General features: G+C 53.9%; 57 protein-coding genes, 1 pseudogene and 1 riboswitch (2 of these 59 running past the window's edge). Of the genes and pseudogenes, 18 read left to right on the top strand and 40 right to left on the bottom strand.

Features of this window, described 5'->3' with window-relative positions:
* Positions 1 to 1,190 carry the 5' portion of a biosynthetic-type acetolactate synthase large subunit gene (gene ilvB / locus MKX76_RS29290; RefSeq protein WP_007127243.1) on the bottom strand. Its footprint begins 553 nt before the window's first position, so the window shows 1,190 of its 1,743 coding nt (coding positions 1–1,190); its start codon is at positions 1,188 to 1,190; its stop codon lies off the left edge, out of view.
* Between the two features lie 614 nt (positions 1,191 to 1,804).
* On the opposite strand from ilvB, the gene MKX76_RS29285 reads away from it, so the two are divergent.
* Positions 1,805 to 2,251 (top strand): GNAT family N-acetyltransferase, encoded by a 447-nt coding sequence (locus MKX76_RS29285; RefSeq protein WP_341035006.1) that lies wholly within the window; start codon positions 1,805 to 1,807, stop codon positions 2,249 to 2,251.
* Positions 2,252 to 2,254: 3 nt separating this feature from the next.
* Here MKX76_RS29285 and MKX76_RS29280 read toward each other — a convergent pair whose 3' ends face one another.
* The 5 genes from MKX76_RS29280 to MKX76_RS29260 all read right to left on the bottom strand — a co-directional run bounded on the left by MKX76_RS29280 (position 2,255) and on the right by MKX76_RS29260 (position 5,398).
* On the bottom strand, positions 2,255 to 2,569 hold the full coding sequence (locus MKX76_RS29280; RefSeq protein WP_007127241.1) for a hypothetical protein: 315 nt from the start codon (positions 2,567 to 2,569) through the stop codon (positions 2,255 to 2,257).
* A 204-nt stretch (positions 2,570 to 2,773) separates the two neighbouring features.
* Positions 2,774 to 3,133, bottom strand: a complete 360-nt coding sequence (gene rplT, locus MKX76_RS29275) for a 50S ribosomal protein L20 (protein ID WP_007127240.1) — start codon at positions 3,131 to 3,133, stop codon at positions 2,774 to 2,776.
* A gap of 30 nt (positions 3,134 to 3,163) precedes the next feature.
* Complete coding sequence (rpmI, locus tag MKX76_RS29270; RefSeq protein WP_007127239.1) at positions 3,164 to 3,364, bottom strand: 50S ribosomal protein L35; 201 nt, start codon at positions 3,362 to 3,364, stop codon at positions 3,164 to 3,166.
* 26 nt (positions 3,365 to 3,390) lie between these two features.
* Positions 3,391 to 3,885, bottom strand: a complete 495-nt coding sequence (gene infC / locus MKX76_RS29265) for a translation initiation factor IF-3 (protein WP_007127238.1) — start codon at positions 3,883 to 3,885, stop codon at positions 3,391 to 3,393.
* A 274-nt stretch (positions 3,886 to 4,159) separates the two neighbouring features.
* Positions 4,160 to 5,398 carry a glycosyltransferase family 2 protein gene (locus MKX76_RS29260; RefSeq protein WP_007127237.1) on the bottom strand — a complete coding sequence of 413 codons (1,239 nt, stop codon included), beginning with the start codon at positions 5,396 to 5,398 and terminating at the stop codon, positions 4,160 to 4,162.
* Positions 5,399 to 6,072: 674 nt separating this feature from the next.
* On the opposite strand from MKX76_RS29260, the gene MKX76_RS29255 reads away from it, so the two are divergent.
* The gene (locus MKX76_RS29255) at positions 6,073 to 7,200 is read left to right on the top strand and encodes an MGDG synthase family glycosyltransferase (RefSeq protein ID WP_210094431.1); all 1,128 of its coding nucleotides are present in this window, start codon (positions 6,073 to 6,075) and stop codon (positions 7,198 to 7,200) included.
* Between the two features lie 184 nt (positions 7,201 to 7,384).
* Here the strand turns inward: MKX76_RS29255 and trmB are convergent, their stop codons facing one another.
* Both trmB and MKX76_RS29245 read right to left on the bottom strand, forming a co-directional pair.
* On the bottom strand, positions 7,385 to 8,098 hold the full coding sequence (trmB, locus tag MKX76_RS29250) for a tRNA (guanosine(46)-N7)-methyltransferase TrmB (RefSeq protein ID WP_210094432.1): 714 nt from the start codon (positions 8,096 to 8,098) through the stop codon (positions 7,385 to 7,387).
* Between the two features lie 190 nt (positions 8,099 to 8,288).
* A complete protein-coding gene (locus MKX76_RS29245; RefSeq protein WP_007127234.1) occupies positions 8,289 to 8,468 on the bottom strand; it encodes a hypothetical protein in 180 nt (59 codons plus the stop codon).
* A gap of 331 nt (positions 8,469 to 8,799) precedes the next feature.
* On the opposite strand from MKX76_RS29245, the gene MKX76_RS29240 reads away from it, so the two are divergent.
* The 4 genes and pseudogenes from MKX76_RS29240 to MKX76_RS29225 form a co-directional block, all read left to right on the top strand.
* A complete protein-coding gene (locus tag MKX76_RS29240) occupies positions 8,800 to 9,753 on the top strand; it encodes a TIGR01212 family radical SAM protein (protein ID WP_144867422.1) in 954 nt (317 codons plus the stop codon).
* Positions 9,753 to 10,343, top strand: a complete 591-nt coding sequence (locus MKX76_RS29235; RefSeq protein WP_144867425.1) for a class I SAM-dependent methyltransferase — start codon at positions 9,753 to 9,755, stop codon at positions 10,341 to 10,343. Before MKX76_RS29240 ends, MKX76_RS29235 begins: the two co-directional genes overlap by 1 nt.
* A gap of 71 nt (positions 10,344 to 10,414) precedes the next feature.
* On the top strand, positions 10,415 to 11,383 hold the full coding sequence (locus tag MKX76_RS29230; RefSeq protein WP_007127231.1) for a type I phosphomannose isomerase catalytic subunit: 969 nt from the start codon (positions 10,415 to 10,417) through the stop codon (positions 11,381 to 11,383).
* Positions 11,384 to 11,466: 83 nt separating this feature from the next.
* Positions 11,467 to 12,387 (top strand): annotated as a pseudogene (locus MKX76_RS29225) (alpha/beta fold hydrolase); the annotation flags it as partial.
* On the opposite strand, the gene MKX76_RS29815 reads toward MKX76_RS29225, so the two are convergent.
* From MKX76_RS29815 to recQ, 4 genes are all read right to left on the bottom strand, one after another.
* Entirely contained in the window at positions 12,335 to 12,580 is a 246-nt protein-coding gene (locus MKX76_RS29815; RefSeq protein ID WP_445669859.1) for a pentapeptide repeat-containing protein, read from the bottom strand. The pseudogene MKX76_RS29225 and the gene MKX76_RS29815 overlap by 53 nt on opposite strands.
* A gap of 188 nt (positions 12,581 to 12,768) precedes the next feature.
* Positions 12,769 to 12,945 (bottom strand): hypothetical protein, encoded by a 177-nt coding sequence (locus MKX76_RS29220; RefSeq protein ID WP_007127229.1) that lies wholly within the window; start codon positions 12,943 to 12,945, stop codon positions 12,769 to 12,771.
* A gap of 407 nt (positions 12,946 to 13,352) precedes the next feature.
* The gene (locus MKX76_RS29215) at positions 13,353 to 15,152 is read right to left on the bottom strand and encodes a B12-binding domain-containing radical SAM protein (RefSeq protein WP_341035005.1); all 1,800 of its coding nucleotides are present in this window, start codon (positions 15,150 to 15,152) and stop codon (positions 13,353 to 13,355) included.
* Positions 15,153 to 15,241: 89 nt separating this feature from the next.
* Complete coding sequence (gene recQ / locus MKX76_RS29210; protein ID WP_210094437.1) at positions 15,242 to 17,122, bottom strand: DNA helicase RecQ; 1,881 nt, start codon at positions 17,120 to 17,122, stop codon at positions 15,242 to 15,244.
* 366 nt (positions 17,123 to 17,488) lie between these two features.
* Here recQ and MKX76_RS29205 point away from each other — a divergent pair, with 366 nt between their 5' ends.
* From MKX76_RS29205 to speD, 3 genes are all read left to right on the top strand, one after another.
* Positions 17,489 to 18,274: an AraC family transcriptional regulator gene (locus MKX76_RS29205; RefSeq protein WP_144867431.1), complete on the top strand. Its 786-nt coding sequence runs from the start codon at positions 17,489 to 17,491 to the stop codon at positions 18,272 to 18,274.
* Between the two features lie 100 nt (positions 18,275 to 18,374).
* Complete coding sequence (locus MKX76_RS29200; RefSeq protein ID WP_341035004.1) at positions 18,375 to 18,836, top strand: SRPBCC family protein; 462 nt, start codon at positions 18,375 to 18,377, stop codon at positions 18,834 to 18,836.
* Positions 18,837 to 19,169: 333 nt separating this feature from the next.
* A complete protein-coding gene (gene speD, locus MKX76_RS29195; protein ID WP_028403751.1) occupies positions 19,170 to 19,976 on the top strand; it encodes an adenosylmethionine decarboxylase in 807 nt (268 codons plus the stop codon).
* Positions 19,977 to 20,101: 125 nt separating this feature from the next.
* Here the strand turns inward: speD and MKX76_RS29190 are convergent, their stop codons facing one another.
* On the bottom strand, positions 20,102 to 20,908 hold the full coding sequence (locus MKX76_RS29190; RefSeq protein WP_007127223.1) for an MBL fold metallo-hydrolase: 807 nt from the start codon (positions 20,906 to 20,908) through the stop codon (positions 20,102 to 20,104).
* Between the two features lie 7 nt (positions 20,909 to 20,915).
* The gene (locus tag MKX76_RS29185; RefSeq protein WP_007127222.1) at positions 20,916 to 21,548 is read right to left on the bottom strand and encodes a winged helix-turn-helix domain-containing protein; all 633 of its coding nucleotides are present in this window, start codon (positions 21,546 to 21,548) and stop codon (positions 20,916 to 20,918) included.
* 334 nt (positions 21,549 to 21,882) lie between these two features.
* Between MKX76_RS29185 and MKX76_RS29180 the strand changes: the two genes are divergently transcribed.
* Positions 21,883 to 22,398: a hypothetical protein gene (locus tag MKX76_RS29180; protein ID WP_007127221.1), complete on the top strand. Its 516-nt coding sequence runs from the start codon at positions 21,883 to 21,885 to the stop codon at positions 22,396 to 22,398.
* 88 nt (positions 22,399 to 22,486) lie between these two features.
* On the opposite strand, the gene MKX76_RS29175 is transcribed toward MKX76_RS29180, so the two are convergent.
* Together MKX76_RS29175 and MKX76_RS29170 are read right to left on the bottom strand one after the other, a co-directional pair.
* Positions 22,487 to 23,341: a VOC family protein gene (locus MKX76_RS29175; protein ID WP_007127220.1), complete on the bottom strand. Its 855-nt coding sequence runs from the start codon at positions 23,339 to 23,341 to the stop codon at positions 22,487 to 22,489.
* A gap of 697 nt (positions 23,342 to 24,038) precedes the next feature.
* Positions 24,039 to 24,962 carry an AEC family transporter gene (locus MKX76_RS29170; protein ID WP_341035003.1) on the bottom strand — a complete coding sequence of 308 codons (924 nt, stop codon included), beginning with the start codon at positions 24,960 to 24,962 and terminating at the stop codon, positions 24,039 to 24,041.
* Between the two features lie 205 nt (positions 24,963 to 25,167).
* Here MKX76_RS29170 and MKX76_RS29165 point away from each other — a divergent pair, with 205 nt between their 5' ends.
* Positions 25,168 to 25,509 carry a hypothetical protein gene (locus MKX76_RS29165; protein WP_341035002.1) on the top strand — a complete coding sequence of 114 codons (342 nt, stop codon included), beginning with the start codon at positions 25,168 to 25,170 and terminating at the stop codon, positions 25,507 to 25,509.
* Positions 25,510 to 25,579: 70 nt separating this feature from the next.
* Here the strand turns inward: MKX76_RS29165 and MKX76_RS29160 are convergent, their stop codons facing one another.
* Both MKX76_RS29160 and MKX76_RS29155 read right to left on the bottom strand, forming a co-directional pair.
* On the bottom strand, positions 25,580 to 26,068 hold the full coding sequence (locus tag MKX76_RS29160) for a GNAT family N-acetyltransferase (protein WP_251535521.1): 489 nt from the start codon (positions 26,066 to 26,068) through the stop codon (positions 25,580 to 25,582).
* A 170-nt stretch (positions 26,069 to 26,238) separates the two neighbouring features.
* Positions 26,239 to 26,820, bottom strand: coding sequence for a GNAT family N-acetyltransferase (locus MKX76_RS29155; protein WP_341035001.1), 582 nt, complete (start codon positions 26,818 to 26,820; stop codon positions 26,239 to 26,241).
* Positions 26,821 to 26,930: 110 nt separating this feature from the next.
* On the opposite strand from MKX76_RS29155, the gene pdxR reads away from it, so the two are divergent.
* Entirely contained in the window at positions 26,931 to 28,382 is a 1,452-nt protein-coding gene (gene pdxR / locus MKX76_RS29150) for a MocR-like pyridoxine biosynthesis transcription factor PdxR (RefSeq protein ID WP_341035000.1), read from the top strand.
* A gap of 168 nt (positions 28,383 to 28,550) precedes the next feature.
* Here the strand turns inward: pdxR and MKX76_RS29145 are convergent, their stop codons facing one another.
* Together MKX76_RS29145 and MKX76_RS29140 are read right to left on the bottom strand one after the other, a co-directional pair.
* Complete coding sequence (locus tag MKX76_RS29145) at positions 28,551 to 29,054, bottom strand: GNAT family N-acetyltransferase (protein ID WP_007127213.1); 504 nt, start codon at positions 29,052 to 29,054, stop codon at positions 28,551 to 28,553.
* 112 nt (positions 29,055 to 29,166) lie between these two features.
* Positions 29,167 to 29,709 (bottom strand): DUF2569 domain-containing protein, encoded by a 543-nt coding sequence (locus MKX76_RS29140; protein WP_341034999.1) that lies wholly within the window; start codon positions 29,707 to 29,709, stop codon positions 29,167 to 29,169.
* A gap of 159 nt (positions 29,710 to 29,868) precedes the next feature.
* On the opposite strand from MKX76_RS29140, the gene MKX76_RS29135 reads away from it, so the two are divergent.
* On the top strand, positions 29,869 to 30,957 hold the full coding sequence (locus MKX76_RS29135) for a M24 family metallopeptidase (RefSeq protein ID WP_007127211.1): 1,089 nt from the start codon (positions 29,869 to 29,871) through the stop codon (positions 30,955 to 30,957).
* Positions 30,958 to 31,148: 191 nt separating this feature from the next.
* On the opposite strand, the gene MKX76_RS29130 is transcribed toward MKX76_RS29135, so the two are convergent.
* The 7 genes from MKX76_RS29130 to MKX76_RS29100 form a co-directional block, all read right to left on the bottom strand.
* Entirely contained in the window at positions 31,149 to 32,540 is a 1,392-nt protein-coding gene (locus tag MKX76_RS29130) for an L-cystine transporter (RefSeq protein ID WP_007127210.1), read from the bottom strand.
* A 209-nt stretch (positions 32,541 to 32,749) separates the two neighbouring features.
* The gene (cobS, locus tag MKX76_RS29125) at positions 32,750 to 33,574 is read right to left on the bottom strand and encodes an adenosylcobinamide-GDP ribazoletransferase (protein WP_341034998.1); all 825 of its coding nucleotides are present in this window, start codon (positions 33,572 to 33,574) and stop codon (positions 32,750 to 32,752) included.
* Positions 33,571 to 34,146, bottom strand: coding sequence for a bifunctional adenosylcobinamide kinase/adenosylcobinamide-phosphate guanylyltransferase (gene cobU, locus MKX76_RS29120; protein ID WP_341034997.1), 576 nt, complete (start codon positions 34,144 to 34,146; stop codon positions 33,571 to 33,573). The genes cobS and cobU overlap by 4 nt, the downstream gene beginning before the upstream one ends.
* Complete coding sequence (gene cobT / locus MKX76_RS29115) at positions 34,143 to 35,210, bottom strand: nicotinate-nucleotide--dimethylbenzimidazole phosphoribosyltransferase (protein WP_213613755.1); 1,068 nt, start codon at positions 35,208 to 35,210, stop codon at positions 34,143 to 34,145. Before cobT ends, cobU begins: the two co-directional genes overlap by 4 nt.
* Before the next feature lie 86 nt (positions 35,211 to 35,296).
* Positions 35,297 to 36,082, bottom strand: coding sequence for an ABC transporter ATP-binding protein (locus MKX76_RS29110; protein ID WP_341035085.1), 786 nt, complete (start codon positions 36,080 to 36,082; stop codon positions 35,297 to 35,299).
* Complete coding sequence (locus MKX76_RS29105; RefSeq protein ID WP_341034996.1) at positions 36,082 to 37,128, bottom strand: FecCD family ABC transporter permease; 1,047 nt, start codon at positions 37,126 to 37,128, stop codon at positions 36,082 to 36,084. The genes MKX76_RS29110 and MKX76_RS29105 overlap by 1 nt, the downstream gene beginning before the upstream one ends.
* On the bottom strand, positions 37,125 to 38,135 hold the full coding sequence (locus MKX76_RS29100; protein WP_007127204.1) for an ABC transporter substrate-binding protein: 1,011 nt from the start codon (positions 38,133 to 38,135) through the stop codon (positions 37,125 to 37,127). The genes MKX76_RS29105 and MKX76_RS29100 overlap by 4 nt, the downstream gene beginning before the upstream one ends.
* Positions 38,136 to 38,551: 416 nt before the next feature.
* A riboswitch (cobalamin riboswitch) is annotated at positions 38,552 to 38,763 on the bottom strand.
* Positions 38,764 to 38,935: 172 nt separating this feature from the next.
* Here MKX76_RS29100 and MKX76_RS29095 point away from each other — a divergent pair.
* The gene (locus tag MKX76_RS29095) at positions 38,936 to 39,451 is read left to right on the top strand and encodes a GNAT family N-acetyltransferase (RefSeq protein WP_341034995.1); all 516 of its coding nucleotides are present in this window, start codon (positions 38,936 to 38,938) and stop codon (positions 39,449 to 39,451) included.
* A gap of 51 nt (positions 39,452 to 39,502) precedes the next feature.
* Here MKX76_RS29095 and MKX76_RS29090 read toward each other — a convergent pair whose 3' ends face one another.
* The 4 genes from MKX76_RS29090 to cobD all read right to left on the bottom strand — a co-directional run bounded on the left by MKX76_RS29090 (position 39,503) and on the right by cobD (position 43,601).
* The gene (locus tag MKX76_RS29090; protein ID WP_341034994.1) at positions 39,503 to 40,468 is read right to left on the bottom strand and encodes a histidine phosphatase family protein; all 966 of its coding nucleotides are present in this window, start codon (positions 40,466 to 40,468) and stop codon (positions 39,503 to 39,505) included.
* Positions 40,465 to 41,442 carry an adenosylcobinamide-phosphate synthase CbiB gene (gene cbiB / locus MKX76_RS29085; RefSeq protein ID WP_341034993.1) on the bottom strand — a complete coding sequence of 326 codons (978 nt, stop codon included), beginning with the start codon at positions 41,440 to 41,442 and terminating at the stop codon, positions 40,465 to 40,467. Before cbiB ends, MKX76_RS29090 begins: the two co-directional genes overlap by 4 nt.
* Entirely contained in the window at positions 41,439 to 42,176 is a 738-nt protein-coding gene (locus tag MKX76_RS29080) for an adenosylcobinamide amidohydrolase (RefSeq protein WP_028403728.1), read from the bottom strand. The genes cbiB and MKX76_RS29080 overlap by 4 nt, the downstream gene beginning before the upstream one ends.
* Positions 42,177 to 42,476: 300 nt before the next feature.
* Positions 42,477 to 43,601, bottom strand: a complete 1,125-nt coding sequence (gene cobD / locus MKX76_RS29075) for a threonine-phosphate decarboxylase CobD (protein ID WP_341034992.1) — start codon at positions 43,599 to 43,601, stop codon at positions 42,477 to 42,479.
* Between the two features lie 161 nt (positions 43,602 to 43,762).
* On the opposite strand from cobD, the gene MKX76_RS29070 reads away from it, so the two are divergent.
* The gene (locus MKX76_RS29070; protein ID WP_144870359.1) at positions 43,763 to 44,764 is read left to right on the top strand and encodes a lipoate--protein ligase; all 1,002 of its coding nucleotides are present in this window, start codon (positions 43,763 to 43,765) and stop codon (positions 44,762 to 44,764) included.
* Between the two features lie 144 nt (positions 44,765 to 44,908).
* Here the strand turns inward: MKX76_RS29070 and MKX76_RS29065 are convergent, their stop codons facing one another.
* Positions 44,909 to 45,622, bottom strand: coding sequence for a metal-dependent hydrolase (locus tag MKX76_RS29065; protein WP_341034990.1), 714 nt, complete (start codon positions 45,620 to 45,622; stop codon positions 44,909 to 44,911).
* A gap of 360 nt (positions 45,623 to 45,982) precedes the next feature.
* Between MKX76_RS29065 and MKX76_RS29060 the strand changes: the two genes are divergently transcribed.
* Entirely contained in the window at positions 45,983 to 46,897 is a 915-nt protein-coding gene (locus tag MKX76_RS29060; protein ID WP_028403724.1) for a DMT family transporter, read from the top strand.
* Between the two features lie 59 nt (positions 46,898 to 46,956).
* The gene (locus MKX76_RS29055) at positions 46,957 to 47,763 is read left to right on the top strand and encodes a Cof-type HAD-IIB family hydrolase (RefSeq protein WP_007127195.1); all 807 of its coding nucleotides are present in this window, start codon (positions 46,957 to 46,959) and stop codon (positions 47,761 to 47,763) included.
* Positions 47,764 to 47,860: 97 nt separating this feature from the next.
* On the opposite strand, the gene MKX76_RS29050 is transcribed toward MKX76_RS29055, so the two are convergent.
* From MKX76_RS29050 to MKX76_RS29030, 5 genes are all read right to left on the bottom strand, one after another.
* Entirely contained in the window at positions 47,861 to 48,625 is a 765-nt protein-coding gene (locus MKX76_RS29050; RefSeq protein ID WP_341034989.1) for a TioE family transcriptional regulator, read from the bottom strand.
* Positions 48,626 to 48,971: 346 nt separating this feature from the next.
* Complete coding sequence (locus tag MKX76_RS29045) at positions 48,972 to 49,748, bottom strand: MBL fold metallo-hydrolase (RefSeq protein ID WP_341034988.1); 777 nt, start codon at positions 49,746 to 49,748, stop codon at positions 48,972 to 48,974.
* A gap of 237 nt (positions 49,749 to 49,985) precedes the next feature.
* Entirely contained in the window at positions 49,986 to 50,225 is a 240-nt protein-coding gene (locus MKX76_RS29040) for a hypothetical protein (RefSeq protein WP_007127192.1), read from the bottom strand.
* Positions 50,222 to 51,247, bottom strand: a complete 1,026-nt coding sequence (locus MKX76_RS29035; protein ID WP_028403723.1) for a TIR domain-containing protein — start codon at positions 51,245 to 51,247, stop codon at positions 50,222 to 50,224. The genes MKX76_RS29040 and MKX76_RS29035 overlap by 4 nt, the downstream gene beginning before the upstream one ends.
* 110 nt (positions 51,248 to 51,357) lie before the next feature.
* Positions 51,358 to 52,635, bottom strand: a complete 1,278-nt coding sequence (locus MKX76_RS29030; RefSeq protein ID WP_341034987.1) for a serpin family protein — start codon at positions 52,633 to 52,635, stop codon at positions 51,358 to 51,360.
* A gap of 187 nt (positions 52,636 to 52,822) precedes the next feature.
* Between MKX76_RS29030 and MKX76_RS29025 the strand changes: the two genes are divergently transcribed.
* A complete protein-coding gene (locus tag MKX76_RS29025) occupies positions 52,823 to 53,419 on the top strand; it encodes a GNAT family N-acetyltransferase (RefSeq protein WP_007127189.1) in 597 nt (198 codons plus the stop codon).
* Positions 53,420 to 53,518: 99 nt separating this feature from the next.
* Here MKX76_RS29025 and MKX76_RS29020 read toward each other — a convergent pair whose 3' ends face one another.
* The 3 genes in view from MKX76_RS29020 to MKX76_RS29010 are tightly spaced (at most 31 nt apart) and all read right to left on the bottom strand, a layout consistent with a single transcriptional unit that may run on beyond the window.
* Positions 53,519 to 54,574, bottom strand: coding sequence for a sulfate ABC transporter substrate-binding protein (locus MKX76_RS29020; RefSeq protein ID WP_341034986.1), 1,056 nt, complete (start codon positions 54,572 to 54,574; stop codon positions 53,519 to 53,521).
* A 31-nt stretch (positions 54,575 to 54,605) separates the two neighbouring features.
* Complete coding sequence (locus tag MKX76_RS29015) at positions 54,606 to 55,670, bottom strand: sulfate/molybdate ABC transporter ATP-binding protein (RefSeq protein WP_007127187.1); 1,065 nt, start codon at positions 55,668 to 55,670, stop codon at positions 54,606 to 54,608.
* 1 nt (position 55,671) lies between these two features.
* Positions 55,672 to 56,430: the 3' portion of a sulfate ABC transporter permease subunit gene (locus tag MKX76_RS29010; RefSeq protein WP_007127186.1), read on the bottom strand. The gene runs 39 nt beyond the window's last position; 759 of the gene's 798 nt are visible here — the last part of the coding sequence; its start codon lies off the right edge, out of view — the gene reads right to left on this strand; it ends in the stop codon at positions 55,672 to 55,674.

Raw genomic sequence — 56,430 nt, 5'->3', positions numbered from 1 at the left:
GTCGTCTCGTTCAGCATTTCGATAACCCACTGCGGCTTGAGTACGGTATCCGAATCCACGTAGCGGTACGGATATTCCGCCTTCCACTTGCCGATCTGGTCTCTCCAAGCATCCGCCTTGCCTGCGTATCCGACGAGCGGATTCAGCATTTCAAGCACGGTTTTGACATCCCCGACAATCGGGATATCGGTTGGCACGTTCTTGCCGATCTCCGCCGGATCGATGTCAATATGAGCAATTTTGGCATTCGGTGCAAATCCGTTCAGTTTGCCGGTAACGCGATCATCGAATCTCGCTCCGATACTGATCAGCAGGTCGGATTGTTGAATGGCCTGGTTCGACGTGTACGTGCCATGCATGCCCGGCATGCCCGTCCAGAGCTCGTGTCCCGTCGGGAATCCGCCCAGCCCGAGCAGCGTCGTCGTGATCGGAATGCCCGTCTTGTTGACGAATTCCAGCAGCCCTTCGTGTGCGCCGGAGTATATGACGCCGCCGCCGGCAAGAATCATTGGACGCTCGGCATCCTCGATCGCGCGGGCCAGCTTGTCGAGCTGCAGACGATTCGGTACCGTTCGCGGGTTATAGCCCCGCAGGTGGACGGTATCTTCCGGCTTGAACAGCGTCGTTGCCGCCGATACGTCCTTCGGAATATCGATCAGCACCGGCCCTTTACGTCCCGTGGACGCGATGTGGAAGGCCTCGTGGATGATCCGCGGCAGATCTTCGACATTCCGCACCAGATAGCTGTGTTTGGTGATCGGCATCGTGATGCCTGTAATATCCGCTTCCTGGAAGGCATCCGTTCCGATCAGCGTCGTTGCTACGTTACCGGTAATGACAACGAGCGGAACAGAATCCATATAGGCTGTTGCAATCCCGGTTACGAGGTTCGTTGCCCCCGGTCCCGAGGTCGCGATACATACACCTACTTTACCGCTTGCCCGGGCATATCCGTCGGCTGCATGGATGGCGCCTTGCTCGTGACGAGTCAAGACATGGTTGAAATCCTCAAAACCATACATTGCATCGTAGATGTACAGGACGGCTCCGCCCGGATATCCGAAAACGCACTCGACACCTTCGAGCAGAAGACTCCGAAGCAAGATTTCCGATCCGGTAATCACTTCAGGCTTCATCCATTTCTCACGTAATTGTTCTGTAGACCGCACTTCTGGAGTTTGCGCGCTCATCAGTCATCCTCCTCTCAAATATTGGCATGCTCTAATTTCCACCATGATCCAAGCAACAAAAAAACCTTCCGTCTCCACACCCGGATTATCTCCGTGTGAGGGACGAAAGGTTCTGGCTTCCGTGGTACCACCCATGTTTGCTCTACACCTCGCAGTGTAAAGCCTCAGCAGGTATGAAGGCTCTCGCATAACACCAGCTCTTCAATATCTGCAGTCCGTAACGTGGACTTACACGATTTTCCCTAATAAATGCTGTTACGACTTAATGCGGTAAAGTCATAGCCTAGCATCTTTCAGGAAAACAGCTCCGAGGTGAGCTCGTATAAAAGGGATTTTGGTGGTGGTTTCAGCAGATCCATCCACTCTCTGAGCAAAAGAGCCCTTTAAACTTCGTCCTCATCATTGCCGATTGGATATATTCGTTAAAATGTTTAGAAACATTATATGATCGTTCCAATCCAGAAGTCAACACATTTATTTTACTTCGCATGAGAGGTTTTCATTCACTACGCAATTCGAAGCTTCCGGCCATTGCCGCAAAACACGCTCCCAGAGCCTGGTACATATGATAAATTGAGCAGCAAACCTCGGCGAGAGAAGGGAGAGAAATAACGATGATCCGCTACTGGAAACCCGGGCAGGATGACGTCATGATTCTGCAGCTGATCGAATCCGAGCTCGTCCCTCTTTCCCATATGAGCCCGAAGGAGATCCATGCGATTCGCAAAGATATCCCTGTCCGATTACGGCGCGGCGTAACCCTGGTTGCAGCCGGACAGGAGGATCGAGTCCTCGCCTTCATCCACTTCCTGGTGCATGGCGAGCTGCTGTATATCGATATGCTGGCCGTCGCACCCGCCGTACAGCGAAAGCAATGGGGCATCCGCCTGATGGAGCATGCCGAACGTTTCGCTGTATCCCGCGGTTGCAAGCGAGCGAAGGTGATGGTAGACGTCGGGAACCGGGGCGGGCTCGCCTTTTACAGAAAGCTCGGTTATACGGTAACCCGAATCATCTCAACCAGCCAATGCTACGAAATGGAAAAAGTGTGGTATCCCTAGTCTTTACCAGAAGAATCCGCCGAACGGTCCGCCAAACCCGCCGTAACCAGGGCCGTAGAATCCGCCATATCCGGGATATCCCCCATATCCGGGATACCCGCCGTAAGCGTAAGGCGCGGTGCCGATCGCAAGCAAGTCGAACAGCACGAGAGGAACGATGGCTTTGGTCTTTACCTGCTTGCCGCCCGGTTCAACGAACAAACGGCTCCCGGATACCTTAACCAATTTGCCTGTCACCATAGTTCCGTCTTTCTTATACGCAACAATCCGCTTGCCCACATACGACTTCAGTTTCGCCTTGTTGACAGGCTTTTCCATGAAAATCCCTCCTTGAGGTAATATACATTTCAATCTATTCCGGAAGGGGGAGGCTTGCCTGTTTCATGGCCCTATACAGCAAATATAGACGGCGATTTCATGTATAAAGATACCGAATTAACCAGCATTGCCGAATCCTTAAGATATCCTGATATACGCAAAGAAACCGCCGAATAATTCGGCGGTTTCTTCATACATGTAGTATTAAGCGTTCACTTTTTCTTTAGCAACGGTTGCCAAAGAGTTGAATGCGTTCAGATCGTTCACAGCCAGATCAGCCAGCATTTTGCGGTTGATATCCACGCCAGCAAGCTTCAGGCCATGCATCATTTTGCTGTAAGACAGACCGTTTTGGCGAGCAGCCGCGTTAATACGAACGATCCACAATTTACGGAAATTGCGCTTCGTTTGACGGCGATCCCGGTATGCATAAACGAGGGATTTCATAACCTGCTCGTTTGCAGTTTTAAAAATACGGTGTTTGGAACCAAAATAACCTTTAGCAAGCTTCAATACTTTTTTATGTCGACGACGAACGACAAATCCGCCTTTAACTCGTGCCATATCAAAAGACCTCCCAATAAATGTTGTTTACTATTTCAAGTTAGCCAGACCTTGCTTCAAACGTTTAACATCTCCAGGCGCCATTACTGGGCTGTTGGACAATACGCGCTTCGCACGCTTGGATTTGTGGGACAGCAAGTGGTTTTTGTAAGCTTTGTAACGTTTAACTTTACCCGTACCAGTAATCTTGAAGCGGCCTTTCAGGCTGCTGTGTGTTTTCATTTTAGGCATTGTTGTACTTCCTCCTCTAATTTCTCTTAGGCTTTAGGAGCCAAAATCATAATCATGCTGCGGCCTTCCAGCTTCGGCTGACGTTCGACGACGCAGAGATCCGCCACTTCCGTCTTCACGCGCTCCAGAATCTTCTGGCCGATGTTCGCATGGGTGATTTCACGACCGCGGAAACGCACGGAGCATTTCACTTTATCGCCGTCCTTCAAAAACTTAACGACATTGCGGAGCTTTGTCTGGAAATCATGCTCCTCAATGTTGGCCCGGAACCATACTTCCTTGATATCCACGATCTTCTGGTTCTTGCGCGCTTCCTTCTCTTTCTTCTGCTGCTCATAGCGGAATTTACCGTAGTCCATGATGCGGCATACCGGCGGTTTCGCCTGAGGGGCCACGTTCACCAGATCCAGATTGAGATCAATTGCCATCTGCAGTGCTTCACGAATCGGCTTGATCCCGATCTGTTCACCCTCCGGGCCGACCAAACGTACTTCCTTGGCCCGAATCTCGTCATTGATCATATGTTCCTTACTGATAGTCCTCCACCTCCAGATAACTTGTGATTCCTGCTTGCAAAAAAATAAAGGGATGACGGTTCAACCACCGACATCCCTATTTGATAACTCATTCAAAAATGAAACTTAATCCATTCATTGATTTCGTGATCAAACCAGCCAACCTATGTCGGTCAGGTGAGAAGCGGTGCTTCTACTTGCAATCAGAATATTCTGTTACAAAGACTAGAACAGTATAACAAGTACACTGGACTATGTCAACACTGCTCGCAAAATTTAATTAACCTTGCTTGCTCTGTACTTCCTCAAGCCGAACGACACGTGTATGCTCGGTATGGCTCCATGTTTTGTTGTTCTGCGTGAAGAAGGCATAGACGGTAATCGGATACCAAGACAGCAGATAGATCGGGAACAGGACGAGGTACAGGTATACCTTCTTGAACTTCACCTTCTCCAGGATCATTGCGATCATGAAGGTGAACACGTTCGCCGCAATCGCCGTAAAGCTCAGCCAGATCGGCAAATGCCCGTACAGGTTCGCGATATTCGGACCGTCAAAGAACGAATTATCGACCCAAATGATGGCGGTCAGCACGAACGTCAGCAGGACGATATACACGTTGACCCCATACAGCGCCAAGTCGAGCTTCACGAGGCTGCGTTCCTTAATGGCACGCCACAGCAGCGGGAAGAAGTAACGACGGGCAACCGTAAAGTGACCCTGCATCCAGCGCAGACGCTGCCTGGCCGAAGCCTTGAACGTCAGCGGCTTTTCGTCGAACACTTTGGCGTCATAGTTGAACTTCGGATATACGCCGCGCATCACGCTGCGCATCGTAAACTCCAGGTCCTCCACCAAGCTCGTAGCTCCCCAGCCCATCTCCTTCAGGAGATTGGTCTCGAAGCACATGCCGGTGCCGCCAAGGAAATTAGCCATATTCAAATTGTGGCGGGACAGCTGCCACAGACGGTTGATATACCAGTAGGATACGCCGTAAGCGGCCGTGATCCAGGAATCCTCAGGGTTCTTGGTGTCGATATATCCCTGGATGACCTTCGCTCCCGAGCAAAGGTCGTTATTCATTTCAATCAGGAAATTCGGGTCCGCCAGATTGTCGGCGTCAAACATGACGACCGCATCGTACTGACGAGGCATCGCCCAGAGCTCTTTGAGCATCCACTCGATGGCATACCCTTTCCCGCGAAGATTTTGATTCGTGCGCACGCACGCATTCATCCCATGCGAACGGACGATGTCGGCTGTGCGGTCTGTACAGTTGTCGCAGATGACGAATACATCGTACAGTTCCTTAGGATAATTGAGCTGCTTCAGGTTCTCCATAAGAGCCCCGACAACCTGCTCTTCGTTGTGTGCAGCCACAAGGACTGCAAAGGATTTATTCGGTGCAAAGTGCTTTTTCTTCTTTCTCTTGATCAGACCAAACAAAGAGAATACGAACTGGTACACACCCACCGCGGCCAAAAATAATTGGAGCGCGATAAAGATGGCGTCTGTCATGATTCTCCGTTACCCCCTTTTTTATAACCCGAGAATGTGTTGTGTTTTTTTCTCTCTACATGTTTTTTCTTGCTCTTATGACCCTGTTGACTTTTGTCTTGTGTCTTTTCTAGATCTTAGCCTCGGTGCCGCGGGGCTGCTTTTCGCACGTCATACACGATTTTCCACACTTTCGTATCTTTTGTCAAAAGCGTGGAATGCTCTAATTTACCGAAAAACTTCGTAAAAGAGCTCAGCTTGCGGTCCAGCGTGGCAGCAAACTTCGTTTCAAACGGCTTTAGTTCTTATTTTCATCTGTTTTCTTGCTTTTTATTTCTTTTGGCCGCCTAATTTTTTTACCGCAAACTTGTCCGCCAATGAATAAACGTAACAGACAACCAAAAAGTTTTGATTCATCACGCTCTTTTCTTTAAATAAACTTTTTGCTGTCCGTTTGAATCATTGTAGCGGCTCCTTTTACCGAAGTCAAAAGTCCGCAGACCCTTCTTTTCTACAAAATCCGCATCGCCGTCAAGTGGCTTAAGTAGCAAGCAGGATGCGGCAGCGCATGGCAGCATTGATTTCTTGATCCGGGACCATAGTCCCTCCTCATAGCAGCCGGAAATAGTTGCATTCTCTTCCTAAAGCCGATATGTTAAAGTTAAAGAATAACGCTGCAGAACGGGTGAAAAGTAGTGGCTAAAAAAAGAGTCTTGCTGTTATCTGAAGGGTTCGGTGCCGGTCATACGCAGGCCGCCCACGCACTCTCCAGCAGCCTGCGCCAATTGTCCCCTAGCGTACAAACGAAGGTACTAGAGCTCGGAAGCTTCCTGAACCCCAAGATCGCTCCGTTGATCATTTCGGCTTACAGGAAGACGATCACGACACGCCCGAGACTCGTAGGGTACATGTACCGCCATCAGAAGTCCTTTAACCGGTTTACCGCTTTAGCGCTGCACCGGATTTTCTATACAAGCACCAAGAACGTGGTAAGGGCGCTTCGGCCCGACATCATCGTGTGCACGCACTTCATTCCAAGCGCGGTGATATCCCGTTTGAAGCGGCTGGGCACCGATGTGCCTCTGTGTACCGTTATTACCGATTACGATGCCCATGATACGTGGATCAGTCCGGAAGTCGACCGCTACTTCGTCTCGACGCCGGAAGTGAAGAGAAAGCTGCTGAACCGCGGCGTCTCCCAGGCGAAAATCCAGGTGACCGGCATTCCGATCCACCCCGACTTCTGGACGCATCCAAGCAAGGATGAAATCCGCGAGCGCTTCAATCTGTCCGATATGCCGACCGTTCTCGTTATGGGCGGCGGCTGGGGCATTATGAACGACGAGGTCGTTAACGAATATTTGACCCGGTGGAGCAGGCAAGTCCAGATTATCTTCTGCCTTGGAAACAATGACAAGGCCCGGGAGGAGATGGAAGCCAACCCGCGCTTCCAGCACCCGAATATCCGGCTGCTGGGCTTTACCCGCGAAATTGACAAGCTGATGGAAGTGTCCGATCTGCTCGTCACGAAGCCTGGCGGAATGACCTGTACGGAAGGGCTGGCCAAAGGCATTCCAATGCTGTTTCATCAGCCGCTTCCCGGACAGGAGGAAGAGAATTGCCAATATTTTACGGCTCAAGGCCTTGGGGAGCCGATTACCTCGCTTGAGGTCATCGGCAAATGGATGAACATGCTGCTCCACCAATACGACCGCATCCAGGAACAGCGGGAGCGAAATTTGAAGGACATCGAGCGGTTTCATCCCATGCAAAGCGCGAAAAGCATCATCGACATGCTTGAAAATGAAAAGGTGTACTCCTAGAAATTGGAGTACACCTTTTTTTGACAAACCGCGTTTCCATCCCATGCCGCACGAAGCTGCATAATCGACCATTTTCCCGAGGATCCGGATGTGAATCGGTGCAAGTTCGATCTTTTTCTACTATTATAATTAGTCGTGTAACCGTTATCATAGGAAGTGCACGGAGCTGGCATTGCGCCTTCTACTATTTTCCGTATTTCTCCAGCCGGTTCGGTCGATAGCTTTCAAGCGCTGCTTCCCCCATAAGGACCTCGCAGCGATGAATCTTCATCCCCTGCCCGACAAACTTCGTCTCGTATTCGGTCATCACATGCTCTTCGTTCAGCCCGTCGCGGTGTAAATCCAAGGAAATATTAGTCATCTGCAAACCGTAATCCGCGAAAGCATTCAACGAAAATTCGAACAGCGTGACCGAGTCCGTCTTAAAGTGAATCTGGCCTCTGTCGTTCAAAATCACCTTATATTTATCCAGGAACCGCGGATGCGTCAAACGGCGGCGCGCATGTCTCGATTTAGGCCACGGATCGCTGAAATTCAAATAAATCCGTTCGATCTCTCCCGGAGCGAAAGCCTGCTCGACGTTCTCGATATTTAACAGCGCCAGCTTCAAGTTCGGCGGGGTATCCACTCCCTCCGAAGCCCATACGCCCCGGCCCTTCTCGCTTGCACGACGGATCAGCTCGTCGTACATATCGACGCCGATAAAATTGACATTCCGGTGCTTATAGCTCATCTGACTGATGAACTGTCCTTTGCCCATGCCAAATTCGACATGGATCGGAAGATCGTTGCCGAACAGCTCGGCCCACTTTCCTCTATATTGACCGGGGTCCAAAACGACCAGGTCTTCCTGCTGCTCCAGATTTTCCCGAATACCTTTTCTCCCGCGTAAACGCATCACATACCTCCACAAGCTTGTCCAATGAATTGGGACGTCATATCCCGATACTGCATTATTGTGACGAAGTTACAGCCAAAAGTAAAGAGCCAATAGAAAAAGGAACCCTATCTTTCCCTCTCGGAAAAGAAACAGGTTCCTCTTTCTTATATTGGAATTGGGGTTCCGCGGTAGTTAAACTGTGAAATATTTACCTTTCCTGTGCTTGAAAATCAAATGTCTTCTCAAAGGCGGCCCGAATTTTACGTTGTGCCGAAGCCTTCACATCATGGTCGGCGTTAAATTCCACGCCGGTCAGAGCCAAAGCTTCATTCGGGGTAAGTTCCACAGCGATTTTATCTCTGTCAGACTTCACTGTCGATGAATTCATTCGCAATCACCTCACGGTATTATTGTATCCATGACGTCTTACAAATATGAATCCTCTCCGTATATATACCCGTACCAAAACAGCCTGAAACAGATATTTATTTTTCTAATTTAAATATACCAACTAAGGGAGGCCCATTCAAGTAACAATGAAGAATTAGGCTGTAAGACCCCCATATGACGATAAAGGCTGTTTTTTGCTACAATAGACGTAAACCGCAAATCAAAGAAAAAGCAGCCGAAAAAGCCGTATCCTTTTGGAGAAATCCCGGGGCCTGGCCTTAGCTGCTTACAACGTATTCAGCCCATCGATGTGCTGTAAAGGAGAAGCGATGAGTACAACAGTGATTCAGACCCCAAGATTATGGGGGGATAAACGATTTCATACATGGAATTACGAGATGCGCAGCCAATTCCAGGACAAAGTGTTCAAGGTCATGCTGGATGCCGGCTTTACTTGTCCCAACCGCGACGGAACGATTGCCAAGGGCGGCTGCACCTTCTGCAGCGCACGCGGATCCGGCGATTTTGCCGGGAGCCGTCGGGATGACCTGGTCACCCAGTTCAATACGATCCGGGACAGACAGCATCTGAAATGGCCGAACGCGAAGTACATCGGGTACTTTCAGGCCTACACCAACACCTATGCTCCGGTCGAAGTGCTTCGCGAATATTATGAAGTGATCCTTAAGCAGCCCGGCGTGGTTGGATTGTCGATCGCAACGCGCCCGGACTGCCTGCCTGACGATGTCATCGAATATTTGGCCGAGCTGAACGAACGAACTTATCTATGGGTGGAGATGGGGCTGCAGACCATTCACGACTCAACTTCCGAGCTGATCAACCGCGCCCATGACACCGAATGCTACCTCAGGGCCGTTGAGAAGCTGCGTAAGCATAACATCCGTGTGTGCACCCATATCATCTACGGTCTTCCGCAGGAGGACCATGAAATGATGCTTGCTACCGGCAAGGCGGTCTCAAAGATGGATGTCCAGGGCATCAAAATCCATCTGCTGCACCTGATGCGCAAAACCCCGATGGTGAAGCAGTATGAAGCTGGATTGCTGAGATTCCTTGAACGTGACGAGTACGTGAATTTGATCGTCGACACGCTGGAATTCCTGCCGCCTGAGATGATCATCCACCGCCTGACCGGGGACGCGCCGCGGGAGCTGCTCATCGGGCCGATGTGGAGCCTCGACAAATGGCCGGTTCTCAACGGCATCGATGCCGAGCTGAAACGCCGGGATACATGGCAGGGCAAGCTGTGGAGGGATGCGTAATGGGTTTCCTTTCCGTGTTGAGCTTTGCGCATAAGCTCGTGTCGGAGCGGCTTCGGGCGGGGGAGGCTGCGCTGGATGCCACAGCCGGTACGGGCGCCGACACCCTGTTTCTGGCACGCTGCGTCAGCTCGAAAGGCAAAGTATACGCCTTCGATATTCAAGAGGAAGCACTGGAGCTGACGCGCAGCAGGCTTGCCAAGGAGCCTCAAGCATCCATTGGAGAGGTATCACTGCACCTTGAAAGCCATGCCCGCATGAATAGCTGCGTTCCCGAGCAGCTTCATGGCCGGATCGGAGCCGTCATGTTTAATCTAGGCTACCTCCCGGCAGACACGGCGGATAAGCAGATTATGACTGTACCTGAAAGCACCATTGCCGCTCTTGAGTCTTCCTTGCAGCTTCTGCGGCCCGGCGGCATCATCACCATCGTGCTGTATCCCGGCCACCGGGGCGGCGACACGGAGGCCGCCGCTGTTGAGGCCTGGGCCGCAAGCCTGCCATGGAGCACGGCTCAGACGATCGTGTACCGGGGACTGCAGCGGCCGGATGCGCCATATCTTATTGCGCTGGAACGAAAAAAGCCGTTATGATAAGAGTTCAATGAGGCACAACCATTTTATCAACCATCAATACCATCATGATGAAAGGCAGTTGATTAACAATGACGAAACCTTATCCACTATTATTTCAACCCGAATTTAAAGAGCGTGTATGGGGCGGCCGCGCGCTGGAGCAGTTCGGCCTGGAGCTTCCCGAAGGGCATATCGGCGAAGGCTGGATGATCGCGGACCATCCGAACGGCACGACTACGATCGTAAACGGTGAGCTGGCTGGCCGCGGCCTCGACCAGATCCGCGAACAGCTCGGACGCGAATGGTTCGGCGCGAAAGGCTTTTCCGAAGTGAACGGACGTTTCCCGCTCTTGATCAAGCTCCTTGACTGCAACGACAATCTGTCCGTACAGGTACATCCGACCGATGATTACGAAGGTCTTCCGAAGGGAGAACTCGGCAAGACGGAAATGTGGTATGTGCTTGATGCAAAGCCGGACGCCAAGATCATTTACGGTCTGAAGGAAGGCGTTACCCGCGACGTTCTGAAGGAAGCGATGGAAAACGGCACCGTCATGGAGCAGCTTCAAGAGGTGCCCGTGAAAGCCGGCGATACGTTCTACATACCGGCAGGCACCGTTCATGCCCTGTGCGCAGGGGTTGTGGTCGCGGAGATCCAACAAAATTCGGATACCACCTATCGGATTTACGACTACAACCGTCCAGGGCTCGACGGCAAGCCGCGCGAGCTTCACATTGAGGATTCCCTCAATGTCACAGCCTATGAAGGCTCAGGGGCCACGAAGATGAGCACGGAAGGCGCTGTTCCGGGGGAATGGCTCCAGCTCGCGCAATCGCCATACTTCATCGTGGAGAAAGGCGTCGTTAACGGAGCATGGGAGCTCTCGACATCCGAGGACAGCTTTACCATTATCGTCGTCTGTGACGGAAAGGGGACCCTGCGTTGGGACGGAGGCTCGATCGACTATACGTCCGGCCAATGCTTCCTGCTCCCTGCTAACCTGGGAACTTACACCCTGGACGGGGAATCCACGGTTCTTCGTTCCTATCTTCCTTAAGCTTAAGCAGCACGGCTCCACTCATCAGAGACATACGAGGCAATGCAGGGTAAATATTGTCTGTATGGAGGTGCAAGTCCTAGATGCAAAGCGAAACGTTTACCATGTTGAATGCAGAAGCCATGCCGATCCATGTATATAAATGGCTTCCGGACGCAGAAACCCGGATACGGGCTGTCGTCCAGATCGCCCACGGCATGTGCGAAACCGGCAAGCGCTATGAGGAGCTCGCTGCCTTGCTTACCGGCCACGGATGTGCGGTATACGCGAACGACCACCGGGGGCATGGGCTGACGGCCGGGAACCTCGAGCGTCTCGGCGACGCCGGAGAGAATGGATTCGAAGGCATGATTGAGGATCAGCTGCTGCTCGCTTCCGAGCTTCGGAAGGCTCATCCGGGCCTGCCTCTATTTTTAATGGGGCACAGCATGGGCTCCTTCCTCACCCAGAAAATCATGTGCATTCACGGCGAGCGTTTCGACGGCTTCATTCTCTCCGGCACGAACGGGCCCCAGAAGATGCTGCGGCTCGGGATTCAGCTTGCATCGGCGCAGATGCGCCTTCAGGGCAGCACCCACCGCAGCTTAATGCTGAATGCCATCGTGTTCGGGCCCTACAACAAGGGCTTCGGCGTTATCCGCACCCCGTTTGACTGGCTGTCCCGGGACGAGGCCGAGGTCGATAAATACATTGACGACCCCTATTGCGGGCAAGTATGCAGCGCCCGCTTCTTCCGGGATTTCTTCCGGCTGCTCCTCCAGCTCCACAAGCCGCAGCTTATGAAAGGGCTGCACAAGGATAAGCCGGTCTATGTCTTCTCCGGCGAGGAGGACCCGGTCGGCCAGCGCGGCAAGGGCGTCCGGCAGCTTATCGAGCTGTATCGGGAATACGGCATTGCGGACCTGGAATACCGGCTGTATCCCGGCGGCCGACATGAAATGCTGCATGAGATCAACCGGGATGAAGTCGCCGCGCATCTGCTGGACTGGTTGGAGCGGCATACGCCTGCAGACACCCTTGGGGATGCTGCAAGTATCGAAGACGCCAATGTGAGGGACGCGAGTGATGCGAGTGCTGAAGACGCGAATGCATCAGACACGAGTGCCGAAGACACGAGTACCGAAAACGCGAGCCCCGAAGACGCGCGCAGCGAAAACGCGCTTGCGAAAGACGCGAGTGCCGAAGACACGAGTTCAGCAGACGCCAGCCCCAAAGACGCTTGATTGAACTCGGCAGTGGAAGCGATGGTCGTCATGGGTAGTTGAAAACGAATGTAAAAAAGGGATGCCTATTGGTCCATGGACCAGGGGCATCCCTTTTGCTATAACGCGAAGTGCAACTTGAGCGTCTATCCAACCACCCCGCTCATGTTTCTCCGACTATATTTACTCGTCATCCGGTGTTCGGTCAATGACGAACTGGGTGACTTCCGTATAATCGCCCCGTTGGATCTCCTCGTCGGTGGCCTCCTCGCGCAAATCATCATTCGTTTCCATGCCTGGGGCGATGGTCGGCTCCTCTTGAGTGCTTTGATCAGGACGGTGCTCTTGCTTTTCGTTCATCCCGAGTCCCCCTCCTTTTTCATCGTATTATGCCACTAGCGTACCGATTATCGGATCGAATTATACTGTAGCAGCATCAACTCTCTAGAAAGGGGCAAACCGTTAACCTGTTTGAGGAGTGACAGTTACCTATTAATGAGAATTTACAGTCACTGATCGTTACCTAGTGCATGAGGAGATACAGTTACCTGAAACCCCTTGATTTTAACACTTGAGGTTTCTGCAGGTTACCTTGGAACCTACACAAGCCCCGAAAGGAGACTTGTTCACGCTCCAGGCACAGCATTCCTTCACACACGTCCCGCATAGGGACTTGTTCACGCTCCGGCGCCGCTTTTCTCCACACACGTCCCGAATAGGGACTTGTTCACGCTCCAGGCGCCTTATTCTCTTTTCCCGGAGCTCCTTTAACCAAGGAGCTCCCCGCCTGTAGCCGCCCCCGCCAGCGGCATCGTGAAATACCGCGGCTGGCCGCGATCATCCTGCTGGTATAGCACGAGCAGCAGCGTGGCTGCACGCCCTTGCTCCCGGTCGAGCGGGATACCGGTCCCGCCGCCGCGGATAACACCCTGCAGGTCGAAGGGCAGCAGCTCGATCATTGCATGCTTCTGCAGCTCTCTCTCCGTAATGCCAAGCTCGGCGAAGCCGTCCGACAGCGCGGTTGGCTGCTCCAGGATCCGCCGTACGTTGGCCGACCACTCCGCTTTATTTTGCGTGTGCTCCCACCATATCTTACGCGGCTTATACTTATGGCCCAGGAAATAATCGAATTTCATCAGCCCGGTAATGATGTCCATGTTCGGCGTTTGGCGATCTTCCAAAAAAGCCGTCAAGCGGGTGAACAGGTCCTCGAGCTGATGGCCGATTTTTTGCCAGCCCTGGCCCTCCCAATAATCTCCAAACTCCTGGAAGAAATCGAATGGAGAAGCAAATTCGTGCCGGATTAAGTAGTTGACCGTGTGGTCCATCCGGTGCGCGTTCCAATACTTCTCCAGTACATCCTCCAGCCGCTTTAACCGTACGATATCCGAGAAGGGCAGCACATCGCTGCTCAAAATTTCGTATGGCGCATGATCCATGTACGTATAGTTATATTTCTCGGCATCAATGCGGAGCCCCGTTCCTCGAAGCATCTTCAAAAAGCCCAGCTGCAGCTCCTCTGGCCCCAAGGCGAACACATCATTAAAGGTTTTACGGAAGGTATCATAGTCCTCCAGCGGCAGGCCTGCAATCAGATCCAGATGCTGGTCGATCTTGCCGCTTTCCTTGATCATCGTTACCGTCCGGGACAGCTTCGCAAAGTTCTGCCGCCGCTTCACCAGCTCGTTCGTCGGATCGTTCGTGGATTGAACGCCGATCTCGAAGCGGAATATGCCCGGCGGCGCATTCTTCGACAAGTAGTCGAGCACCTCCGGCCTCATAATATCGGCCGTAATCTCGAACTGGAACACGCAGCCGCCGTGGTTCTTGATGAGGAACTCGAACATTTCCAGCGCATAATCCCGTTTAATGTTAAAGGTCCGGTCGACGAACTTGATGAGCTTCGCGCCATTCTCGATCAGATACAAAATGTCGGCCTTCGTCCGCTCAATATCATAATAGCGCACGCCGACCTCGATGCTCGAAAGACAGAACTGGCAGCTGAAAGGACAGCCCCGGCTCGTCTCAAAATACACCACCCGTTTGCCGAGATGCGGTATGTCCTCCGGAAAGCGGTGCGGCGAGGGCAGCTCGGCCAGTATGCTTTTTGGCCTGCCGGGATTGATGATGACCTCATCCTGCTTGCGATAAGCGATGCCGTACACAAAATGGAATTTGCGGTCCCCTTCGATCGTCTGAAGCAAATGGTGGAACGTCTCCTCCCCTTCGCCCATGACGATAAAATCGACGTTAACGAGCCGCTTCATCCAATAATCCGTATCGTAGGAAACCTCCGGTCCGCCGAGAACGATCGTAACCTCGGGCATAATCTTCTTGACGATATCAATCACTTTAATGGTCTCTTCGATGTTCCAAATATAACAGGAAAATCCGATCACATCCGGTTGGCGCTGAAACAGGTCGGAGACGATGTTCATGACCGGGTCCTTAATGGTGTATTCCGCCAGTTCGATATCAAAATCCTTCTCGCTGTAAGCCTTCAAGCAGCGTATGGCAAGAGAGGTGTGTATATATTTTGCGTTCAAGGTAGATAAAATGACTTTCATGATTCACGATCCTTCTCTTCAAATTCCGTACAGGCAGCGAGCGATCCGCAGGTCTAACGCCTCTTCATCGCAGGGATTGCGACTGCCTCTCACTCATAATCATACAAGTCATCACTTTCCGCCGTAACCCCCGGGCCATTTTGAAAAAACTCCAGAAACGGCCGACCGTACTTGCGGAATTTCACTTCCCCTACACCTTTGACCTGCAGCATTTCGTCCTCGGTCTGCGGGCAGACCACGCTCATTTCGCGCAGCGTTGCATCATTGAAAATGATGTAGGAAGGCACGTGCTCCTTGCTCGCCAACTCCCGCCGGATGAGGCGAAGCTGCTCGAACACCGTCTCGTTGACCGCCGATGGCGATGAATCGCGGCGGCTGGCGCTGCGCGTGCTGCCGGCGGTGCGTGCAGGTCTCGGCACGCGCTGCATGACCTCGCGCTGGCCCTTGAGCACTTCAGCAGCCCCGCTCTGCAGCTTCACGACCGGATATTGTCCCTCTGTCAGCGCCAAATAGCCCTCCGAGATGAGCACATTGATCGTCTCGGATATTTCCTTCTCGGTTCGGTTCGACATGACGCCATAGGTGGGCAGGCGGTCAAAGCCGTATTCCAGAACCTTTTTGGCACGTGAGCCCTTTAAAACCGCTGCCACCATAGACACGCCAAACCGCTCGCGCATCCGATGAATGCAGGAGAAGATCTTCTGCGCATCCACGGTAATATCGATCAGCTCCCGATCGTCCGTGCAGGAGCTGCATGTGCCGCACGGCTTATCGTCGTGCTCCTCCCCAAAATAATCCAGCATGGCACTGCGCAGGCAGCGCGTTGTATAGCAGTAATCGATCATTTGCTGTAACTTGCGGTATTCATTATGCTTGCGCTCCGAATCCTGCGGGTTCTGTTCGATCAGAAACTTCTGGGTCATGATGTCCTGCGCGCTGAACAGCAGGATGCACTGGCTCGGCTCGCCGTCCCTTCCCGCACGGCCCGCCTCCTGCACGTAGGACTCCATATTTTTCGGCATATTGTAATGGATAACGTAACGCACATTCGATTTGTCGATCCCCATGCCGAACGCATTCGTGGCGACGATGACCCGAATATCGTCATACAGGAACGCTTCCTGGCTCTCGGCCCGCTCGGCATCGCTCATCCCGGCATGATACCGGCCTGCGAGCAATCCATGGGCCTGCAGCCGTTGACACAAATCATCGACCTCTTTGCGGGTGGCCGCGTAGATGATGCCCGGCTGGTGGGTGTGCGAAGCCGCGTAATTCAGTACGAACTCCCGCTTGTTCTCCCCGCGCAGCACCGACATTTCAAGATTGTCGCGGCCAAGCCCTGTAACGAATACCTGCGGGTCATCTAGGCGGAGAAGACGCTGCATATCCTCCATGACCTCCGGTGTGGCCGTTGCCGTGAATGCCGCAACAATCGGCCTTCCGGGCAGCTCCGCGACAAATGGCGCCACTGAAAGATAGCTTGTCCGGAAGTCATGCCCCCACTGAGACACACAGTGCGCCTCGTCTACGGCGACGATGGAGATATCCAGGCTGGCCATTTCCTCACGGAACCAGTCCAGCTCAAGCCGTTCCGGCGCGACGTACAGCAGCTTCAAATCCCCCCGCTTGGCAGCGCGAATGCGCTCGTTCACTTCTTTGCCGCTCAGCGTACTATTGATGTAAGCGGCGTTGATGCCCGCCGTCGTCAATGCATCCACCTGGTCCTTCATCAAGGATATCAGAGGCGAGATGACAAGCGTCAGCCCCGGATGCATCAGGGCAGGAATTTGGTAGCAGATGGATTTTCCGCCGCCGGTCGGCATAATGCCGAGCGTATCCCTTCCGTGCAGCAGGCTGTCCACGATCTTCTTCTGCCCTTCCCGAAAATCCGGATAACCATAATACCGCTGTAGGTACTCCCGAGCGGCGTCCATATTCATGGATTCTCTATCATTCGTTTCCACATTCATGGATAAAAACTCCTTATATCACTACTTTGCAACTAATTTATTCGTCCTGTCGCCCGATCGAGCTGGATCGATTGCCATCTTAGGCATGCCCCGGACCACGAACCGTTCCCACAGGGAAGTGTGCGCACCGTGTAAGCTGAAGCCGCATGATCGCGTCCTTCTTACCGGGCAGGGGTTCGAGCGACTGCCGACCGTTAACAAACATACCATCCTTTAAGTTTAACGGTGTTTCAATGAATGGGCAACCGGATCAGGCAGGAAAAAGCATGGGGGTTAAAGAAGATAGTAGATCATCAGAAAACTAGGCATCGGTCTGTCATAACGGGTATCGCAAATCTTATCATCAAAAGTTGGTGATTCTACAAAATGAACGAAGAGCATGGCGAAATCATTGCCCAAGCCATCCAATATATGAAGGAGCATCTGGACGAGCCTTTAACTACCCGGCAGCTGGCGGATCAGGCGGGGTACAGTCCGTTTCATTTTTCAAGAATATTCAAAAAAGCCACGGGCATATCGGTAAGGCAATATCTATCCGCCCTCCGGGTTGAATCCGGCAAATCGGAGTTGCTGAAAGCCCCCTCCCTGCTGGTCAAGATCGGGATGCATGTCGGACTTACAAGCCCGGGCACCTTCAATTCGCGTTTCAAGCAATTTGTCGGTCTCTCTCCGAGCAAATTCCGTTCCGTCTCCGAGTCCCTTCATCAATATGTCAATCAATATAGACATAAGCCGCTCAGCTTCAAAGACGAGAAATCGGGGAGACTGCCGCGGGTTCATTGCCGGATCGAGGCCCCTTCCGCTTTTCACGGCATCATCTACGTGGGGCTCTTCCCAAGACCTGTACCTGATCAGAAACCCGCCGCCGGCACCGCCGTTAACCTGAAGCGGAGAACCTGCGTCATTACCGGGATTCCTCCAGGCACATATTACGTACTGGCAGCCGGCATTCCATGGAGCCTGAATCCGAAGGACTACTATTTGCTGAACCATTCGCTGCGAGGCAAGCTGGACACGCCTGTTCATATCAATGAAACGACGGATATTAGCGTGGCCATCACGCTTAGGGAGCCCCAGCCGTATGATCCGCCCATCGTCGTGAATTTGCCGCTGCTGCTGTTCGAAAAGGACCGGAGCAACTCAGCAAAGTAGAAGAATTCCCGTCCGATTTTCCCCGTTATAATGGGACAAGAGGAATGTATTAGGCTAAATCCGTTGTCAGGGTTACCGGTTGAATGGAGGAGAAGTGGATATGATCATCACGCAGGAAGCACAGATCCAGGCTGACATAACGCTCGTATGGCGCGCGTGGACGGAATCTGCACGCATTACGGAATGGTTTGCGCCGGCAGCCGATATTGAAGCCCGGGAGGGAGGAAAATTCGAGCTTTACTTCAACCCCGGGGATAAAAGCAGCATGAGCACAACCGGATGCACTATCCTGAAGTATCAGGAGCCGCACACGTTAGCTTTTGAATGGAAAGGGCCCGATCCGTTTGCGGACATCATGAACCGCAACGATGAGCTTACTTGGGTTGAAGTCATTCTCGCCCAAGAGACGGAAGGGACCCGGGTAACGCTTAAGCATCGTGGCTGGAAGGACTCTGCCGACTGGCAAGCAGCGAGGTCGTGGCATGTTAAAGCGTGGGAGGATATGCTCGCAAGCCTGAAATCCCGCATGGAATCGGGACAGGGCCTTCTCTGCTGCCAATAGCTTCAGGAGCGAATAATTGGGGAATAATTTTTGGGAAATCAAGATAGCCTTGGCAGTAAACCAAAGGTTCATCTTGCAAGCGTATCTTCAAAACATCCCCTACCATAGAAGGATACTTTGCGACCGCAAGGTATCCTTCTTTTCGCGTTATGGAAATTCCGCTCCACAAGGGGCCCAAATTTAATCCACTCATCCAATCCTTTTGTTACTCCCCGCCTTATTTCGGGTAAGAACATCATGATATCTAGCGACATCCCGAAGCATCGACTAGGAATCGTCATGATGGGAAAGAATAACACGAACCTGATATATCAATCACAAGGGGAAATTCATATGGATATTACACCGGAACAGCGTGTCACCTTACATGGCTTTAACAACCTGACCAAATCTCTCAGCTTCAATATGTACGATGTATGCTATACGAAAACGAGGGAGGAGCGGGAGGCTTATCTCGAATACATTGACGAGCAGTATAATGCCGACCGGCTGACGAAAATTCTAAGCCATGTCGCCGATATCATCGGCGCGCATGTGCTGAACATCGCCAAGCAGGATTACGTTCCGCAGGGGGCCAGCGTAACGGTCCTGGTATCCGAAGGCCCGGTCGTCGAGGTCCCCGAGGAATCATATGATGAATCACCGGGTCCGCTGCCGGACAACGTAATGCTTCAGCTCGACAAGAGCCATATTACCGTGCATACGTACCCCGAATTCCATCCGGATGAAGGCATCAGCACCTTCCGCGCCGATATCGACGTGTCCACCTGCGGCGAAATATCGCCGCTGAAAGCGCTGAATTATTTGATCCACTCCTTCGATACGGATATCATGACCATCGACTACAAAATCCGCGGCTTCACTCGCGATATTCACGGCCATAAGCTGTTTATCGACCATGAGATCAGCTCGATCCAGAACTATATCCCGGACGAGGTCAAAGAGATGTTCGATATGATCGACGTCAACGTGTACCAGGAGAATCTGTTCCACACCAAATGCAAGCTGAAGCAATTCGACCTGGATAACTACTTGTTCGGATACACGAAAGACAAGCTGTCCCCACAAGAGCAGAAGGAAATTACCGAGCGATTGACGCTCGAAATGAACGAAATTTACTACGGCAAAAATATGGATTGAGCCCTTCTCTTCACCTAAAAAAGCCTCCGGCAGATGAACAGCATATCTGCCGGAGGCTATTTGTGCTGCATTGCCAAGGCAATTGCCCCGGCGAGACATGCTGATCTGGCCGCAAACCTTGTCCGTTAGAATTGTACTGAAAATCCATCAAAGCGGTGGATGCCTGTCCCGAAACGGACCAGATCCTTCTCCTTAAGCTCCCTGGCGGCCTCCCGGACAACCTCCAGCAGCTCCGGAGGAAGCCCGAGCCGGTTATGCCCTCCGTAAATTTGCGTTACGCCTTCGATAGCCGCAATCCGTTCCAATGAGCGGACGAGATCCTCCGGACTCGTCGTCGGATAGAACGCGTATACGGGAGTTTCGTCATACAGCAAATCCCCGGTGAACAGATAGCCTCTGCTCGTATCGAGAACAGCGATATGTCCGGGAGAATGGCCCGGGGTATGATAGATCACCAGCCTTCGATTACCTAATTCAATCTCGTCCCCGTCCCGCAGCAGACCTGTAGGGCGTCCTTGGTACGGTGTATACGTAACGGGATTGAATGAAGCCGGCACCGGTCTCGTAATGTCACGCGAAATATCCTTCCGGATCTGTTCGATCGACAGCTTCTTGATTCCGCTGACAAGCCAGTCCTCCTCGGCCTCATGCACGTAGATTTCATCGTACTGGCCGTGGCTTCCGATGTGGTCGGCGTGAACGTGAGTCGTCAGCACCATAATGGGAAGGTCGGTTAGCTGATCGGTCATCCGCCTGATATTATCGATGCCGAGCCCCGTATCGATAAGCGCTGCCCGTTCACTGCCGAGCAGCAAATAGGAGTGGACCTTTTCCCAATGGCCGAATTCACTGATTGCATAGGTCGCCTCGTCCAGCTCGGATACCGTAAACCAGGCATCATCGATGACAATGTTATGCCGCTTGTTTTCCATATGTATTCTATCCTCCATCCTGCTGCCGTTCTTGACTGTCCGTCCCTTCGTCTCCATCGGGAAACGCGATCAAGGACATCCGGTAGCTTTTCTCATCTTCGGATCGCGAAGCCTCGCTTGCTTCCGTATTCCGCATGGTGAAATGCTTGTCCATCAGCTGCTTGAATTCTTCAATAAACGCGTGGAAGCTCTCCTCCGTTGCATAGAAGCTGTAAGTGGAGGCAATGTTCTTTCGCTTGCTCTCATGGGTGGGATCCAAGGCAAAGGATGCTGCTGGCGCATGCTCGACTTGGGATCGCGTAGTATCGAGCGTCTCAAGAAATACCTGCCTTGAGGTTTCGACCAAATCCAGGCTGGGCAGCAGATGCTCCTCGGGAATAAACCGGCTTGCAGCAGCCCGGTAATATTTCTGAACGATGCCGTTCTTCTCCTCTTTCCGGACAACCCGGATAACGCCGTGCTTCTCCAGCTCCCTGAGATGAAAATAGATATTATTGCGGGTAATCCCAAGCATTTCTGCCAGCTGCTGGCCGGTATATTCATTTTTCACAAGATTGATCAGCATTTTCGTCCGCAAGGGATCGGCAATCGCTTTAAGCTGCTCATGCGTTGAAATTTTGTAGACTGCAGTAAAATCCATTTATCCACCTCCGTATTTTTTACCGGTAAAATTAATTTTACTGTTATGGATGATCATATCCGGTTTCCTCCCATTGGTCAATACTTCCAGTCCCTTTCATTTTGGGTTATCTTCACTCTAACAAGTCATGTTCATCCTCTCGAACCCTCCAATCTCCTGGAATTGCCGCCGAACGGGAACCTTTAGATTGGGCTGCCGGCCGAACGGGACGTTCTTCAAAACCGCTGTCGTCCGCCTTGATCTATCGCTCGCAAATTTTCGATTACAGAATGAAGTATGGTATATTAACCACGAATGGAAGGATGTTCAATGAATCGTAAAAAGGATGTGCACGATGTTTGACCCGACGGTATTTGAAAATTTAAAAGTAGGCATTGAGAACGTAGTATACGACTTGGACAATCTGGATGAGCTCGTCCTCATTACCGGTCGGGAGGATCTGCTGGACATGGCCGTCATGTCGAGAAGCTTCAGCCTGACGTTTGAATTGAGGGGTCTGAAGGAGGCAGCTGCGGAAATTCGGCTTGATGCCGGACTTCAGGAGCTTGCGGCCGAGATATTGGAAACACCGGGGAAGCAGCCGGGCTGCGAGCTGAAAGTCCGCTTTTATAAAAACGTGAAGAGGATTGAAGATGAATGCGCGGCAATTTCCCGGATCGTCGCCGCCATATGGGAACCCGAGATTCCCCCGGTGCAGACCGTAACCTACATCGTTGGAGAAGAAGCAAATGGTTATCGCAGCATGACCGAGGTACGGTTCTCGCGCACCATTAACGAGGAGCAGATGGAGGATATCCCGAATTTGGCGGATCATATGCTCCAGACGCTGGAACAGTTGAATCGGATCTAAGTGTTGTTAGATTGAGATGGGAGCGAGGGTTCTTCCTTGTCTCCCAAGCAAAAAAATCCTGACGGATGGTATCCGTCAGGATTTATCTTTATGCGACCAGCAGCCGGATCCAAATCTCCGACGGATCCTGAACGAACCAAACGCCCTCCCGTTGTACAGGAGTAAAGCCTGCCTCGCGGATTCTCCCGGTTACTGCTTGAAGCTCCTCGTCGCTTGGAAGCAAGATGGTGAAGCTTTCGATACCGGCTGCACGGCGCGGCGTATTCGGAATGCCGATACCGGCCCATGTGTTTAACCCGATATGATGATGATATCCGCCTGCGGAGATAAACAGGGCGGCTCCGCCGTAATGGGCGGTCAGCTCAAACCCAAGCGTATCGCAGTAGAACGCACGGGCCTGGTGAAGATCCGATACATGGAAATGCACATGTCCGATGACGGTGTTCTCGGGAAGTCCGTTCCATTCCTTATCCGCGGACAGAGCAAGCAATCCATCGATATCAACCGGATCAGTTGTCATGATGTATTCCCCTTGAGCATCCCGCTTCCAGGTTTCGCGAGGCCGGTCGGCGTAGATCTCGATGCCGTTGCCATCCGGATCATTAATGTAGAGCGCTTCGCTGACCAGATGGTCCCCTTGACCGACTGAAATATGATGGGCGAGCAAATTCCGCAGCGCAAGCCCCAGACTAACCCGGTCCGGTACCAGAATGGCGAAATGGTACAACCCGGCTGTACGTGTCTTGGACTCCTCGAACCCCTCAATCTCCTCAAGCGTTAACAGGGTTTCTCTGCCGTCTGCCGTAAGCTCGGCAACTCTGCCGTGCTGTCGCAGCATTCTTAAACCTACCACTTCCGTATAAAAACGAACCGATTGCGCCAAATCGCTAATGCGCAGCGAGACGGCGCCCAGCTTCGTCGCTGGATGCAAAACAGCCGACATTCCCTCACTCCTGACTCTTCCTTTATTTAAAAAACGAAAACGTGCTCCGTGATAAAACAAGCTCTTACCAAAACTTTCAAACGAAAGCTGCAGGCGGAATGGAACCTCATCGGTAACAGCGTGCCCTTTTTGCGAAATAATAACGAAGATCGATGTTTATGAAGAACTATTTTTATATAATTATTATAGTTACTAAATTTTATAAAGTCAAATCATCCGTTTCCCCGAACGCCTACCCCTTATTGCCACAGCTTGCAGTCAAGCTTCGGATCGATGATACCGTATGTATGCTCCCCGTGCATGAAAGAGCATGATTCACCCAAAATGGACGCATTTATAAAACTCTCTCCATGACAAAAAGGAGCCTCCTTGGCAACAACGCTAAGAGAAGGCTCCTTTTCGTGAATCCGGGCGCTTAGAACATCGGGAAAACATATTTAATCAGGAAATACAAAAATCCGAAAAAGATAATCAGATATGCCACATACTTGATTAACGTAGATGCCACCCTGCTGGAGTCATTCCTCTCCTCCACGTTACGGGTTTCGATTTCTACATCGCGATCAACGCGCCTGCTCATCATCTCCACCTCCATCCGTTCTACGCATGCGTAAGATGCTGGAATGCTCTCGAAGCTTACTACTCATTACACGCGCGTGCACGGCTTGAACCAGGCTGCAAGGCCATCCTTATGCGTCTATAGAATACCGATCAAAAGAGGCAGCAAGATGAAGGACGCCAGAGTTGTCCATAGGATGCAGCGCGATACGAGCTTTGGCGCAGCATCATATTCCTCCGCCAGAATGACGGCATTAACCGCTGCCGGCATGGCCGACAGGATGAGGATGACGGCGAACAGCGTTCCCTTGATCGACAATGCGGCCAGCAGTCCCCACGCCGCAAGCGGGGCGACGAGCATCCGCATGCTCATGCCGGACCAGAATCCGATCTTCGATACCGAACGGGCTGCATCGCTGTCACGAACGCCAACCATCTGTGCCCCCAGGATCACCAGCGCCAGCGGGGCATAAGCGGCTGACAGCATCGATATTCCCGTATCCAGTCCTTGAGGAAGCTCGAATCCGGTCACGCGAATGAGCACAGCCAGCATAGCGGCATATACCGAAGGAAGCGTAAAGACGGATTTTACGGCTTTGGCTGCCGAGAAATGGGATCTCGCCGCCAAATAAACGCCTAGCGTATTCATAATGATAATCTGTACGATCACATAGACGGAGGCTTTATCAAGACCTGCCTGTCCGAAAGCGAGTAGAACGAGCGGCAGACCGTAATTCACGCTGTTGGTAAAGATCGTGGTCAGTGCAAGACCGGACCGTTCCGTCTGGGACAGACCGAGCATTTTTCCGGCTAACGAACTGAGAAGCCAGAGCACAACAACATTCAAAAGACAGAAAATGATCGTGACGTTCACTTCGCCAGAGGTTATGGAAGCATTCGCCAAGGTTTCGAAGATGAGTGCCGGACTCATGACATAGAGAGACAGGGCCGAGAGCGCCTTCGTCTCAAGTCCCTTGAACCGTTTCAGCAGCGCACCGCCGATCACGGGCAAAGAGATTGGCAGGAACACGCCGACCATCGTAGTTAAGAAAGAAGAAATCACAAAACTCACCCTTATCCAAAAACTGTCGCTGTTCCCTCCATCCTACTCCATCCTGAAGCTCACGTCCAAGACGCAATGACTATAGCTCTAATAGGCGAGCGTTATACATTTTACCCGGGGGCATCCCAATTGCCGCTTGAAATTACTACAATTCCCAGTATAATACTTGGTAAAACACAAAGCGTACATTAAGGGGGACGTTCACATGCATTATCATAATATGCAGCACGCCTCATTATCCCTCGATGACTATCTCGATCTTCTGAATCTGGCAATTCGTTTGGGTGATGAGCATTGGCAAGCCGAAATTATCAGTACGCTGAAGCAGATGCAGGAACCGCCGGAGATGTGCTCAGACAAAGAGGAATATTCCGAGCAAGAGCTGTGGCAATGCATCGATCAAATCAACAACCGGATGCACCAGCTGTACGCCGAATTGAAGGCAACCCAAGATGAGAGCATGCAGCGTAAATTGCTCGACCAGATGTGGGTGCTGAAAATCGCGCGAATCGAGGTATTTCGGAAACTAAAATCGATTTATCAATAACTGTAACGTTACCTAAAAACGGCGGTGTCCTAATTCAGGACGCCGCCGTCGTTTGCTCGAGAGGAATGCATTATCTGGCTGTATTCTGCAGCGAGAGGTTGTAGCATACGAACTCGCTGTCCTCCACGTATCCAGCCGATTCATAGAGCCGTCGCGCAGCGAGGTTCCCGGGATGGGTTGACAATGTAAGCCCGGCGGCCCCTGACCGCACAGCGTGCTCCTTGGCTTGATTAAGCAGCATCCGTCCGATCCCATGCCCCCGGAATTCCTTCGCGACATAAAGATCGTTCAAGATCCATAACCGGGACATCGAAAGGGAAGAGAAGGACGGATACAGCTGCACAAAGCCTGCAGCTTCCCACGCGGCGTCTGCGGGCTCCTGAAATGCAGCCGCAACGAAGATGACGGAGTCCCGCAGCTCTAGCCGCTCCCCGATAAACCGGGCCGCTCCGGCCGCATCATCCGGCTTACCGTAAAACATGCGATATTGATTAAACAAAGCTGCGACAGCGTTCAAATCACAGCCGTCAGCCTGATGGATCCGAAGCTTCGATCCCATGAAACTTTCATTCCTTTCTTTCGCATGACGTGATAATCCCTAGTTTAGCGAAAGCTTCCGTCTTATGGGTATGGAGAGATCCGGCGAAGATTTGCATTTCGGAACAATCCTTGCCCTCTGCGCATCTCCTGCTTCCTTTTGCTGTTCCCTAACGTTCTCTCCCACGCTAGTCATTGCGGGCAGTAACGCTCTCGATATTCATCCTCCAGCATGCTCATCCAGATTGAATCATGGTAGCGGTGATTGAAATACAGCGCATCCCGCTGCACGCCTTCTCTCTTAAAGCCCACCTTCTCATAGGCTTTGATCGCCCGCCCGTTGTAATCGAACACCTGGAGCTCAATCCGGTGAAGATTCAGAATGCCGAAGCCATATTCCAGCAGCAGCTTGATCGATTCCGGTCCGTATCCCTTACCGAGATGCTGCTCCGAATCAATCGCAATCCGCAAGTTGGCATTCCGGTTAACTTGATCGATGTCCTGCAGCGCAATATCGCCGATTACCGCATCGTTATCCCGAAGCGCAATCAGAAGCAGCACGGCTGCATTGTCCCCTGATTTGGCCTCGATATACCGGCGGACCTCCTCAAGCGTGAATGCCCGCCGGGTCCCTGTCAGCCGCCTGATCTCCGGGTTGAACAGCATTTGAAAATATCCTTCGGCATCCTCAGCCGATACGGGTCTTAGATACACCCGTTCTCCCTCCAGCAAACGTACCGGCCGAGGGTTCCATAACGTGGATGGTATGCTCATATTAAATGTGCCCTCCTGTTTTGTTTCCAGCTTAAATCCCTTATACTATATCAATGAATTGACCATAGCTGAATATACAGTTTTGAATCTATAAAAGGGACAGATTTTGCATGAAACAGATTCAGGTTCCGATCCACCAAACAGAGATGATGTCCGCTCTCGCGGGCTCCTCCGCGCCACTGTACGTCCAGGCGTATCAGTACATGAAGCGGGAGATTATCGCCGGCCGATGGCTCAATCAAGCCCGTCTGCCCTCCGTTCGCAAGCTGGCTGAGCTTCTTGGAATCAGCACGACGCCCGTCGAAATGGCTTACCAGCAGCTGCTCGCCGAAGGGTTTATCGTCAGCAGACCGCGAAGCGGGTATTTTGTGCAGACGCCGGACGATATCTTTCCGCTCCCGGCAGCACCGCCCCCGACGAACGGCCCGAAGCTCAAGCGACATCATCATTTTCCGTTTGATTTTCATATGTCCAAAAATGAGTATCGTCATTTTCCCATCGCAGCCTGGAGGAAAGCATACAGCCGATGCCTGCAGGAGGAGTGCGCAGCGGAGATGCTGTTTTACGGCGATCCACAGGGAGAAGAGGGCCTTCGCCGTGAAATTGCAGCCTACGCAAAAAGCGTGCGCGGGGTTCAATGCACGCCCGAGCAGGTCATTATCGGTTCGGATCCCTATCCTCTGCTGGATATCATCTGCCGCCTGCTACGCCCATACGGGGACCGGGTCGGCGTTGAAAACCCGGGCTATCCCCAGTATCCCGAAGCGTTCAGGCAAAACGGCTTTCAGGTCATGCCGTTGGCCGTGCACGAGGACGGCATCCGCCATGAAGACCTTCAAGGGAGCGGGGTCAAGCTAGTAACGGTGTCGCCATCGCATCAGTTCCCGACCGGCGTCACCATGCCGATCTCGCGGCGGCTGGCTCTGCTTCAATGGGCTCACGAGACCGAAGGGTTTATTATCGAGGATGACTACGACGGAGAATTCCGGTATTACGGCAGGCCCATTCCTTGCCTGCAGGGCCTCCGGTCCGACGGCCGGGTCATCTATATGAGCGGGTTCTCGCAGGTTCTGTCCCCCGCGATCGGGGTCCATTATATGATACTGCCCGCAGTCCTGCTGCCGGCATACCATCATTTGAAATTCCACTTGTTCCTGGAATGCACCGCCTCCAGACTGCAGCAGCTGGCCCTCGAACGCTTTATGAAAGAAGGCTATGTAGACCGGCATCTCCGCAAAATGAGGATGCTGCTCAGAAAGAAGCATGATCGCCTGATTGCTTCGATCCAGCGATACTTCGGAGAACGGGCCGTCATTAGCGGGAATGGAGCGGGATTTCATCTCATGCTGTCCATCACGCATCCGCTGTCCGCCCATGAACTCGAGACCCTGGCCGAACACGCGGGAATCCGCGTAAGCGCTGCGGATTATACGTGGCTCCCTGACACCCGTAGCTGCACGGCAACGGATCGCAGATCATTCATCGTCGGGTTCGGCGGTCTTCTGGAGGAAGAGATCGACGAAGGAATGAAGCGGCTTGCATCCTGCTGGCTGTCAACGTGACGAATTTCATCTACATAAAAAAACAACAAAAAGGACTGCCCATGACTCGCATGGAACAGTCCTGCCGGATAAAGGGTTGGATCGTTGATGCAGCCAGGATCGCCTGCCGGGCAGGAGCCTCACTGCATGCAGGAAGGCTTTCAATACGCCAATCCTCCGGATGCCGGCTTAAACCGAACGGCCCACGATGACAAGATCCCGCTTAACCCCGTCCAGCTCGGCAACGCCCGGGAGAAGCCCCCACTGTTCGAAGCCGAATTTCCGGAGCAGCTTAAGGGAGGGCTCATTGTGGCCAAATACGAATCCGACCAGATTGCTGACGCGAAGCCGCGGACATTCCTCCAGCGCCTTGGCGATCAGGATGCTGCCCGCGCCGATCCCCCGAAACTTCTCATTCACGTAGATGCTGATTTCGGCTGTTCCGTTATAAGCAGGACGCCCGTAAAAGGATTGAAAGCTCATCCAGGCGACGATTTCGCTTCCAAAACGCATAACCCACAGCGGACGGTGGTCCTCGCTGTGCTCTTCGAACCAGCGAATGCGGCTCTCCACCGTCACCGGCTCCAGATCGGCGGTAACCTTTCGGCTTTCGATCGTAGAATTGTAGATGTCGACAATAGCCGGCAAATCCTCCATTACGGCATAATCGATCTGATATTGATGCGCTGTCATGTGCTACCTCCGAGTCGATGAATGTTGAATGTCAGATTGTGATGACGATGACTGCTATGAGGTCTATTGTACAGGAGGAAGCGGGATTACGCCTTATTTTTCTGATCAGGGATTAATTTACAAATGTGTTGCGCACCCGCTCGGACCGGATGAAATACGGAATCCAGATGCAGGCATAAATCATGGAGCGGACAATTTGGGTTGCAGATTGCCCGTCGTCGGTCTCGGCCAGCAGTTCGATTTGACTGGCAACGGCGAAGTCTGCAATGCCGAACAAAAGGCTGGCGATAATATAGCCGATCATCAATTTCGGGAATGCCTTTTTCTTGCCGTACATCAGGAACAATGCAAAAATGAGGCCAATCACAAATAAAACATTCATTACCGTCTCGAACAGAATTAGCGGGGCCAGCATGGCGTCATAATAAGGAGATGACGGATCTGTGAGCACATCCCAGACTTCGGACTCATAAAGCGGCAGCACATTCGTAATGAGCAGGGCGGTAATCGTAATCAATGAAAAATAAATGGAGATCTGAACGAGGACCAGCCAGCCCCCAAGCCCTTCAACCGGTGGTTTCAGCGAATAGCTCTTCTGCTTCCCCGGCTCATGCGGCGGCATCTGCCCGTTCTCTTGAAACGGATTCGGATCCATGAATAAGTACTCCTTCCAGCATTATGTAATTTCTAACTATGGATCATTATATAGAAAGGACTAGCTCTCATAAAGGGAAACTTTACTTCGGCAGCCGAACGATATACCCTTACATTAGTAGCTATACGACCGTTGTTACCATGAAAGGAATGAACCCTGATGAATGAACGTTTAAACACGCTGCTCCAATCCATGAATTCGCACGGCTGGGATCATGCGCTGATCACGGATCCCAAGCATGTCTATTACTTGACCGGATTTGCCAGCGATCCCCATGAGCGTTTTCTCGGCCTGCTCCTCTCCTCAGGGAGCGAGCCGGTCCTGATCGTACCCGCCCTGGATGCCGCCGCTGCCGAGGCGGCATCGTCCGTCAAGAACATCGTGACGCATCAGGATACCGATAATCCGTATGCTGTGCTTCAGCGCTCCCTTCGCGGCTCTGCCGGCACGGTGGCTGTGGAGAAGGAGCAATTGACCGTCTCCCGCTTCGAGCAGCTGCAGCAGCATGTGGACGCCTCTGCCTTCAAGGATGCCGGTCCCGTTCTTCGCGAGCTGCGGGTGCGGAAATCGCCGGAGGAGGTATCGCTGATCAAGCATGCCGTCAAGCTGGTGGAAGAGGTGCTGCGGCAAGGCTTGAAAAAGGCAAGCATCGGCGTTAGCGAGCTGGAGCTTGTGGCCGAGCTGGAATATTTGATGAAGAAGCTCGGAGCGGATGCCCCTTCGTTCGCGACGATGGTGCTGTCCGGGCCAAACACGGCGCTTCCTCACGGCGTGCCGGGGGGCAGACGGATCGAAGCGGGAGATCTGCTTATGTTCGACCTGGGCGTATATGCGGGCGGCTATGCCTCGGATATAACCCGTACCTTTGCTGTCGGCGACTTGAAGCCGGATGCCGTTCGCATCTACGATACCGTTCTGGCCGCGAATCAAGCCGCGATTCAGGCGGTGAAACCCGGTGTTACATACGGATCGATCGACCGGGCGGCAAGAACCGTCATTGAGCATGCGGGTTACGGCCCCGCCTTCGTTCATCGCCTTGGTCACGGCCTCGGGATGGATGTCCATGAATACCCGTCCGTGCATGGGCTGAACGAGGATGTGCTGCAGGCCGGCGCTGTGTTTACCATCGAGCCCGGCGTATATGTACAACATGTCGGCGGCGTACGCATCGAGGACGATGTCCTTGTTACCGAGACCGGCGCCCTGGTGCTAACCACATTTCCGAAGGAGCTGACCGTCATCGGGTAATCCAGGTCCGCTCCTTAGCTAAGCTATTGAACGAATAGCCCTTCATACGACAAAAAGGCCATCCGGCAAGGCGTTATCTTCGCCTTGCCGGATGGCCTTTTTTTTACTTTGGATACTGCTCTGCTTTTCCCGCTATGCACGATGCACGGTACGAGACATCCCAGGATGGCTGTTGAATCCCTGAGCGTTTACTACTGGACCATATCTAGTTGAATGTTTTTATCGTTATATACATCCTTATCCACTTCATTCATCACTTTCCCCGTAATGACGCCTGCCGTCATGGAATCATTGACGTTCAGCGCCGTCCGGCCCATATCGATCAGCGGCTCGACAGAAATCAGCAGTCCCGCCAGCGCTACCGGCAGGTTCATCGTGGAGAGAACGATAAGCGATGCGAACGTAGCCCCGCCCCCGACGCCGGCGACACCGAATGAGCTGATCATGACGACGACGATCAAGGTCAGGATGAAGGACCATGAGGTCGGATCAACGCCGGCGGTCGGTGCGATCATAACGGCCAGCATGGCAGGATAAATGCCGGCGCAGCCGTTCTGCCCGATCGTGGCGCCAAGCGATGCGGACAGATTCGCGATCCCCTCCGATACGCCGAGCTTCTTGCTCTGCGTCTGGACGTTAAGCGGGATGGTCGCCGCGCTGGAGCGCGAGGTGAACGCAAACGTCAGCGTCGGGAAGACCTTTTTCACATACGTAAACGGATTGAAGCCGAACAAGGCGAGCAGCACAAGATGGACAATAAACATGACAATCAACGCCACGTAGGAAGCCAAGACAAAATCAATCAGGTTCAAAATAACCTGCAGATTCGTCGTCGCGATGGTCTTGGCCATCAACGCGAGAATGCCGTAAGGCGTCAGGCGAAGCACAAGCGTCACGATGCGCATGACAACCCCATAGACCGAGGAGATGATGCCGCGGAACGTATCGGCCTGCTCTTTATTTTTCCGGTCCAGGCCAAGCACGGCAATCCCGATGAAGGCCGAGAAAATAACGACCGCGATCGTGGACGTTCTTCTCGCGCCCGTCATATCCTCAAACGGATTGCTCGGTATGAAATCAAGGATCTGCTGCGGCAGCGTACGATCCTCGATGTCTCCAAGCCGCTCCTGCAGCAGTGCGCCCTGCTCCTCCTCTGCCGCTCCGCCCTGAATGTTGACCGCAGACAGATCAAAGGACAGCGCGGTCGTGATCCCGACGGTCGCGGCCACCGCGGTCGTCAGCATTAGCACGGCGATGATGAGCCCGCTCATTTTGCCGAGATTGCGCCCGCCCTTCAGCTTGGTGATAGCCGAGATGATCGATACCATGATCAGTGGAATGACCATCATCTGCAGCAGCCGGACGTAGCCGTAGCCGACCAAATTGAACCAATCCGCTGAATCGGCCACGATATCGGAGTCAGAAGTGTAAACGAGCTGCAGAACGACGCCGAACAGAACGCCCAGACCCAAGCCCGCGAAGACACGCTTGGTAAACGAGTAATGCTTTTTCTGCATCCAGTACAAAATACCGACCAGCAGAATCAAAACAAGGACATTGATAACGACCCAAAGCGTTTCCATCCTTTGCTTCCTCCATTCTCATTTCGGATTAAGTTGTACCATCCTTGTGGGGATAAGTGCGCTAGTATGTATTCATTTCCAACTCACCGCCCACTCTAAACATTACATTACCCGTTCTTCCCGATTCTTATCGGAAATTGGTGCTCCCGGCATCCGATCAATTCGATTATACAGATCGGATTACCAAGATAAATTCATTTACTTCTATCCTATCCCCAATGCTGGAGGAGCAGAACCACAAATAACAGAACGGCTGCTTCAAGCAGTTCATTCAATGCGCCGTAGGTGTCTCCCGTGAGGCCGCCGAGGCGCCGGCTCATACGTCCTGCTACGGCCGCTCCAATCAACCAGGTAAGGAACGGCGCAAGAACGAGTGCCGCTAATCCGGTGATCCAAAGATGTGTTGAATCCGTGACCAGCCCCAGCATGACGATGACCCCGAGCGTGACCAGAACCGCCATCAAGCCGGCCTGCAGCCTCCGCAGGCTGGATAATCCGTTGAACAATGCAGCCAGCCCTTCGCTGCCTCTTGCTACAGGCCAGCGGTACATTGCGTGCACCATAAACCAACGGCTCCAGACGGGTGCGAGCACAAGCAGAAGAGCTTCCTGCTTCAAGTCCCCGCCCGACAGCTCAAAAATCGATTGAATCAGCGAAGCCTTCAGCAGCAGAAGCAGCGTGCAGGCGATAACCCCCATTGCCCCAACCCGGCTGTCTTTCATAATCTCGAGCATCCGCTCCCGCGACCGATGGCTAAGGAGGGCGTCCGCGCTGTCCATCCATCCGTCCAGATGAAGACCGCCCGTCAGCCCCACCCAGACGGTCAATGTGATAACCGATGCCGGAAAGACCGGGAGAGCTAAGCTTAATCCCCACCCCAGCAGTGCCACTGTCAGGCCGATCACGCCCCCTACCAGCGGATAAAAGACAACGCTTCGCTGCTGAACCTCCGGGGTAAAGGGAATCTCCCGCCGGATCGGAAACCTTGATAAAAATTGAAAAGCGGCCGCAGCCGCTTCCATTATCCTGTTCATATTCGATACTCCCTGCTCTTGATTTCCATCGGAATCCCCGCGGTTACGAGAAATACTTCATGGCAGACCCGTGCCAGCCGCTGGTTCATCATCCCAGCCCAATCGCGGAATATTCGGCCGAGCGGGTACTCGGGGACGATCCCCGATCCCACTTCGTTCGTTACCAGAATCACCGTTCCGGGATACGTCTGAACGGCTCGGGCCAGCCTGCCGATATCCAGCTGCAGCCGTTCCTCCATAGCCGCGGCTCCTTCCGGCTCGACCTGAAGCAGCACGTTCGTGAGCCACAGCGTCAGGCAATCCACGACGACCGCTGGCGCATCCGATGCCGATTGGCCGAGCGTTTCGAGCAGCTCCGGCAAGGCGACGGGCTCTTCGACCGTCTCCCAGCGATAATCCGCATCGCTGCGCCTGTCCTGATGAATCCGAAGCCGTTCCTTCATTTCATCGTCATACGCCTGAGCCGTCGCAATATAAAGGCCCGAGGACGACCGTTTCATGCAGAGCTTCTCGGCGAACGAGCTCTTGCCGCTCCGGGCGCCTCCCGTTACGAGCGAGCTTAATGGGTTCATAATTCGCCTCCGCTTATTCCCGCGCTTTCGAAGGTTGCCATCTCGCTCATAATCCGGCAGGCGGCTTCTATCATATGAAGGCATAACACGCCCCCGGTTCCTTCGCCAAGACGCATGTCCATATGCAGCATCGGAGACAGTTCCAGCGCTTGCAGCAGCAGGGCATGTCCACGCTCCTTCGAATTATGTGAAGCGATCATATAGGAACGCGATTCGGGGCAAATCGCCGCAGCGATCAGAGCGGCTGCACTGGATATGAAGCCGTCGATAACGACAGGGCAACCCTTGGCCGCCGCGCCGAGAATGAGTCCGGCCAGACCGCCGATCTCATACCCGCCGACCTTGGCCAGCACATCCACCGGATCTTCCGCCAGGGGGCGATTGACCGTAATCGCCTGCTCGACAACGCGGATCTTATGCATCAGCCGCTCGTCGCTAACGCCGGTTCCCCGCCCCACGACCTCAGCCGGAGGCTTGCCGGACAGAACCGCGAAGACGGCGGCGCTCGGCGTCGTGTTGCCGATCCCCATTTCCCCGGTCACGAACACCCGGGTTCCATGGGAGTAGAGCTCGGCGGCTACCTCGGCGCCGGTCAGAATCGCCTGCTCCGCCTCCGCCCTCGTCATCGCAGGCCCTTTTGCAATATTTTTCGTTCCTTTATTAATTTTACGGGAAAGGAGACGTTCATGGGACAGGTCAGCCGCAACGCCGATATCCACGCACAGCACGTCCGCGCCCGCTTGACGGGCCAATACGTTGACGGCAGCGCCGCCGTTCAGGAAATTCATGACCATCTGGGGCGTTACTTCCGACGGGAAGGCGCTGACGCCCTCCTCGCACACCCCATGGTCACCAGCCATGACCACGACGGCCTTTTTCTCGAATGAGGGCTTGATCGTCCCGGTAATTCCCGCGAGCTGAATCGCCAGCGATTCCAGCTTGCCAAGGCTCCCGGGAGGTTTCGTCAGCTTGTCCAAATAGGCGGCGGCTTCCGCCTGCGCCCTAGCATCGGGCGCGGTGATTGTTCCAACCGATCGCGTCAATCGGTCCATGAGCTCCTTCATGCACGAAGCCTCCTTTTTACTTATCTCGCTTGCTTTTACTTTATCCGAATCCGTGCGCTCCGGGCAAGGACAAGGCTTGCCGGTCCTTATTTTCTCGACCGGTTCGCGGTGAGCAGCACCTGCGGCGCGCCGTTCTCGGGGTGCTTGACGACGGAAGGCATGACCCGGAATATCCGGCTGATATACGCCTCGGTCAGCACTTCCTCCGGTGACCCCATTCCTGCAACGCGCCCCTCATGAAGCACGAGCAGCTTATCGCAAAACTGCGCGGCCAGATTCAAATCGTGCAGGACGCTGATTACGGTAATTTCCGTCGTCTGTCTCCAAGCATCCACCATCTCCATGAATTGAAGCTGGTAATGAATATCGAGGTAGGTCGTCGGTTCATCCAGCATCAAGAGCGACGGCTCCTGCACCATCACCTTGCCAAGCGCAGCCCGCTGCCGCTGGCCGCCGCTCAGCTCCGTAAGACGCCGCTCCTGAATATCGCGAAGCTCCAGCTTCTCCATGATGCTATCAATCAGGGGTGCCGCATCCTGCTCCTCCCGACCAAGCCAGTTCAGGAATGGATAACGCCCCATCTCGAGCACTTCCCGTACTGTAAAATCAGTCGGGTCCAGTCCCTCCTGCTGGAGCACGGCAATAATTCGGGCGAGCGCCTTGCGGCTATAGCTTCCGATATCGCGGTCCAAAAGCCGAACACTTCCCTTGGAAGGCCGCTCCACACCGGACAGCAGCTGCATTAGCGTAGACTTGCCGCTGCCGTTCGGCCCGATGATGCCCCACCATTCGCCTTTTCGGACCCGAAGCTCGACCTCCGACAATACCTGCGTGCGGCCATAGGCCTTCGACAGCCCTTGGGCAACGATCATCATGAGAATCCCTCCCTGCGCCGCTTCTTGTTCCGGTAGAGCAAGTACGCAAAGAATGGAGCGCCAATAAACGCAGTGACCACCCCGAGCGGAATTTCAGTCGGAGCGAGCACGGATCGCGCCGCCGTATCGCACCACACCATGAAAATAGCGCCTCCCAGCGCGGATATCGGAATAATGACACGATAATCCGAGCCCGTCATGAGCCGGATCATATGCGGCACCACCAGTCCCACAAATCCGATCACGCCCGAGACCGATACGGCCGCGGCTGCAAGAAGCGTAGCTACAACCAGAACGCTGGTCTTCAGCCGATCAACGTTCAGTCCCATATGGGCAGCCTGCCTTTCGCCGAGCGACAGCAGATTCAAAGCCCGCGAGCGGCTCCACAAATAAATAAGCCCTACCCCAAAATACGGGAAAAGGATGGCCACGTAGGACCATCCGCGCATGCTCAAGCTTCCCATCGTCCAGAACAGGATCTGGTTCACCGTGTCTTTGGACATCACCGTTAAGAAGGAAACGACGGCGCCGAGAAAGGATTGCATTACGACCCCGGATAAAATGAGTCCGTGCACCGGCAGCTTCCCCTGATCCCGTGCCAGCAGCAGAACGACCCACAGCGTACCCGCTCCGGTCAGAAAGGCAACCAACGGCAGCGTGTAGCCTCCGGCAAAGGAATACTCCATTCCGAAAAAAATGAGGGACGCCGCTCCTAGCGCTGCTCCGGAAGACACGCCCAGCGTAAAAGGATCAGCCAGCGGATTGCGCAGCACGCCTTGAAACGCCGCTCCTGCCACCGCAAGCGAGGCGCCGACCAGCATTCCCAGCAGAATGCGCGGGAGCCTCACCTTCATTAAAATCTGCTCGGAGGATACCTCCCAGCCCGGGACGATCGCATCGCCGAGCCAAGGCAGCCGATGCAGCAGCATCGCTCCAATCTCGCTAACAGGCAGGTGGACCGAGCCGATTCCGAGGCTGACGATCAAAGTCAACAGCAGCAGGACAATGCCGGCCGTTCCGTAACCCGCCAGTTTTTGTCTCATGGTGTCATCAGTTCCGGATAAACGGCTTTGGCCACTTCAATCAAACCTTGCGTGACGCGCGGCCCCGGACGGCTCAGCAGATTATCGTCCATCGCAATGACCCGGTCGTTCTTGATCGCTTCGATCTGATCCCAACCGTCGCGCTCTTTAATCATCTGGTCCAGCGTTTTCTTGGTGGCTTCGTCGACAACATTGCTCGAATACAGAATGACATCCGGATTCGCCGCAATGATGTTCTCCTCGCTAATTTCGAACCAGCCCTCTGTATCCCCGGCTGCGTTGACGCCGCCGGCCAGCGTGATCATCTCATCCATGAACTCGCCTTTGCCGACGGTCCAGCCCGGCGAGAACTCGACGTACACTTTCTTCTTGTCCTCTTCCTTCACGGATTTCACCGCTTCCGTAACGCTTGCCAGCTCCTGCTGCATCTGCCCGACCACAGCCTGCGCTTCTTCCTGACGGTCGGTAATTTGTCCGACCAGCGTAATGGAAGACATGACTTCTTCAATCGTGGACGGATCGTTAACGAACAATTTCACGCCCATCCCGCGGAGCTTCTCCGCGTTTTCCGCATTCATCGACGCGCTGAACACGACATCGGCCTCGGCTGCGATTACAGCCTCTTCATTCACCTGGAAGCCTCCCATTTTCGGCTTGGATTTCGCGGCTTCCGGATAATCATCCAGATCGGACACGCCTACGATTTCCTCGTCCAGCCCGAGGGCAAACAGCTTTTCCGTCTCGGACGGAGCCAGGGATACGATACGGGTCGGCGCCTTCTCGAAGGTGACCTCCGTTCCGGTCGCATCCTTAACGGTGAGCGGATACTGCGTCTTCAGCGCACCCTGCTCCTCCGCAGGCTGTTCAGCCGGCTTCTCCTGCTGGGCAGGCGTTTCCGAAGGCGCACTATTCGGCGCGGCATCCTCGGCGTTACCGCAGGCGATCAGCGACAGCGCCATCAGCATCGCCACGATCAAGACGGACCATGATTTCAACATTGCTTTCATTTTCTTGTTTCCCCCTACGTCATCATTGAGAACCCTAGCCTGCATATTTCACAACTTCAATTCCGATCCTTACCGGGTATGAAAACGACTGTCCTCGCATGTATAAGGAGAACCGGCTGGTTCCGCCGGGACCTAAACCTCCGGGTACCCCTGCTATCCGTTAGGAAGAGGAATACCGGTGTTTCCCCGGAGCGGGAATCAGGAGGCTGGCATTGCCTTCTCGTTCTCCAGCAAAAATCCCCGATTCCTTGACGAATAAGGAATCGGGGATTACGTTTCAGCTTCAGGACACCTGCGAACATATAGCATTGATCATCAACAAAGCGGCTTATTGCCGGAAAGCTGTACCTCCACAGCTCCTGCCGCTCCCGCGATCAAAACGGGTCCAAGTGAACGTAATCCTCTCCTCGAAGGACCGTCATTCATTGCCGAGGGCAGGTCTCCTGACTTACAGGCCTAACGACTTCTCCGCCTTCCCAAGCGCATCAGCGCCCAGTGGCATTAAGGAGGAGTCTCCTGCTTCACAGTGGCGGGACCGTGCCGGATTTGCACCGGCTTCCCTATTAACCCGAATGGCAGTCCGTCAATACCCGGCTGCCTGTCCAGGACCCTCGCAAATCATATGAATCATGCTTATATAGCCAAGCTGGATTTCTCTGAACACGATTATAGGGGATAACCCCCGCCCTTACAACTAAAGGATTATCCCATTCTTCGAGTATAATGGTACTGATAGTTCTCGTTATCGTTCATTATTCGCCTGAAATCACATCTTTTTGAAAACGGGGAGTGAATCCGTGATGAAAATTCCTTCAAACCAAAAGCCGGAGAGACTTCGTCTGACCGTTCTGGAACCCGAGCATCTTCCCGCGCTGAGTCAATTCTCCCTCCCGGAGCACCAGCGAAGATTCACTTTGCTTCCGGACGATGCGATGAAGAAGCACGGTTATCCGCCCACGGAGGACAAGCTGCCGGTCGTTCTGCTCGCGGCGGATAAGCCCGTCGCCTTCTTCGTCCTGGATCGCGGGGAACGTATCGCCCGTTATACGCCGAACCAAAGCGCCGTGCTCCTTCGCGCCCTATCCGTTGATCACAAGGAGCAGGGGCGGGGCTACGGCCAGGCTGCCATGCGCCTGCTGCCCGAATTTATTCGCTCGCGACTGCCGGGAGTGAACGAGATTGCCCTGGCGGTAAACGCCCGCAATGAGCATGCCCGTCACGTCTATCTTCAAGCCGGCTTTCGTGACAGGGGATACCGGGTCATGGGCGTGCAGGGCATCCAGCATATTTTGCATCTTGATCTGGAGATCCGTTGATGCTTTCTTGTGGATTGCCCAAGGTCCTTGCCAACGGGTATGGCAGGGCTGTCAGCTCATGATCTCGCCTTGCCAGCCCAGTCCGTTCCAGGCCAGCTTCAGCCTAAGCTCCTCACCCGGCAGGATGCGCAAGCTCCAAAAAGGGGTATCCGGAACCGTAGCCGCCGCAATCTGGCGAATCACGCCGCCATGCGTGACGACCAGCAGGTCGGGAATTCTTTGGGAATCCCGTCCTCTGGCTTCACCGTCCTCGTCCCTCTCAAAGCTGCGGCACATATCTTGATGCAATCCCGCCAAAAAATGCTGAATCCTGGACGCGAAGGCTTCCCAGCTCTCTCCGCCCGGCGGAGTAACAGCTGCCGGGTCCTCAATCCAGCGGCGATATAAAGGATTTCCCTTCAAATCCTCGTAGGTTTTCCCCTCCCATTCGCCGAAATGAAGCTCACGCAGCCTGCTGTCATACACCGCTCCCGGAATTGGCAAAACTTCCGTATTGCCATTTAAACCGGCACTTTGAACCTCGTTACCGGTCAGCAAATAGCGAAGGGTCTGCCTGCATCTGAGCAGGTCGCTGCAGTATATGCGTGCCCATTGCAGGCCTTGGAGCCGCCGCGCCAGCGGGGCCAGCCGTTCCAGCTCCGCGGATATCACGCCCTGATCCTCATGGCCGAGGTACCGCCGCTCCTGATTCCACCGCGTAACGCCGTGGCGGACCAGGTGCAGGACAACCTGCAGCGGACTCGTATCTTTTTCAAGCAGCTGAATATCCCCCTTATCCTCCGCATGGTATGCAAAGTGTGCAGGATGTGCATTTTTCACGTCCTTTGCGTCCTTTGCGTCTTTTGCATCAATCGCGTCTATCGCCTCATTCACGTCGTTCGCTTCGTTCAAGGCTTTAGCCTGATCCGCATCGATCGCTTCCAATGCGGCGTTTGCGTCAATTGCCTTATTGCTTTGTATCGCATCCAGTCCCACGTCCTCATCGTTTGCATTTACGATATCCTTCGGCTCCCTCATACCCATGCTCCCCCGCCTGCGGCGATAACGATCGCCAATACGGCGGTGCCGATCACGGTAAAAATCACCGAAGCCGCGAGGAGCAGCCGGGTCGTGATGCGGATGTCCTCCGCATTCAGCGCCCGCTCCGGATCTCCCATATACGCCCGGAACGAGACGATCCCTTGATAAGAATTTTCCCCGCCAAGGCGAATGCCGAGCGCACCGGCCACCGCCGATTCCGGAAATCCGCTGTTTGGGCTCGGGTGTTTTCTCGCATCTCTTCGGACGGTAGCGATGGACTTCTGCCAAGGCAAGGAGAGCATCGCGGCCGAGATCGCCACCAGCCCCGCCGTCAGCCGGGCGGGAATCCAGTTGGCGACATCATCCAGCCGGGCCGATGCCCAGCCAAGATGCTCGTATTTCTCATTCTTATAGCCGACCATCGAATCGAGCGTGTTCACCGCCCGGTATGCCATCGCCAAGGGCGCCCCGCCGATGAGGGCATACAGCAGCGGGGAGATGACCGCATCGACGATATTTTCCGCCACCGTCTCCACCGTACCCCGTACGATTTCCGGCTCATCCAAATGGGCCGTGTCCCTTCCTACGATCATGCCCAGCGAGCGGCGGGCAGCCGGAAGGTCTCCGGCACGAAGATGGCCGTACACCTCAAGGCCGGCATCGCGCAGTCCTTTTACGGCAATGGTTGTCGCAATGAGCACCGCCTCTGCGCCTGCGGCCAGCCAAGGATGAATAGAGGCACACAGCAGCAGGAGCAGCAGCGTAATCGCATACGCCCCGCCTGCAACAATGAGCGGGAGCAGAATGCCGGCCCGCTTCAATCCTGCCGGCGATTGGGTACGGGTGCGAATCCGCTTCTCCACTGCACGGATCGCTTTACCTATGCCAATGACGGGGTGCGGAAGCCATCTGGGATCACCGATCAGCAGATCGATCACAACGGCCGCCCATAGGATCCAGACCGCTGTCATAACCGCTCTTCTCTTTCTGTTCGAACGCTTTCCGTAACGCTGTTATACACAAGGCGTCCAATCATGCCGCCGAGGTCGGTTGCGGTGCCGGCATAGCGGTGTTCCACCCCGTAGGCTTCATTCCCGCTGACGGCGAGCACGATCGCATCGGTCGTCGTCCCGGTAGCAGCAGCCCCGGTTTCGTGATCTGCAATCCCCAAATCACCGAGCGCTGCCGCTTTCGCTTCCGTAGCGGTCAGGATCGCGTTCACCATGCAGGCAGGCGTCATCCGCCCGTCGATCATCAGCATGATATTGATCGTGCCAGGCTGATAGGCGGCGAAGGTGGTCCGGCTGATGCCTGCCCGCGCGGCATTGCCTGTTCCGGCCGTCGAGCAGCACAGAATGGAAGCCTGGGAGCCGCCCTCCTCCCAGATTGACGCATATTTCAGCCGGACGGCGGTTAATAACCCGGCCGTCGCATCCTCCGGGTATCCGCAGCCGCGAATGAAGCTGTGCATGTCCTTCACGGGATCACTGCAATCGTAGCGCCGGTCCACATACCGGTTAACGATATGATTCAGTCTTGCATAGCCTCCGCCATACACCGCGCTGCCCAAGGCATCCGCCGGCTGCGGGAGCGATATGCGGATATGCGGGTGCTCCGGGTAGCCCTCGGATGAAACGATCAGGCCGGGCCATACGGCGGACGAATAACTGCATGGCTCCGTAATGTGCAAAAAAGGTACTGCCACGTCTCTCTCTCCCTGCTCTAAACATTTGAAATGGCTCCCCGGTTAAAGTCACTGCGAAGTGACGGGGAGTTTAAAGATCGTTCATACTTCTCCCTGTGTGCACGATGCATGGTAGGGCATGCTTGGAGGGCTGGTTGTCCATATTCCCCACCCGCTTGGCTCGTTCCTCGCCATCACTGCAGTATTCGAAGGAGACTGGTGAATTCGAGATACAAATCTGTTCTTCGAACCCGATTGTCCCTCAGGTAACGCAAGCTTAGGCTTGCTGCCTCGACACTGTGGAACGTAGGGCGCCGCCCTTTACGCCTCCGGCCGAGACGAGCCCTGGAGCACTTCCGCAGCGGTTTGCAGCAGCCTGCTGTTGGATTCCCCATCCTTTACAGCCAGGCGGAAATGGCGTTCTCCCAGTCCGGGATACATGGCGCAGCTGCGAATCAGGACACCGCGCATGCCCATTGCCGTTTGAAATGCCGCTGCCGTCCAACCGGTCGGCAGCTCTCCCAGCAAATAGTTGACTTCCCCTGGCGTCACGTCCACACCGAGCGCCTGCAGCCCGTCGGTCAGCCTCAAACGCCCGCCATGAATCAGCTCCAGGGTTCGCCGCTCATACTCGCTGCCGCTTCTTAGACAGGCTTCCCCTGCCAACAGGGCCAGTCCGTTGACGCTCCATGTCACTTGCATGGCTGACATGGACTGGATGACGTCCGGATGGCCGACCGCATAACCGAGGCGCAGTCCCGGTATCGCATAGAACTTGGTCATCGATCTTATAATGACGGTCCTTGAATAAGAGGACAGCTCCGGCAGCAGCGTCTGCCTCTCTCCATGCGGAATGAAATCCATGAACGCTTCATCCAGCACGAGCCACGTACCCAGCCGCTGCGCCTCCCCTGCGATTGCCCGGATGTCTTCCAAGCTGTACTGTACGCCGTTCGGGTTGTTCGGCTGACCCAGGAACACCAGGTCACAGCCGGACAACAGCTCCATGATCCGCCGGCTGGACGCGCGCCATGCCCCTTCCTTCTCGCCGCTTACGGAGCGTATATCCGCTCCGAACTTAAGAGCCAATTCGCGGTATTCCGAGAAACAGGGATCGACAACGCCGACAATCTCAGGCCTTAGTGCCAGCAAGAGCAGAGCCATGCATTCCGCGGCACCGTTTCCGACCAGAATATTCTCGGTCCCGGCCCCCACATGCTCGGCAAGCATCGCCTTGAACCGGCGATGCCCCGGGTCGGGGTAACGAATGACCGCTCCCAGACCATCCCGCAATGCTGCGATAACTTCCACCGGAGGGCCTAATGGATTAATGTTGGCACTGTAGTCGAGAATAGCCTCCGCCCTTTGTCCAAACCTCGCTGCGGCCGTCTCGATATCGCCTCCGTGACCGTATACTTCGATCCAAGACTGCTTGGTTTCCGTCATTTCTCACGCCTCCTGTACTTGCTGCTCGCAATGCCATCATTATGTGGGTACCTTCACCCAAACGTCAATACGGAATGCTTTGTCTTTCGCACTGCAATTGGTTTACAATAAGTGAATAAGAAGCAATGCCAATCTAAATACATGTAACGACGGAGGATGTTATGCTGTTTATCGATAATCAGGGAATCCACGATCCCGCCATCAATCTGGCGATTGAAGAATACGCCTTGAAGCACTTGTCCATGGACGAGAGCTACCTTCTCTTTTACATTAATAAGCCTTCCATCATTATCGGGAAGCATCAGAATACGATTGAGGAAATCAATCAGGAGTACGTCCGCAACAACAACATCCAGGTCGTTCGCCGACTGTCCGGCGGAGGCGCGGTGTATCATGACCTCGGCAACCTCAATTTCAGCTTTATTACGAAGGATGACGGCCAATCCTTCCACAATTTCCTGAAGTTCACGCAGCCTGTTATCGACTTTTTGCGAAAAATGGGCGTGCCTGCAGAATTAAGCGGCCGCAATGACCTTCAGGTCGGCGAGAAGAAAATATCGGGCAATGCCCAATTCTCCACCCGCGGGCGCATGTTCAGCCACGGAACGCTCATGTTCGATTTGAACCTGGATGATGTACAGGCCTCCTTGAACGCAAATCCGGAAAAATTCAAATCCAAGAGCACGAAATCGGTGCGCAGCCGCGTAGCCAACATCAAAGAGCTGCTCGGCACCGACATGACGATCGAGGAGTTCCGCGCAGAGCTGCTGCGTTCCATTTTTGGCATGGAGCCGGATCAGGTGCCGCAGTATGTGCTGCAGGACAAGGATTGGGAGATCATCAACCAAATCTCCAAAGAGCGTTATCAGAATTGGGATTGGAACTACGGCCTGTCGCCGGAGAGCAACGTGAAGCATGCCAAGAAATTTCCGGTCGGCATTATCGATATCCGGATGGATATCCGGGAGGGGCATATCGGAGAAATTAAAATTTACGGGGATTTCTTCGGTGTAGGGGATGTCGCCGATATCGAAAACCTCCTCCGCGGCAAAAAATACGAGGAGCAAACCGTTCGCGCCGCCTTGTCCGGCGTTGACGTCAAGCACTATTTCGGCAACCTCGAAATGGACGATCTGGTAGGACTCATCTTCCTCGAGGAATAGCATCCTCCCCAAGCAGCACAAACAGACCCGCCCTTCAGCGAAAGCGCAATCGCTCGCTGCTGTGGGCGGGTCTTCTCTTTGTCTGTTTTATCCGCATACATCTAACGGACCGAGGTTGTTCCTTAAGGCTTCCTCCGAACGGGATTAGCCCGATGCCATGAACACGTACCACAACAGCACCAGCGTCAGCAGAATGCAAATATTCTCCACCGTGCGGCCCCAGCGGCTCCCCGTGCTCATGATCTTCAGCTTGATTCGCCACTTCAGCGGCGGCAGCGGCCGAATGCCTCGATTCGTCAAGGCATCGGAGAGCAAATGGATGGAATACGACAAGCCCCCGGCAAACCACAGGCTTTCCGCTCCCTCCTTGCCCTGTGAGGCAAAATACAGGAGCGCGCACCAGCCGCAAGCGGCGTAAATCGTGTGCGTGAACCCGCGATGGGTGACAAGCGAGGCCAAGATCAGTACGCTGCCTGCAATCAGGTTCCATGGACTGAAGCCTTGTCCGAAGGCGATAAGGCCAAGCCCGATCAGAAACATGACGACATGCCGAAGCGTCCTGCTTGGCAGAAAGGATACAACCCCGATTAGTCCGGCCAAGGCGAAATTCCAGGGCGCATAGTCGCGGCCATAGAACAATACGAATAGAGCCGCCCCGATCATGGCCAGCTGCAGCAGGCGCAGTATTTCGGCAGGAATGGCCTTGCGAACCAGCAGGGAATTCGGCTCGTCAATATCGGGAAGCAGCGAGCTGACTAAGGCCACCGCGGCGGCGGGCAGCGTCACCTGAACCCCGCTCATGCCCATAACCGATAACGTGACCCCTGTGCTGATAATTAAATGTGCTCTTCCCATCATGATGCAATTCTTCCTTTCTCAGCTCTTCCATGTGTCTTGGAGTCCTATAATAGCGCTGTATACCCGCTTCACAATCACCCGAAAGCGAATATACGTTCGGTTTAATAGTATAGCAAAATCATCCTCTTTTTGTCCAGACCTTCCATCTGAGGACCCCTTGAAACGGTTGTCCGATTCTTCATTTTGGGATACAATTTGATCACTTGCCTGCACTGCGATGCCAGACCCAGCCAAGAAATGACGTCTGATCCCGAGCGCTTGGGGTGCAGCAGCTTTAACGACTAGCCCGCTCCGGTCGCATCCGGGCTTTTCATTATGCTAGATAACATTTACATACGAATTTGAAAGGATGACACCATCGTGAACCGATCTCGCGCTGCCGATCTCAGCCTCCTTCTGGTCGCCATGATGTGGGGATGTACGTTTCTCATCGTTCAGCATGCGGTACGCGTGCTTCCGCCCATGGCTTTCAACAGCGTCCGTTTTCTCGGCGCCGCCTTGCTGCTGGCCATCATCATTACCGTCTTCTATCGGAGCCAATGGAAGGAAATGACCCTTAAAATGCTCCTGCACTCGTGCGTGCTGGGCCTTTTTTTATTCATAGGCTATGCCTTTCAAACCGCGGGATTGCTGTACACAACGACCTCGAACGCGGGGTTCATCACCGGACTATCCGTTGTGCTGGTGCCCTTCCTGTCCTTTGCTCTGCTTCGGCATTCGATTTCCAAGTATACCTGGTTCAGCGCGCTGCTTGCAGCGGCAGGGCTGTACTTGTTGACCTTCTCCGGATCGGGCATGAGCCTGAACCGCGGTGACCTCCTCATCTTTGTATGCGCAATCGGTTTTGCGCTGCATATCGGTTATACGGGGATCTATGCCGGACGCTACCCTGCCCTGCCGCTCGCGGCGCTGCAAATGGCGGTCGTCGGACTGCTTAGCCTCGCCGCTTCTGCCTTGACGGAGCCTGTTTCGGATCCCGCTGCCCTCTTTGAGCAGCTGACCCGGCCCCATGTGCTGTGGGCACTGGCCGTATCGATCGGGCCCACAAGCGCTTTTGCCTTCTGGATCCAGACGGTATGCCAGAAGTATACGACGCCGTCCAGGGTCGCGATCATTTTCGCGACAGAGCCTGTTTTTGCCGCGCTGACCGGCATTTTGTTCGCGGGCGAGCGGCTTACATTCATCGGCGGTATCGGCTGTGTATGCATTTTGGCCGGGATGGTGGTTGCGGAATTGAAATCCGTGCCGCCAAAGGTACAATCGGAGGCCGTTTAGAGGTACAATAGAAGGCAGATACAGATAGAGACCAGAGACCGACCAAAGGAGAGAAGACCATGACAACCTACAAACTGATGGCCATCGATATCGACGACACGCTGATCAATGATGACAAGGAGGTTACGCCCGGGGTCCAGCAAGCACTGGAAGAGGCCGTTTCGAAGGGCGTGGTTGTCACGCTCGCTACGGGGCGTGCCTATGCATCAGCCCAAGCGATAGCCAGACAAACCGGACTTAACGTTCCGATCATTACCTATCAAGGTGCCCTCATCAAAAACCTGCTGGACGAAAAGGTGCTGTACGAGCGCTATTTCCCGATCGATGCCGCCGTTAAGCTCTATGAATACTGCGTGGAGCACAATCTTCATCTGCAGACCTATATCGACGACAAGCTCTATGCCCGTGAGGAAAACCAAAAGCTGATCGACTACTGCGCACTGAACCGGACCCCTTATTATATAGAGCCGGACTTTATGAAGATGGTGAAGCAGCCAACCCCGAAAATGCTTATTATCGATGATCCGGACGTGTTGGACGAGCTCATTCCTATCTTCCGCGAGCTGCTGGGCGAAGACGTGCATATTACGAAATCGAAGCCGCATTTTCTGGAGTTCATGCATAAAGAGGGGACGAAAGGCCATGCGCTTACGTTCCTGGCCAATCATTTCGGCTGCGATCTGAAAGAAACCATCGCGATCGGGGACTCCTGGAATGACCATGAAATGCTCGAAGCGGCAGGACTTGGCGTTGCGATGGGCAATGCCATTGAGCCGCTGAAAGCAATCGCCGATTTTGTGACGAAGAGCAATAACGAGGACGGCGTCAAGCACGTCATTGATACCTTTATCCTCAACCCGAGCTAATGTATATAATGCTGCAACAAGCCTCCGTCTCTGACGGGGGCTTGTTCTATGTTCACGAACCTGTATCAAGCGAATTCCTCTCCCCCTCCGACTTCAGCTAACGGTCCCGCTCCGGATCAAATGTATGAATCGGCTTGTGCTCCGCGGACTCGTCCGCCCCCATGAGCCCCACCTCAATGCACAGCTCCATCAATTTCTGAATCCCGATATACTGCCGACGATTCCGCTGATGAATGCCGGCCAGCGCTTGCTTCAGCAGCTTTCTGGCATGGTCGATGCTCTGGTTCTCCACCACCTGGACAATCTCTTTGATTTTATCGAGAAAAAATACGGTCGTTCGCAGCGATCGGATCAGCAGAACTTGACGAACATGCCTCGGCGTATACAGCCGGTATCCGTTCTCGGGATTCCGATCGGGTGTCAGCACCCCCTCTTTCTCCCAATGACGGATGGCTGAGGGTTCCACATGCGTTGCCTCGGCCACCTCGCCGATAGTCATGACCGGCTTCAGCTTCTTCTGATTCTCAATGGGCAGCTCCGGATTTTCCAGCATGGCCAGCGTTTCGTCGGCGGTTTTCTTCTCCTGCATAAGCTTGACTTGCTCCGCATTCACGAGCCATAACGCTGCGTCCAGCTCTCCATTTTGTACATGACGAAGCACCTCGTAGGTAACTGCGTATCCGAATCCGGGAAACATGGCCCGAAGGCAGCGGAAATAAGCGAGATGCACTTGCGTATATAAACGGTACCCGTTCGCGCTCCGTTCCGGTGCAGGCACGACGCCCCAGGATTCATAATGTCTTAACGCGCTTGTGCTGATCCCGAGTTCATCGGCAATTTCCTTCGGCTTGTAAAAAGGCATGCGGCTTCCCTCCCTCTTCCGATTGAGAACCTACTGTACCAGAAACACGAGGCTCTTGCAAACCTTAAAATTCAACCTTAAAGCTCTTTGATAAGGTTCCAAAATATAAAAGCACGGAATCGAAAGGGGCACAAGCTACCCATCTTCTCACTTGCATCAATGTTGTATAGTGGTTGGTATACCGTGTATCGATTCGTTCCCTCCGCTGCTTCGATGCCCGATCCTGCCCCTCTCCCTTCGAATCACCTAAACAAGAAATAGCCGCGCACGGACAACATCCGGGCACGGCCATCTGGTTTCGATCTGTATAGGGGTGAAGCCCAACGGATTTGTGCGCTCCTACCCTTTACTTGTGCAAGCCCACCGTCATGCCCGCCTTCGCCACGCGAACCCCTTCGGGCAGCGGGAGGGCCTTCCGGAGGTCCACGTCATGGGACATATGGGTATAGATCGTCTGGCGCGGCTTTACCTCGGACAGCAGCTCCGCGGCTTCCCTCATGTCATAGACGGAGCGCGTCTCAAAAGGTGCCGTTTCATGCACGAAGCTGGTCCCCAGCACAAGCAGATCGAGGCCGTGCAGGGGTTCCTTTTCCCCGGCGCTCAGGTTAATGGAATCGGAGTTGTATACCCAATGATAATCGCCCTTGCGGAATCGGTACGCGTAACTGAAGCCGTTCTTGCCATGGTTTACTTTCCAGCAGGTTATGGCCCAGCCGCATAACGTCACTCCATCATCCACAGCGATCATCTCCATCTGCCGCGGCAGCCACGGGTATTGCCGGACAATCTGCTCCACCACCTCGGCCGGCGCGTATAGCCGCCCTTTCTCCCCAAGCCACCGGCACGCATCGCTCCATTCCGGAAGTCCGCCGATATGGTCGAAATGGGCATGGGTAATTAGCATGTCCCTCACCTTTCGCTTGCCGAGGCGCTCCATCATGAAGCGCCAATCCGGTCCGCAATCGATGATGAATTCCTCTCCGCCGCCCTCCACCAGCACCGAGGAACGAAGCCGGCGATTCATCCCCGTCTCTCGTGCCTCCCTACAGACCTGGCAATCACAATACACCCGAGGGACTCCCATCGCATCCCCCGTGCCTAAAAAAGTAAGCCGATCCTCCATCTGCATCTCCTCCGTTCTAACCGCATCTATCTAACTAGGAGTTCCTGGTTTCTTGGTGAACGCTTGTCCCGCGGATCCCGTTCCCGGGTTCGGATCGCGTCGCTCCAAACCTCCCTTGCCCAAAAGCACGCGAAAGCAGCCCTTCAAATGAACAAAAAACCGCCCCGGCCCATGCCAAGCGGTCTCCTGTCTTTTATTCTTATCAAGCCTTAGCAATCCATTTAGCAACCTTATGATCTAAGCAAATGAGGGCTTATTATCATCAACGGCTCCGCTGATAACCTTGACATATTTCTTATCTACACCTTCAACCGAAGGGCCGACATACACGCTATTCTTGCTCTGGCGCCTTACCTTTCGATTACGCGATTTCAGCGTACTCAGCATCGGCACCGGTCCCCGAACCACCCAGCTCCCATTGGCGGACTCTTGCGGCTGACTTGATGAAGTTGTTTTTTTCCTCTCATTCCTGCTCATGGCGAATCCCCTCCAACTAAATGCCTGATGGTACGAAGCAGCTCACGGTTCTGTTCCACAATCTCCGCGAGTTCGTCCTCCGAAAGAACGTCATGTCCTGTAAAATGCACCGACAGCACATGATTCTCCCCTAAAGGATAGCAGAACACATACACCTGCGCAACTTCCTCTTCGTGATAAAATGCCCATTTTCCACTATTATAGACATCCATCACATAAATCGACTGGTTGCTCGGGGAACGATTCTCACCAAACGGGAAAAATCTCCCTCTTCCTACATTACCCCCAATATGCCCGATTCCCTCATCTCCTTTTCGGGCCCAGAAGGCTGCCCCCGTTACCCGGTAATCGCCTTTGCCGGGCGGCAGCAGGGAATTGCGTACGGCTTCACTCAGCGCATGATACTTCTCGGCTTCATCCGTTACATGCACATTCCGGTTATATTCCCAGAAAAAATGCAGCACGCTCTGCTTGCGCCTAAGCTCCAATTCCTTCTGCTCAATCACGTCGTTCGGGCTGATATAAGCTCCTTCCGCTTCGATTGCATGCATAATATGCCCGCATGCGACATCCACCGCCGATTTATAATCGTTGTCGCTTCGCAGCTCGTATTCCAGCAGCGTAATGCCCTGCAGATCGGAGAGCAGATGATATTCCTTAACCGTCACGTCCTGCACGGACTCCTCATCCGGCTCCACGTGATCGGGAATGATGCAGAACACCCTTCGCCTTCCGAGCCTTCCCCAGAACAGGCCCATTTCAAACAGTGTATTGTCGCGGGTTACAAAGACATGCTTGCCTCGAATCAACGCCACATCGTCTGGAGCAAATACGAACACACCAAAGTCACTGGACGCAAGCTGCTTCTCCAAAGCCTCCATCGTATACATGTTCGCCCCGAACGTACCGCCATACCAGGGTGTCACCTGTGCCGTCCGTTTGAGCTGTTCGTGGATCGCTCGGGCATACTTGATGGACTCTCTGGAGGAGCCGATGAATAATTTCGGTTTCGGCATGGACATAGGCAATCCGAGTCTCCCTTTGTTATACATTTTAGTCTTATTCGATCATTATAACAAAGTTGCCTATTTTTGGGTAAAAATAATGGGAGGGTCTGAATCGTTATTGTATATTATGCCCGGGGATCAAATACAGACCCAATGAATACCCATGAACCCGTGTCCCGATCTTCGATCGCAAAGAAAAACGGGCGGTTGACGTCCATCTCGATTGGCTCGGAAGGAGGCTCCGCGCTCGCTACAACCCCAACCGAGGTAACGGCAGCGGCTTTCGTCCCGGTTTCGCTGACGTCAACGACCGCTTTATGCTTCACTTCGTCGATGTAGAAGCCGTCTCCTCCTTCGGCCATGGCGGTAAAATCCGCTTCAAGCGGATCGAATGCCTTGACCATGCCGAGCCCTTGCAGCGTTTTCGGCAGCTCAAAGGACTGTTCCGCCTTAAATCGCGGCAGGCTCAGCTTAACCGTTTCGTAGGAGAAGCCTTCCTCCCAGGCTGACGCATCCTCCCACAGCTCCTGATGCAGTGTGGCAAGCGAAGAGGACGCCTTCGGCAGGATGACCAGCATATGCATCTGCCCTTCCGCATACGGGATGCGAATGGCCTGCCAATCCTCCCCTTCCTTATATTCGTATTTACCTTCCCGCTTCATCATCGGAATTTGCTTACTGTTGCCGTTGGCCAAGGTAAACGACTCGTCCACGGTATTCGCCGGATCGAATTCATCCTTCCAGCCCCCGTTGAAATAGATCGCATTGATCAATACAGCAACGCCGCCTGGAGGCTCGCTAAAGATGGAGGGAATCATCCCTTCCGTCTTCTTGTTCACCCAGTCGTTGATCTGATTCATAGCCATGTCTTCCCCTAAATGGGTCCCTTTGACCTCTGCTCCATAACTGTCTTGAAGCGCGTTCAGATAGTCCTTCTTCATAGCCACTCCTTGCTGATGCCAGACCGAATTGGCCACGTTCAGGACTACGCCGTTTCCGCGCTCCAGAAGCGTTGATAGGTGGTGGTTCCCTTCATTGACCTCTGCCAGGGGCTGGTCCATCCAGCCGAGCATGGCGGACATCTCGGCCGCCGTATCCCCTGCAGCGCCGTTGTATGCCAGCGCAAGCGCTTGGGTAATGCTGTAAGGTGATAGAATCAAGTTCTCTTGTTCCAGCTCCGTTGCGAGCGATTGATGCAGCCGCAGCGCAAAATCACGCCCGGCTTGCGTCATGCCTTGATCGACCTTGGCCAATACGTTTTTCCGTTCCGTTTCCGACAACACCTTGATTTTTTTCTGCTGCTCCTCCTTTTTCCCGCCAGCGGTTTGAATCTTGTCCCCCTGACCGCAGGCAGTGAGCCATATGAGCAAGCAAGCACAGGCAATAACCGTCCATTTCCGCATGGTAAACGCTCCTTTTTATGGATAGTTCGCTACTAACCTATAGAGACGCTTTAATGTATCCTAATGTTGCATACAATGGCGCCATTATCCATTTTAATTGGTATTTCCCCCCAGGCGGAGGTACAATGGATCTGCAATCAAGCACCGGTTTGCGGTCTTTTCAAAAAAGCGGAGGAATGATCTACATATGCAAAATATCGTGATTCAAGGCAAGCTAGTAACGCTTCGAACCCGTCGTCCGGAGGATACGCCTGTTCTCTACGAGCTTATATACGGTACTGACAACCCGATGTGGAAACAATACGACGCCCCCTACTTTCCCTTAAAGCATGTCTCCTATGAGGTATTTGAAACACAGTGGAGCTCCGATTTCGAATCCGGTCGTTTTCCCAGTGATCTGCTCATTGAAGTCCAAGGTCAAACGATTGGGCTCGTGACCTTCTACTGGGAGCATGAGCCCTCGAAGTGGCTGGAAGCGGGCATTACCATTTATGACCCGCAGCATTGGAGCGGAGGCTATGGAACCGAGGCGCTGTCCCTGTGGGTGGATTGCCTGTTTCGTCATCTCGATATCGCCCGGGTCGGCATTACGACCTGGTCCGGAAATCCACGGATGATGCGCTGTGCAGAGAAGATCGGGATGCGCCTGGAAGGACGCATGAGAAAATGCAGATATTATAATGGGGTTTACTATGATTCCATTCGCATGGGCGTACTGAGGGAAGAGTGGGAGGAACGCAAAGCTTCAAGCAACCCGAGCTGCATCGGCCACTCTGTCAAATAACATGCTGCGTGCATTCAAAGCGCGGACACACCGAAAACGAGCCGGTCGGGGATCTCCCCCGCCGGCTCGTTCCGTATGCGGCATCCTGGTTATAAGAGGTTACAAGCCGGCCAGCACCTGATACCAGACGCCGCGCTTGGAATACAGCGTCTCGCGGACGGTATCCCAGCCCCCCAAATATTCGATATCGAACAGCCCCGGCGGGTTCGGGAAGCGGTCCTTCGTCTCGGCGTAAACCGTTTCCTCTACCGGGCGGAAGCCATGCTTGACGAAGATGCGCTGCGCATCCGGTGAATACAAGTATTGAACGAAGGCTTCAGCCACATCGGATGTCCCGTGCTCCTCGGCATACTTCTCGACCACAACGGCTGGATTCTCGATCAGCATCGTGTGTTCCGGCACCACGATATCATAAGGCACCCCTTGCGCGATGCGTGCCAACAGTTCGTTCTCATACGTGACAATGACATCGCCGACCCCGTACTCAAAGGCAGCCATGGACGCCCTGCCGCTCTTGTCGAGCGACTCCACGTTCCGATGCACCGCTTCAAGAAACGCCTTCGCTGCCGCAGGATCCCGTTGTCCCTTCGCTTCCGACTGCTTCAGCCCTGCGCCGTAAATGGCGTTGATATCCCACTGGGCGCCTCCCGACGTCTTCGGGTTCGGATACAGAACCTTCACGCCCGGTTTCGTGAGGTCGTCAAAATCCCGAATCCCTTTCGGGTTTCCTTCCCTTGTGCCCAGCACGACGATCGAGCGCGTCACCATGCCGCCATAAGCTTGATTCTTCCACTCCTTCGACACCAGGCCCGACCTGACCAGCTTGTCGACGTCCCCCTCCATGGCGAGCAGTGTCACATCCGCTTCGAAACCGCCTGTAATCGCGCGTGCCTGGGTTCCGGATGCCTCGTACGATTCCTGAAAACGGATCGTCTCACCCGTCTGCTCCTTCCACTTCTCCTGGAAGGCCGGAATAATCTCGTGCATGGCGTCCCGGGCGACACTGTATGCGCCAAGGACAAGCGTCCGTTCGCCAGGCCGGACGGTTACCTCTTGGGATGGCTCCTTCTCAGCGCATCCGGCGATCAGGAAGCCGAAGAGAAGCGCCATGCCGATCAGCAGGAACTTGGCAGGGTGATTTCTCAAGATTCGCATGATACCACTTCCCTCCGTATAGTTAGAACGGTCAGATCATGATCGGCATCGGATCGACCTTTAGTCGATTCTCTTCAATCCAGCTGTGCTCCTCATTGAACAGATAAGCCCGATGTACGAGCACCCGGACTTGCTGCCCCGGATGCAGCGTCTCCTTCTCCAAGGAACGATACGTGATTAATTTATGGCCCTTAACCTCGACCTCAACGAGCCATTCGCTTCCGCGGAAATGCAGATGGCGAACGATCCCTGTCTCCGTTGCGGACAGCACCGGGAAATCATGCTCGCTGCCGAGCTCGATATATTCCGGCCGAATGAGCGCGCGCGTAGCGTGCTTGTTCACGGCCGCATCGAAGCCCTTCAGCTCGCCGGCGCTGGCAATGACGGTGGACTCGCCGATAAAGGACGCAACAAACGGCGTCTTCGGCTCCTTATAAATATCCCAAGGCGTTCCCTTCTGCTCGACCCGCCCCTGATTAATGATCATGATTTCATCCGCAACCTCGATCGCCTCATCCTGGTCATGGGTAACGAAAATGGACGTAATGCCCACCCGCTCGATCAGCTCCCGCAGCCAGGAGCGGAGCTCCTGGCGAATCTTCGCATCGATCGCCGCGAACGGCTCATCCAGGAGCAGCAGCTGCGGCTCCGGAGCTAGTGCCCTTGCGAAGGCGACGCGCTGGCGCTGGCCGCCTGACAATTGATGCGGGTATCTGTGCTCGAATCCTTTGAGCCCGGTGAGCTCCACCAGTTCCGTCACCTTGTCTTTGATTCTTGCTTTCGGCTCTTTCTTAATCTTCAAGCCGAATGCGATGTTGTCATATACGGTCATATGCTTGAACAATGCATAATTTTGAAAAACGAATCCAATCCCCCGCTCCTGAGGCGGCAGGTCGTTGACCACCTGGCCGTGAAAGGAAATCTGGCCCGAGTCCGGGGTCTCAAGCCCTGCCAGCATGCGCAGAATCGAGGTTTTGCCGCCGCCGCTCGGACCGAGAAGCCCGATCAGATGCCCCTTCTCGATTTCGAAGCTGACATCCTTTACCGCGTGAAACGTACCGAAATGCTTATTCAGATCGCGAACTTCAACATGCATGTCAATGCACTTCCTTTCTTTTCTTGGCCCACTCCATCATCAGCAGCAGCGCCACGGAAAAAGCCGCGAGCACGAGAGCTACTCCGTTGGCGGCAGCCACGTTAAAATTCTCGACATCCTGATAAACAAGCGTTGTCGCCGTTTGCGTCTTGTTCATGATATTGCCCGACACCACCAGCACAGCACCGAATTCGCCGAGGGAACGGGCGACCGTAAGCACGAGGCCGTATACGACAGCCCAGCGAATGGAGGGCCAAGTCACCTTGCGGAACGTGGTCCAGCTATAAGCTCCCAGCGTAGCGGCAGCCTGCTCCTGATCATGTCCGATCTCCTGCAGCACCGGCATTACCTCGCGCACCATCAGCGGGAACGTCACAAAAAGGGTGGCAATGACCATGCCCGGGAAGGCATAAACAACCTTAAAGCCGATTCCTTCAAAAAATCCGCCGATGATGCTGTCGGGACCCAGCAGCAATACAATCATAAGGCCGCCGATGACCGGGGAAACGGCGTAGGGAAGATCGACGATGCTGTTCAGGATGCTTTTGATTTTATGGCTCAGCCAATTCGCCCTGACCAAATAGAGCGCCATCATAATGCCGAACAAAGCATTAAGTATAGTAACAACGATTACGATAAGTCCTGTCATCATCAAGGCATGCAGCGCCTCCGGGCGAAAGAGCCCCTCGGCAAATCCATCAAGCCCGTTCTCAAATGCCCCAATGGCGATGCGGGACAATGGAATGATGAGGAGAAATAT

This window comes from Paenibacillus sp. FSL R5-0810 (assembly GCF_038002285.1).
Classification (GTDB): Bacteria; Bacillota; Bacilli; order Paenibacillales; family Paenibacillaceae; genus Paenibacillus_AQ; species Paenibacillus_AQ lactis.
Note: the sequence above shows the minus strand (reverse complement) of the source record. Positions and strands in the feature narration are given on the sequence as shown.

Coding starts and splice junctions, on each gene's coding strand:
- MKX76_RS29285 (WP_341035006.1), top strand. CDS start 1,805: ATGATCCGCTACTGGAAACCCGGGCAGGATGACGTCATGATTCTGCAG.
- MKX76_RS29280 (WP_007127241.1), bottom strand. CDS start 2,569: ATGGAAAAGCCTGTCAACAAGGCGAAACTGAAGTCGTATGTGGGCAAG.
- rplT (WP_007127240.1), bottom strand. CDS start 3,133: ATGGCACGAGTTAAAGGCGGATTTGTCGTTCGTCGTCGACATAAAAAA.
- rpmI (WP_007127239.1), bottom strand. CDS start 3,364: ATGCCTAAAATGAAAACACACAGCAGCCTGAAAGGCCGCTTCAAGATT.
- infC (WP_007127238.1), bottom strand. CDS start 3,885: ATGATCAATGACGAGATTCGGGCCAAGGAAGTACGTTTGGTCGGCCCG.
- MKX76_RS29260 (WP_007127237.1), bottom strand. CDS start 5,398: ATGACAGACGCCATCTTTATCGCGCTCCAATTATTTTTGGCCGCGGTG.
- trmB (WP_210094432.1), bottom strand. CDS start 8,098: ATGCGTTTACGCGGGAGAAAAGGTATTCGGGAAAATCTGGAGCAGCAG.
- MKX76_RS29245 (WP_007127234.1), bottom strand. CDS start 8,468: ATGAATTCATCGACAGTGAAGTCTGACAGAGATAAAATCGCTGTGGAA.
- MKX76_RS29240 (WP_144867422.1), top strand. CDS start 8,800: ATGAGTACAACAGTGATTCAGACCCCAAGATTATGGGGGGATAAACGA.
- MKX76_RS29235 (WP_144867425.1), top strand. CDS start 9,753: ATGGGTTTCCTTTCCGTGTTGAGCTTTGCGCATAAGCTCGTGTCGGAG.
- MKX76_RS29230 (WP_007127231.1), top strand. CDS start 10,415: ATGACGAAACCTTATCCACTATTATTTCAACCCGAATTTAAAGAGCGT.
- MKX76_RS29220 (WP_007127229.1), bottom strand. CDS start 12,945: ATGAACGAAAAGCAAGAGCACCGTCCTGATCAAAGCACTCAAGAGGAG.
- MKX76_RS29215 (WP_341035005.1), bottom strand. CDS start 15,152: ATGAAAGTCATTTTATCTACCTTGAACGCAAAATATATACACACCTCT.
- recQ (WP_210094437.1), bottom strand. CDS start 17,122: ATGAATGTGGAAACGAATGATAGAGAATCCATGAATATGGACGCCGCT.
- MKX76_RS29205 (WP_144867431.1), top strand. CDS start 17,489: ATGAACGAAGAGCATGGCGAAATCATTGCCCAAGCCATCCAATATATG.
- MKX76_RS29200 (WP_341035004.1), top strand. CDS start 18,375: ATGATCATCACGCAGGAAGCACAGATCCAGGCTGACATAACGCTCGTA.
- speD (WP_028403751.1), top strand. CDS start 19,170: ATGGATATTACACCGGAACAGCGTGTCACCTTACATGGCTTTAACAAC.
- MKX76_RS29190 (WP_007127223.1), bottom strand. CDS start 20,908: ATGGAAAACAAGCGGCATAACATTGTCATCGATGATGCCTGGTTTACG.
- MKX76_RS29185 (WP_007127222.1), bottom strand. CDS start 21,548: ATGGATTTTACTGCAGTCTACAAAATTTCAACGCATGAGCAGCTTAAA.
- MKX76_RS29180 (WP_007127221.1), top strand. CDS start 21,883: ATGTTTGACCCGACGGTATTTGAAAATTTAAAAGTAGGCATTGAGAAC.
- MKX76_RS29175 (WP_007127220.1), bottom strand. CDS start 23,341: ATGTCGGCTGTTTTGCATCCAGCGACGAAGCTGGGCGCCGTCTCGCTG.
- MKX76_RS29165 (WP_341035002.1), top strand. CDS start 25,168: ATGCATTATCATAATATGCAGCACGCCTCATTATCCCTCGATGACTAT.
- MKX76_RS29160 (WP_251535521.1), bottom strand. CDS start 26,068: ATGGGATCGAAGCTTCGGATCCATCAGGCTGACGGCTGTGATTTGAAC.
- MKX76_RS29155 (WP_341035001.1), bottom strand. CDS start 26,820: ATGAGCATACCATCCACGTTATGGAACCCTCGGCCGGTACGTTTGCTG.
- pdxR (WP_341035000.1), top strand. CDS start 26,931: ATGAAACAGATTCAGGTTCCGATCCACCAAACAGAGATGATGTCCGCT.
- MKX76_RS29145 (WP_007127213.1), bottom strand. CDS start 29,054: ATGACAGCGCATCAATATCAGATCGATTATGCCGTAATGGAGGATTTG.
- MKX76_RS29140 (WP_341034999.1), bottom strand. CDS start 29,709: ATGGATCCGAATCCGTTTCAAGAGAACGGGCAGATGCCGCCGCATGAG.
- MKX76_RS29135 (WP_007127211.1), top strand. CDS start 29,869: ATGAATGAACGTTTAAACACGCTGCTCCAATCCATGAATTCGCACGGC.
- MKX76_RS29130 (WP_007127210.1), bottom strand. CDS start 32,540: ATGGAAACGCTTTGGGTCGTTATCAATGTCCTTGTTTTGATTCTGCTG.
- cobS (WP_341034998.1), bottom strand. CDS start 33,574: ATGAACAGGATAATGGAAGCGGCTGCGGCCGCTTTTCAATTTTTATCA.
- cobU (WP_341034997.1), bottom strand. CDS start 34,146: ATGAACCCATTAAGCTCGCTCGTAACGGGAGGCGCCCGGAGCGGCAAG.
- cobT (WP_213613755.1), bottom strand. CDS start 35,210: ATGAAGGAGCTCATGGACCGATTGACGCGATCGGTTGGAACAATCACC.
- MKX76_RS29110 (WP_341035085.1), bottom strand. CDS start 36,082: ATGATCGTTGCCCAAGGGCTGTCGAAGGCCTATGGCCGCACGCAGGTA.
- MKX76_RS29105 (WP_341034996.1), bottom strand. CDS start 37,128: ATGAGACAAAAACTGGCGGGTTACGGAACGGCCGGCATTGTCCTGCTG.
- MKX76_RS29100 (WP_007127204.1), bottom strand. CDS start 38,135: ATGAAAGCAATGTTGAAATCATGGTCCGTCTTGATCGTGGCGATGCTG.
- MKX76_RS29095 (WP_341034995.1), top strand. CDS start 38,936: ATGAAAATTCCTTCAAACCAAAAGCCGGAGAGACTTCGTCTGACCGTT.
- MKX76_RS29090 (WP_341034994.1), bottom strand. CDS start 40,468: ATGAGGGAGCCGAAGGATATCGTAAATGCAAACGATGAGGACGTGGGA.
- cbiB (WP_341034993.1), bottom strand. CDS start 41,442: ATGACAGCGGTCTGGATCCTATGGGCGGCCGTTGTGATCGATCTGCTG.
- cobD (WP_341034992.1), bottom strand. CDS start 43,601: ATGACGGAAACCAAGCAGTCTTGGATCGAAGTATACGGTCACGGAGGC.
- MKX76_RS29070 (WP_144870359.1), top strand. CDS start 43,763: ATGCTGTTTATCGATAATCAGGGAATCCACGATCCCGCCATCAATCTG.
- MKX76_RS29065 (WP_341034990.1), bottom strand. CDS start 45,622: ATGATGGGAAGAGCACATTTAATTATCAGCACAGGGGTCACGTTATCG.
- MKX76_RS29055 (WP_007127195.1), top strand. CDS start 46,957: ATGACAACCTACAAACTGATGGCCATCGATATCGACGACACGCTGATC.
- MKX76_RS29050 (WP_341034989.1), bottom strand. CDS start 48,625: ATGCCTTTTTACAAGCCGAAGGAAATTGCCGATGAACTCGGGATCAGC.
- MKX76_RS29045 (WP_341034988.1), bottom strand. CDS start 49,748: ATGGAGGATCGGCTTACTTTTTTAGGCACGGGGGATGCGATGGGAGTC.
- MKX76_RS29040 (WP_007127192.1), bottom strand. CDS start 50,225: ATGAGCAGGAATGAGAGGAAAAAAACAACTTCATCAAGTCAGCCGCAA.
- MKX76_RS29035 (WP_028403723.1), bottom strand. CDS start 51,247: ATGTCCATGCCGAAACCGAAATTATTCATCGGCTCCTCCAGAGAGTCC.
- MKX76_RS29030 (WP_341034987.1), bottom strand. CDS start 52,635: ATGCGGAAATGGACGGTTATTGCCTGTGCTTGCTTGCTCATATGGCTC.
- MKX76_RS29025 (WP_007127189.1), top strand. CDS start 52,823: ATGCAAAATATCGTGATTCAAGGCAAGCTAGTAACGCTTCGAACCCGT.
- MKX76_RS29020 (WP_341034986.1), bottom strand. CDS start 54,574: ATGCGAATCTTGAGAAATCACCCTGCCAAGTTCCTGCTGATCGGCATG.
- MKX76_RS29015 (WP_007127187.1), bottom strand. CDS start 55,670: ATGCATGTTGAAGTTCGCGATCTGAATAAGCATTTCGGTACGTTTCAC.